Raw genomic sequence first — 55,463 nt, 5'->3', positions numbered from 1 at the left:
TCTGGAGGATGCCCTCGGCGCGCTGTGGGCCGGGGCGTTGGAGGCGCTCACACCCGCCGAGCGGGCGGCTCTCGTACTCAACGACGCCTTCGACAGCGCCGTCGCGGAACCCGTGAGCACCGCTGGACCGGCAGGCCGGGACCGGTCGGGACCGGCGGACGCCGAACCATTGGACGCAGCCCGGCACAGCCTCCGGCTCAGGGCCGCACGCCCCACGCCACCGCGCGTCGAGGAGGCGCTGGTCGACGCCGTACGGCAGGCGTGCGCCGACGAGGACGCGGACCGTCTGGCCGGCCTGCTGGCCCCCGATGCCGTCGCGTTCTACGACGGCGGAGGCAAGGTCCGCACACTGACACAGCCCGTCGTAGGCGGCCCACGGGTCGCCCGGAGCCTTCTGACCCTGCTGGCCCGGCACCCGCGCACCACTCTGCACACCCGTCCCGTCAACGGGCGCACGGGTCTCGTCGCCCGCTACGACGGCCAGGTCGCCGGCGTGGTCTGCCTCGACCTGGCCGGCTCACGAGTCGTACAGGTCTGGGTCGTGCTCAATCCCGACAAGTTGCGCTCCTGGAACCGAGCCTGCGCCTGACCTGCATCGTTCCGCCGCTGACAGCCAGATCCGTGGCCTGCTCAGACGCAGAGGGCGGGCACGGAGCGGTGACGGGTGCGGGAGTTCAGGAATGCGGCGATCTTGGCCGGGTTGAAGACCCACATCACCTGGTGGATGCCGCGGGACGTGGCAGCGACCGTCATGAAAGTGGCGGGTCGGCCGTCCCGGTGGATCAGGATGCCGCCGCGTCCGTTCGCCTCGACCGGTTCGGCCTCGACCGTGGGCCAGAACCGCGGGTGGGCGGTGGACAGGTTCGCCACGCGGGCACGGCCCAGGACGGGCACCCGCGCAGCTCCCCGGATTCCGTTGCCGTCGGACAGACTGACCGCGTCAGGGGTGAGCAGCGCCTCCAGGCCGGCGACGTCACCCTGCCGGGCGGCGGCGACGAACGTCTGGAGCAGCGTCCGGTGCTCTGCGGCGTCGACGCTGTCCCGCTGGTCCTCGGCGAGGTGTCTGCGGGCCCGGCTCACGATCTTGCGCACGTTGACGGGGCTGAGGCCCAGGATGCGCGCGATGTCGGGGTAGGCGTAGTCGAAGGCCTCCCTCAGGACGTAGGCGGCCCGCTCGGTCGGGGAGAGCCTCTGCAGCACCAGGAGCAGGGCGAGTTCCAGTGCCTCCGCCCGCTCGGCACCGACCTCCGGGTCGTTGCTGGTGTCGACGGGCTCCGGCAGCCACGGACCGATGTAGGTCTCGCGGCGGACGCGGGCGGACTGGGCCACGTTGATGGCCAGCCGGGTGGTGGTGCTCGATAGGAACGCCACGGGGCTGATCACGAGGGTGCGGTCGGTGCGCTGCCAGCGCAGCCACACTTCCTGAACGACGTCCTCGGCCTCCACCGCGCTGCCCAGCACGCGGTAGGCGATGCCGAAGAGGCGGGGCCGGAGTTCGACGAAGACGGAAACGGCCTCGCTCAGATCGCCTTCCACGGGGGTCGCCTCTGGATGCATGATCCCGGGTCTCCGTTTCTCTGGTGCCGGTGTGTGCGGAGGCGGTCGGACGACTCTTCGTCATGACCGCCGGAGCGCCGGCCCGGCGTACTCAGGGATCGGCAGGGCGCGGTGCTCACCTTCGCTCCTGACGACCGGCGGCGCCGACGTTTCGTTACACCTTTGCGTGGACTTTTTCACGGATCTTGCTGACCGGCGCACGGCTCTGCCCGGAGGCGGTCTCGCCCCGCTGACACGCGGCATGGCGGAATGTCACATTCGCATCGACCGCCCGGTCTTCCAGTGAAAGCGACGCTGTGCAACCCGAGTTATTCCCGCAATACCTTGGTTCGACGAGCTGCCCCCTCGAACCGGTATCCGTTTCTCATACAGGAGACAATTCATGGATTGGCGTGTAAGAGGCCTCTGCCTGACCGAGGACCCCGATCTCTTCTTCCCGATCGGCGGTCTCAACAGCGGGCCGGCGGTGATACAGACGGACGAGGCGAAGGCGGTCTGCCGCCATTGCCCCGTCACCCGGCAGTGCCTGGCGTGGGCCCTCGACGTCGGGCCGGTCGAGGGGATCTGGGGAGGCACCACGGAAGGGGAGCGCCGCGCCTTGCGACGGCGTGCGGTGCGCGCGTCGCGCGCGACGGACAGCGCCGCCTGAGCGGCCGGACGACGCGCGGACGTCGGCCGGACACCGATGCGGGCGGGCGGGGGATGCTCCCAGCCGGGGCCACCACCGCCCACCCGCATCGGTGTCCGTCAGGCCGCCGCCTCCTGCTCCGTCCGTATGGCCGAGACATCCAGGTTCAGCGTCACCTTGTCGCTGATGAGCACACCCCCCGTGTCGAGCGGTGTGTTCCAGGCCAGCCCCCAGTCCGAACGCCGCAGGGTGGCGGAGCCCGCGAAGCCGACTCGGTGGTTGCCGAAGGCATCGTCACCGGCCCCGCCGAAGACCACGTCGATGTCCAGGGGAAGTTCGATGTCCTTGATGCGCAGGCTGCCCGTGAGGCGGAACTCGTCGTCGCCGAGCGGGATGATGCCGGTGGAATGGAAGGTCATCAGGGGAAACGTCGCGGAGTCGAAGAAGTCGGGACCCGCGAGGTGGGCGTCGCGATCCGCCGCGCCCGTGTCCATGCTGTCCGTCTGGACACTCACGTACGCCTTGGAACGGCACGGGTCGGAGCCGTCCAGCACGAGAAGGCCTTCGAAGCGGTCGAACCGGCCGCGCACATTGGTGATCATGGCGTGCCGGACGGAGAAGCCGATCGTGCTGTGGACCGGGTCGATCGTGTAGACACCGGTGACGGCGGGGCGCGCACCGAGAACCGGGGTAGTGGCGTTGTCGCGTTGAATCATGATGGAGAGTCGGCTTTCTGTGACGAGAAGGGCCTGCCGCGCCGCGGTGCGGACGACAGGCCCCGTGTGGTGGGTGCGGGCCCCGCTCAGTGACCCGCCCCCGACGACTCAGCGCTGCTGCGCGAGCCAGTCGGCGAACCGGGTCTCGGCGATGTGCGCGTCCGGGCCGGGGAGCAGCGTGGTCTTCTGCAGCTCCGCGCCGAAGTACGGGGCGTGCACGTCGGCCACGACCTGGCGCGGGTCCTTCTTGGCGGCAAGTCCCTTGCGGATCAGCTCGTCCAGCTGGAACTCCTCGGGGCCGGCGACCTCCACCACCCCGCCCACGGGGGTGCCGACCGCGGTACGGCCCACGGCGGCGGCCACGTCGTCGGAGAAGATGGGCCGGATCCTGACCGGGGCCAGCCGGACGGTGTCACCGTCGGTCGCCGCCTCGGCGATGCCCTTCATGAACTCGAAGAACTGCGTGGCGTGCACGATCGAGTACGGGATGCCCGAGTCCTTGATCAGCCCTTCCTGCGCCTGCTTGGCGCGGAAGTAGCCGCTCTCCTGGAGACGCTCCGTGCCGACCACGGACAGCGCCACGTGATGGGTCACACCGGCGTCCGCCTCCGCCTTGAGGAGGTTGGTGGTGGAGGTGCGGAAGAACTCCATGACGGCGTCGTCCGCGAAGGAGGGCGAGTTGGAGACGTCGATCACGACGGACGCACCGGTCAGGACCTCGGCCAGGCCCTCGCCCGTGAGCGTGTTGACACCGGTGTTGGGAGCGGCCGGCACCGCCTCGTGACCGTGCTCGTTGAGCTTGGCGACCAGCTTGGAACCGATCAGTCCGGTACCGCCGATGACTACGACCTTCATGTGAATATCCCTTCGAGGTATGCGTTGTCGCCTGCACCAGAAAAGACCGAATGCTCACCCGGTCTGTGACAAGGCGAACCGGCTCATCGGTGTACCGGCGCTACTGGAGTTCAGGTGTTCTGGCTTTTCCGGTAATCGGAAGCCTGTTACTCGACGAGCTTTCCGTCGGTGGACACGTCCGCCATGAGAGAAGCGACCTCGTCCGGGACGTCGGGAATGTGCTCGTGGGTGATTCCGGTAGTCGGAGACCAGACCAGGTTCACGCGGAACGCGGGGTCCATGTCGGGGAAGTCGCTGCGGTTGTGACAACCACGGGTCTCCCGGCGTTCCAGTGCCGCTTCGAGGGTGGCGCGGGCCGCCAGGGCGGCCGACTTGAGGTCGAAGGCGTGGGCCAGGTCCTGGAAACCGGCGATGTCGGGATGGACGCCGACGTTCAGCATGCGCTTCTCGACCGCGTCCAGCTCCGCCAGACCGGCGCGCAGCCCCTCTTCGTCCCGGACGACACCGGCGTGCTCGGTCATGGTGTTGCGGATCGCGCGCTGGAGCGCCCGGACGTTCTCGGGGCCGTCCGCGGCCAGCATCTCGTCGACCTCGGCGCGCGCCTCGGCCACGGCGGTCGCGGACCGGGGCTGCGCGGTGAGGGACTCCGAGTAGGCCGCCGCGGCCCGGCCGGTGATACGGCCGTAGACGAGAAGCTCGATCAGGCTGTTGCCGCCGAGGCGGTTGGCGCCGTGCAGACCGCTGGCGGCCTCGCCGATCGCGTACAGACCGCGGACGTCGGTGCTGTGGTCCTCGGGACGGACCCAGACGCCGCCCATCGAGTAGTGGGCCGTCGGGGCCACCTCGATGGGTTCACGGGTGATGTCGAGCATCTGCAGGTCGAGGAGCGTCTGGTAGACCCGGGGCAGCCGGTTCATGATCGTCTGGCGGGGCAGGTGGGAGACGTCGAGCCAGACCCCGCCGTTCGCGGTGCCCCGGCCCTCCTTGATCTCGGTGTACGAGGCGAGGGCCACCCGGTCGCGCGTGGACAGTTCCATGCGCTCGGGGTCGTAGCGGCTCATGTACCGCTCGCCGAGGGCGTTGCGCAGGATGCCGCCCTCACCGCGGGCGGCCTCGCTGACCAGGGTGCCCGCGGCGTTCTCCGGTTCGATGATGCCGGACGGGTGGAACTGCACCAGCTCGGGGTCGCGCAGCCGGGCCCCGGCATCGACGGCCAGACGGAAGGAGTCGCCGGTGTTCTCGTCCCGGCGCGACGAGGTGCGCCGCCAGATGCGCGTGTGCCCGCCGGCCGCGAGGATCACCGCGTCCGCGTGGACGAGGTGGCGAGTGCCGTTGGTCAGGTCGAAGCCGTAGGCCCCGAAGACGGCACCGTCGTTGACCAGGAGACGCGTGATGTAGACGCTGTCGAGCACCGGTATGTCCAGCTGGACCGCGCGCCGGATCAGGGTGCGCTGGATCTCGAGGCCGGTGTAGTCGCCGGCGAAGGCGGTACGGCGGAACTTGTGGGCGCCGAAGAAGCGCTGCGAGATGCGGCCGTCCCCTTCACGGGCGAAGGCCATCCCGTACCGCTCCAGGTCGTCGATGCCCAGGGCCGCGCCCTGGGTGACGATCTCCGCCGTACGGGGGTCGCCGAGCAGGTAGCTCTCCTTGAGAGTGTCCGCGGCGTGCTGCTGCCAGGAGTCCTCGGGGTCCATCGTGGCCAGGGCCGCGTTGATGCCGCCGGCCGCCAGGGACGTGTGGGTGTCCTCCTTGGGACGCTTGCCGACGGCGATGACGTCGACGCCGGCCTCGGCCAGCTCGATCGCCGCCCGCAGGCCGGAACCGCCGGTACCGATCACCAGCACCGCGGTGGAAAGACGTTGTTCGGTGAGAGGCACGTTTGCTCCCGTCGCTCTGGGTGGTCATTGACTAGGACCACGTCGGGCGGCGGTTTGTGACATCGGCAGTGTGCGCGTGTCACATCGTGCCGGGGTCACCGGTCATTCGGACGAACCCGACGACCGTGCGCCAAGGCGCCGTGGATGTCCGACGGCCGAAGAGGAGAAGACGGATGACGTACGTCATCGCACAGCCCTGCGTAGACATCAAGGACCGGGCATGTGTCACCGAATGCCCCGTGGCCTGCATCTACGAGGGCGCGCGCACGCTCTACATCAACCCGGCGGAGTGCGTCGACTGCCACGCGTGCGAACCCGTCTGCCCCGTGGAGGCGATCTTCCACGAGGACGATCTTCCGCGGCACTGGGCGCACTACCTCGCGGTCAACGCGGAGTACTTCGACGAGGCGGCTTCCCCGTCGCGCGCACGGCGGGACACGGTCGGCGACCATCCGGTGGTGGAGGCACTGCCTCCGCAGAGGGATCCGCACAAGAAGGAGATCGCCTTCTTCACCGTCCGCAAGGAGGAAGCGGCCGACGCGGATCTGTGGTTCCCCTCCTGACCGGCCGCCGCCACCGAGCGTGCCCGGTCAGGGGGCGAGTGTGATGGTGGTCGGCGTTCCTCTCCACGCCATGCGCGCATAGGGGCACAACGCGTCGGCCTTCCCGATCAACTCGTCGGCCGTCGCGGGATCGACACCGGGCCACCGCACCACCAGATCGACGCGCAGCAGATAGCCGCCGTCCCCGGGGGCCCGGCCGAAGGCGACGGTCGCCACGACGGAGATCTCCGCGGGGTCCAGCGCCTCCTGCCGCGCCAGCAGGCTGAGCGCGCCGTGAAAGCAGGCGGCGAAACCGGCCGCGAAGAGCTGTTCGGGGTTGGTTCCCCGGCCGTCACCGCCCAGCTCGGCCGGCATCCGCAGGTCGAGGTCCAGGGCCCCGTCGGCCGAGCGTGCGTGGCCGGAGGCCCGCCCGTGCGAGGCCGCACCACCGTGGACCGTCACCGTGGTGGTGTAGATGGGCGAGAACTCCTCCCCGTCGAAATCCTTCTCGGTCGACAGGGTGGGCAACTTGATCCGCTCGGTCACGGCAGGACTCCGGTGTCGTCGGTACGCGGCCCCGGCAGACGTCCGGGACGACTGGATGACCGACGAGCGCCCGTTGTTGTGACGCCTGCCCGTCGGCGGCCGTGCACCCGCGACGGCAGGTCAGTCCCGCAGGGAGGCCACGTAGGGCGCCAGTTTTGCCGGGTTCATCACCCACATGAGCCGGTCGATGCCGTCCGCCGAGATGTCGGCGGTCAGCAGCGCGACGGCCTTCTCGTCGGAGAGGACCAGAACGGCCGGCCGTCCGTTCGCCTCGACCCACCGGACCTCCGACTGCGGCCAGAAGCGAGGAGCGAAGGCCACGAGGTAGTGCGAGACGTGGGGCAGCCCGATGACCGGGATCCTCGACGCGCCGCGGATCCCGTTGCCGTCCGTGTAGCTGACGACGTCGGCGGTGAGCACGTCCTCCAAGCCCGACAGGTCGCCCGTCCGCGCCGCGGAGAGGAAGACCTCCAGCAGCCGCCGATGGGCCGTCGGGGTCACGGCCTCCTTGCGTTCGGCGGCCAGGTGCTTGCGGCCCCGGCTCACCAGTTGGCGGGTGTTGGCCTCGCTGGTCTCCAGGATTTCGGCGATCCGTCCGTAGGGGTAGTCGAACGCCTCCCGGAGCACGTAGGCGGTGCGCTCCACGGGGTTCAGCTTCTCCAGCAGCAGCAGGACCGCCATCTCCAAGGCCTCGGCCCGCTCCGCGCCCAGGTGCGGATCCTGCGTGGTGTCGACGGGCTCCGGAAGCCAGGGTCCGACGTAGGCCTCCCGGCGCACCCGCGCGGACTGGGCCACGTTGATCGACAGCCTCGTGGCGATCGTGGTCAGGAAGGCGGTCGGTTCGTGCACCTTCGAACGGTCGGTGCTCTGCCATCGCAGCCAGGTCTCCTGCACGATGTCCTCCGCCTCCGCCGCACTGCCCAGGACCCGGTACGCGATACCGAAGAGCTGCGGGCGCGCCGAGAGGAAGTCCTTCGTCGCCTGGTCAAGGGTGCCGGGTGGGGCGCCAGCGTGCATGGAACATCCCTTCTGGCTTCGTGCACCCCATGCTACAAGCGGGCGCGTACCCCCGCGTCGGCGGAGGGGCACACGCGTGCACACGGATCCCGCAGTTGGCACACGGTGGCAACGGGCCACCGTTGGACACGCACTGTCGTCGGTGCCGGCCCCGCTGACGTGCCCTGTCACGGATCGATCGCGCACCCGGTCAGGACAGCGAACCGCAAGGGACCGGAAGGGGCACACCGTGTCGGACAGAACGTCGGCTCTCGATGTCGTGCACGGCATGCTGACGTTGTTGTTCGCCGTAGTGGCCCTGCACGTGCTGTGGCACGCTGTCCGGTCACCGGGTGCGGGCCGCCGTGACCGCGTGGACCTCGTCCTGCACTGCGCCATGGCAACGGCCATGGCCGCGATGCCCTGGAGTTTCGGCCCGCCCCTGTCCGGCCGGGCCGCGACGGTGTTCTTCACCGCCGCCGCGCTGTGGTTCCTGCTGACCGCCCGTACGGCGGTGGTGTCCGCCGACCGGCTGACGCCCGCCGTCGGCATGGCGGCGATGGCCTGGATGTCGCGGCCCCCGTCCGGCACCGTCCCGGTCTCCGCCGCCGCCCAGGAGACCGTGGCCGCCGCAGACGTCCCGGTCGCGCACCACACCGCGGCCCACGGCCATGCTGCCGACGCCTCGACTACGGCGACCCTGGTCACCGTCGTACTGACGGTGTATCTCCTCTGCCGCGCCCTGCGGTCGCTGACGCACCCCATGCCCGCACTGCGGACCGCCACGGACCACGCGCACCGCGCCGCCGCCACGAACCCGTACGGGCACGTGCGCGACGGCGCGATGGCGCTGGGGACGGCCGTGATGCTGCTGCTGCCCCACTGACCGCCTCACCCGATTCCGACCACGGCCTTGCCGCGCATCAGGAAGTCCGACAGGTAGCCGTCGTGGGGCACTCCCGGAGCCATCCAGTACGTCGGGCGGTCACCGGCGTAGACATTGGCGATGGAGGGTTCCGCCACCAGCGCGTCGAGCAGCGCACGGTCACCGGAGAGGACCGAGAGCACGAGTGTCCCGCGCAGTGGGGCGATGCCGTCCGAGCGGTCCCAGGGCGCCACCCACACACAGGGGAAGGGGAGTTCGGTCCCCAGCTGGGGAGCGCCGGCGCCGGCGACCTGATGAACGGCCGGCCGCAGGACGGCACTGCCGTCCCCGAGGTCGTCGACGACGCCGTCACCGCCGAGCCAGGCGCGGGTCCCCGCCGCCACCGACCTCAGGTGGGAGTCGAGGGCCAGGGCCCGGTCCAGCGGGCACACCGGGAGAACCGCCCGGGCGTCCTGAGGCGGCAGACCGGGCCGTTGGGACAGCCGCGCCGCGAGGGCCTCGGCCAGCGGTGCCGGGTCGCCCTCGACGAGGACGGCGGTGGCGTTGACACACGCGGTGCCGGCCTCGTCGGCGACGGAAGCGACGATCGTGTCCAGGTGCTCGCGCCAGTCCGTGTCCGCCGTGATCAGGATCTTCGTCCGGCCGGGCCCCTGGGGCAGCACGCGGGCGTCGTGGGCGTAACGGGCGACGACCTCGTCACCGCCGTACACCACCGCGCGGTCGGCGCCGCGGATCAGCGACTGCGCGGTCCGGTGGTCCGTGGGCAGCAACGCCAGCCGGTCCGGGCCGACGCCCGCCCGGTGCAGGGCGCCGACCAGGCGGTGCGGGGTGAACGGCTCGCGCCGCGACGGCCGTACGGCCACGCGGTAGCCCAGGGCCAGCGCCTCCAGCCACAACCGGTGGACCCCCGGATGGTTGCCGGAGGCGTTGACGGCGAACACCTCGCCCCGGCGGGCCCACACCGCATGCCCGGCCCCGAGAGACGGGTCGCGGCGCTCCCGGACCGTTCCGCGCGGCCTGCCCTGCTCTGCGGAGGCACGGGCGCGGGCGACGAAGCTCGCCGTGCCGCGAGTCGCGTCCCGCACCACGGTCAGCGGCATCCCGGAGGTCCGGCTGACCAGGTACTCGTACTCGCGCACGCCCAAACCGCCGACGGTGCCGGTGGCGAACTCCTCGGCGGCCGCCTCGAGGAGCGCGTCCAGGCCGGCCGCCGGGACCGGCCCCGCCTTGCGCAGCGCGGCCAGCGCCCGGTCGACGTACACCGGCGGCACCAGGCTGAGCCGTGCCACCTCGGCACCGGACACATCCGTCACGACGTCCGGCACACGGGTGCGGTAGGGGCCGCGGGGGCCCAGGGCGTCCAGGTACACCGGCATCGCGACCTCGGTGGCGGCCATCAGTACACACCCTCGATCACGGTCTCACCCTCCACCGTGGGCACCGGAGCCACGTCGGCCACGGCGTCGCCCGCCTGACCCTCCGCGGGCCGGACGCGCACGGCCGTGTCGCGCTCGGCGTTGTGGGGGATGAGCATGGACTTGCTGACGTGGCTGACGATCACCTGGCCGCGCTTTCCGACCTCGACGCGTTCCCCGGTGACGGGGTCGACGACCTCGAGGAACACGTACGGCGACACCGGGTCGAAGACGCAGGGCTGCGAGGCGTCGAGACCGGCGCGTTCGAGCAGCGCGGTGAGCATCATGGTGTTGCCGTACATGCCGATCAGCGGCACATCGGGGAAGACCTCCGTGGCCAGCAGATGACGGGTGTCGGGGTCCATGTGGGTGCCGCCCCAGACGATCGCCCGGACCGAACCGTTGATCCGCTCCAGGAGGTCGTCCTCGCGGGCGAAGCGCTCCAGCAGGGGAGTGGTGGCGGCGAGTACCCCGACGTCCTGGGTCAGCAGGATCCGCCGGCACTGTGCGACGAGGTGGTCGGTGTAGGACTCGACCTCGTCGTCGCGGCCCGCGGCGATCAGCTTCCTGACCCACCGGGGGTCCATGTCGATGCTCATTCCCGGGCCGCCGAGGGACGCCGCAGCCCGTTGCAGCACGTCCCCCACCAGGTGCGGACCGGTCGGCGCCACGGTCAGCCACTGGGCGCCGACGGGCAGGCCGTGCTCCCGCAGACGCCTGTCGACCTGTGCGGTGCTGTGCCGCACCCAGTCGTCGAGCTGGACGACCCGCTTGGGCGCGCCGGTCGTTCCGCCGCTGTCGAAGACGTTGCGCAGCCGGGCGCCGCCGCCGTAACCCCGGGGGATCAGGTCCGCCACCGGGACGTCGCGCAGTTCGTCGGTCAGGTCGGGGAAGAGGGCGAGGTCGTCCACGCCCCTGACGTCCCGCCGCGGATCGAAGGCGAGCCGTTCGGCCCGTTCCAGCCAGTAGCGGGAGCCGGTCTCCGGTGCGAAGTGCCAGCGCACGGCGGCGCGCACGAACTCGTCCGGATCCACGTCGTCGGACGGTCCGGCGTCCAGGACGGCGGGGGAGTCGTACATCATGCTGGGTCCTTCCTCGGCACTGGCTCGTGCAGTTGCCGGGTGTGGGGGGCACGGGGTTGGATCTCCGGGGCGTCCGTCATCGGCTGAACAGTTCGAAGGCGACGGCGGGAGCGCCGCCGAACCGTGCGCGGTGGACGCCGGTGCTCTCGCCCAGGAAACGACGCGCGTACGTCTCGGGGTCCTCCTCGGTCAGGGCTTCGAGGTAGGTCCGGTGCCGCAGCAGGGACTGGACGCCCTGCTCGAAGCCCGGCTCAGCGGACACGGCGTGGGACGGCGTCGGCGAGTTGGCGACGGCCACCCAGCGGACACCGTTCCAGGGCGGCAGCCCCCGCTCGGCCAGTTCCGGGAAGATCCAGCGGTTGCCCGCGTCCGCCGCCGCGTCCAGGACGGCGCGCCCCACCGCCACGTGGTCCGGGGTGTTCCAGGCCCCGGTGGCCCAGGTGTCCCGGTGGTTCAGTGTGATCACCAGCTCGGGCCGGTGACGCCGTACGGCGGCGGCGATGTCGCGGCGCAGGGAGACGCCGTACTCGATCACTCCGTCCCGGTGCTCCAGGAAGTCCACCGTGCGGACACCGACCGCCGCGGCGGCGGCCCGCTGTTCCGCCTCACGCAGAGGGCCGGCCCGTCCGGGATCCTGGGTGTCGATGCCGGCCTCACCGCGGGTGGCGAGGAGGTACGTGACCTCCCTGCCGTCGGCCACCCAGGAGGCCACGGCCGCCGAGCACCCGTACTCGAGGTCGTCGGGATGGGCCACCACGGCCAGGGCCCGCCGCCAGTCGTCCGGCATGGGTCGCAGCGGTGCGGGAGCGCTGTCGGTCACGCCTGGTCTCCCGCCGGTCGCGTGTGGAGGGAAAGCAGGCTCTCCAGCGGGACCGAGGGGTCGGCGAGGGCGGCGTCGTCCGTCTCCACGCCCGACTCGATCAGGGCGCGGATCGTCCCGATCACGTCCCACTGGTTGACGCTCATCCCGGCCAGCACCCGGTCGCCCGACATCCAGAACGCCAGGAACCGCCGCTCTTCGCGCGACCCGCGGAAGACGACGCGGTCGTAGCCGCCCGGTTCGGCGTACCCGGTGTACTCCATGCCGAGGTCGTACTGGTCGGTGTAGAAGTACGGCAGCCGGTCGTACACCGCGTCCTGGCCGAGCATGCTCAGCGCGGCGGTACGGGGCTGGTGCAGCGCGTTGGCCCAGTGCTCCACGCGCAGGTGCCGGCCGAGCCGGGGATGGTAGGCGTTGGCGACGTCACCGGCGGCGTGGACACCGGCGGCGGAGGTCCGCAGATGAGCGTCCGTCACGATGCCGTCGCGCACCTCGAGGCCGGCCTCCTCGGCCAGGCGGACGTTGGGCGTGATGCCCACCCCCACGACCACGGCGTCCGCGGGCAGGTGGGTTCCGTCGGCGAGCCGGACCCCTTCGACGCGGCCCCCGGTTCCGGTGACGGCCTCGATCTGGGCATGGGGGCGCAGGTCCACACCGTGGTCACGGTGCAGACCGGCGAAGACTTCGGCCGCCTCCCGGCCCAGGACCTTCAGCAGAGGCAGCTCACCGCGCTCCAGCACGGTCACCTCCGCGCCTGCCGCCCGGGCCGCCGCCGCCGTCTCCAGACCGATCCAGCCACCACCGACCACCACGATCCGGGCGCCTTCGGTGAACGCCTCCTTGAGGCGCTCGCTGTCGCCCACGCGCCGCAGGTACAGCACGCCCTCCAGGTCCGCGCCCGGCACCGACAGGCGGCGCGGCGAGGAACCGGTGGCCAGCAGCAGACCGGCGTAGGGCACTCGACGGCCGCCGTCCAGTGTCACCGCCCGGCCACGCGCGTCGACGGACGTCACGCTCGTGCCCAGGAGCAGATCGACGTCGTGCTGCCGGTACCAGTTCTCGGGGTGCACGTGGATGGACTCGCGGTCCTCCTTGCCCAGCAGGTACCCCTTGGACAGCGGCGGCCGGATGTACGGTCGTTCCCGCTCGTCCCCGATCACGAGAAGCGGCCCGTCGTGGCCGTGCTCTCGCAGTTCCTCCGCGGCCTTGCCGGCGGCCAGGCCGCCCCCGACGATCACGAAAGTCTTCGCACGCGGCATGAGATCCCCGTCCCAGTCTGTGAGGCGGACACGGACCGAGTGGTCCGGTCACCCTTCAGACCGGGCGACTACATGCGTTGTGACACCGTGGCACGGGCTTACCCGGACTCCGTGCTCCAGGAGTTCGCCGCCCGCCTCGCCCTCCGGTTCACCGGCAGGCCGGCCGTGTCACGGCCAGAACTCGCGGATCGTCGTGGTCCGGCAGCGGGACGAGGCCGTGGCCTGCCAGGTCGTCAATGAGCCGCGTGCGCGAGACGGGCCACATCCAGAAGGACTCCGTGTGCTCCCGCAGCACATGTCGTCCGCTGCGCACCCAGTAGTCGACACGGGTGCGGATGCGGTATCCCGACGCGGACATCGTCATGCGTCCGCCGTACACGTGCGCGCCCACCCGCTGCTCCGGCAGGCGGCGCACGACGTCGCGAGGGGGCAGCAGCGCGGGCGGCGGCTCCAGGAGGAGCGTCCCCCCGGGTGCCAGGGCCGCGTGGATCGCGGGCCACAGCCCGTCCCGGGCGGCCGGGGGGAGACAGGCGACCGTGTTGTGGCACACGGCGACGTCCGCGGCCGCGTACAGCGCGGCCTCGTCCAGGGCGTACGGGTGCACGGTCACCCGTTCGCGCTGACGTGCGGGCAGGGTGGCGAGGCGGGTGAGCAGGGACGTGCGCATGGCTCGCGCGGGCTCCACCGCGTGTACCTCGACCGCGGATTCGGCCAGGCTCATCAGCGTGACCCGACCGGTTCCGGCACCGATGTCGAGTACGCCGAGACGGGCCCGCGCGACCTGCCGGCCGTAGAGCTCGCGGACGCGTGCCGCGTCCCGGTCGGCCTGCAGGATGTCGTAGAACTCGGCGGTCACGGCGTAGGAGTCCGGGTCCGGCCGGGACACGGGTGCTCCGGTGATGACGGGATGCATGTCCAGCTAGACAACGTGTGAGCCGGGCCTGTGACAGAGGGTGCCCCGCGAGGGGCCGGTCCGGGCGGATCCGAGGTGATGCCCGTCACGGGGACGGGCTGTCACAAGTGCGTGGCACACGCAGTCAGTTCTCCGGTTCCGACTCGCGGAACCCGGAGCGAAAGCAGAACACGCCGTCATGACCGTGAGAACCCCGCAGGTATGGCTGCCCGCCCAGTTCACCGAGCTCACCGAGCTGCCACCGGGGCTGGAGTACGCCCGCTGGGACGGCCGTTCGGACTTCCCGTCGGACCCGTCGGAGGTGGAGTTCTACGCCCCGCCGCTGACCAAGGAGATCGATGTCATCGGCAGACCCCTGCCCCGCATGACACGTCTGCGTGCGGTGCAGGCCCTGAGTTCCGGCACGGACGAGCTGCGCGCGGAGTTGGACCGGCTGCCTCGCCCCGTGACCCTGTGCAACGCGGGCGCGGCCCCCGCTCCGAGCACGGCCGAACTGGCCCTGACCCTGATCCTCGCCTCGTTGCGGGGTATACCGGAGTCGGTCCGCGCCCAGCACGGCGGGGCGTGGAGACCCGGGGTCTTCCCGTCGTTGTACGGGCGGTCCGTGCTCATCGTCGGCTACGGCGCCGTCGGCTCCGCGCTGGAGGAGCTCCTGGTGCCCTTCGGATGCGCGGTAACCCGTGTCGCCGGCGCGGACCGGGACGCGCCCCGGGGCCCCGTCCGCTCCGCCGCACACCTGCCCCGGCTCGTGAGCGACGCCGATGTCGTCGTGCTGTCCATCCCGCTGACCCCGCAGACCCTTCGGCTCCTCGACGCGGGCATGCTGGCCCGCATGAAGGACGGCGCCCTGCTCGTCAACGTGGCACGCGGGGCCGTCGTCGACACCGACGCCCTGCTCAAGGAGACCCACGAGGGCCGGCTGCGGGCCGCGCTGGACGTGACCGACCCCGAGCCGCTCCCGCCCGGGCATCCGCTGCGGGAGACACCCGGCGTGCTGATCACGCCCCACGTCGGCGCGTTCACGTCGTCCCTGTGGCCGCGCCTCGAACAGCTCATCCGGCACCAGTTGAGCCGCTTCGCCGCGGGTGAGGAGCTGGAGAACGTCGTGTCCCGCTGACGCCCGGTCCCGCGGTGGAAGCCGCAGCGGGCCGTCCCGCCGCGGTCCTGCCGGGGGCGCCGCGCATGTCACACCCGCACCGTCTCGCCGGTCATGCTGACGACGGGAGTACACGAATCATGCCGAACAGCACAGTGTCGGACGAGTCGGATTCGTCGCGCCAAACGTGTGCCGACGGTGTTCCCGGCGCCGCGGGGCGTCCCCCCACCCCACGGCGGCGCCGGTGAGCTGCGGGTGACGCAGAAACGAAGGGTGAAGAGATGGGCCACGACAGCCGGCCGGTGGAGCCTGAGCAGGAGCGCACGGGGGAGAGGCTCGCCCGATGGGCGGACAGCCGACTGGGCCGCCGTCGTGTCGCACGCTCCGTCCGGCGCATGGTCTTCCCCGACCACTGGTCGTTCATGCTCGGCGAGATCGCGCTCTACAGTTTCGTGATCCTGCTGATCACCGGCGTCTATCTGAGCTTCTACTTCCACCCCTCCTCCGACCTCGTCGTCTACCAGGGCGACTACGCCCCCTTGCGCGGGCAGTTGGTCTCGGAGGCCTTCGACTCCACCCTGCACATATCCTTCGACGTCCGGGGCGGCCTGCTCGTCCGCCAGGCCCACCACTGGGCGGCCCTGGTCTTCGTCGCCGCCGTCCTCGTCCACATGCTGCGGGTCTTCTTCACCGGCGCGTTCCGCAAGCCGCGGGAGCTGAACTGGGTGCTGGGGTTCGGACTGCTCGTCCTGGCCATGTTCGGGGGTCTGACCGGCTACGACCTGCCGGGCGACCTGCTGTCCGGCACGGGCCTCCAGGTCGTGAACGGCACGATCCTGTCGATCCCCGTCGTCGGGACCTACCTGTCGTTCTTCCTCTTCGGCGGTGAGTTCCCCGGCGACGACCTGATCGCCCGCTTCAACACCCTCCACGTCCTGGTCATCCCCGCGCTCATGGTCGTCCTCATCGTCGGCTACGTGGTCCTGGCCCTGCGCCACCGGCCCGCGCAGTACCCCGGACCCGGCCGTACCCGCGACAACGTCGTCGGTCTTCCGGCCAAGGCGTACGCCGTGAAGGCCGCGGGCTACTTCTTCCTCGTGGCCGGCGTGATCTTCTTCATGGCCGCCGTCGCTGCGATCAACCCCGTCTGGGACTACGGTCCCTTCCGTCCCGACCAGGTCTCCGCCGGGTCCCAGCCCGACTGGTACATGGGTGTCGCCGACGGACTGCTGCGCGTCATGCCCGGCTGGGAGATCGACTTCTGGGGCCACACCCTGGCGCTGGACAACTTGCTGCCGCTGCTGGCCGGGACGCTGCTCTTCCTGGCCATGGGGGCCTATCCGTTCCTGGAAGCCTGGGCGACGGACGACGACAGCGAGCACCACCTGCTGGACCGTCCCCGCAACCGCCCGGTACGCACCGCCCTCGGCGTGGCCTGGCTCAGTGTCTACTCGGTGGCCCTGATCGGTGCCGCCAACGACATCATCGCCACCCGTCTGCATGTGTCCGTCAACGACGTGACCTGGGCCGTGCGCGTCGGCCTCCTCGTCGTCCCGGTCCTGGCCTTCGTCGTCACCAAGCGTATGGCGCTGGCACTGCAGCGCAGGGATCGCGACCTGGTCCTGCACGGCCGCGAGACCGGCGTCATCAAGCGTCTGCCGCACGGCGAGTACGTCGAGGTCCACGAGCCCCTCGACCCGGCCCGACTGCACACACTGACCTCGCACGAGCAGAACCGGCCCCTGGACGCCGTACCCCCGCGCGACGGGGACGGTGCCGTGGCCCGCAGCACACAGCGCCTGCGTGCCGGGCTCAGCCGCTTCCTCCACGGCCCCGGCACGCAGATTCCCAAGCCCACGGCGACCGAGCACGAGGAGATCGCCGACCGGCAAGGGTCCTGAATTGCTGGGCGACGCACACGGACGGAGACCACTTTCACACCATGTCACGTATGTGGTGGGTCTCCGGTCTCAAAGGTGAAAACGCGACACAACGTGCCGCGAAGACCGATCACGATCCCGCCCGAAAGGCATGCGCCATGAACCGCACCTCCCGCACCAGCCGGATCCACACGACGATGACCGTCCTGGCCGGCGCCGGTGTCGCCGCCGGACTGCTCGCCACCACGATCGCCCCGGCCTCCGCCGACAAGCGTCCGGCCGACCGCGGCGACAAACCCACCGTCGTCCTGGTCCACGGTGCGTTCGCCGACTCCACGAGCTGGAACGGCGTCATAGACAAGCTCCGGCACGACGGCTACCCGGTCGTCGCCGTCGCCAACCCGCTGCGCTCCCTGAGCGGCGACTCCGCCTACCTCAAGGACGTCCTGGCCGGAATCGACGGGCCCGTGGTGCTCGCCGGTCACTCGTACGGCGGTTCGGTCATCAGCAACGCCGCCACCGGCAACAAGAACGTCAAGGCGCTGGTGTACCTCGCCGCCTTCCTCCCCGCGAAGGGTGAGAGCGCGGTCGACCTGTCCGGGCGGTTCCCCGGCAGCACCCTCGGCGACGCGCTGCGTCCCGTCCCGGTGACGAACGCCGACGGTTCCCCCGGCACAGACCTCTACATCCAGAACGACAAGTTCCGCCATCAGTTCGCGGCCGACGTGCCGCGCAACAAGACCGACCTCATGACCGTCACCCAACGACCGGTCACCGAGGCGGCCCTGGGCGAGGGAGCGGCCGAACCGGCCTGGAAGACCATTCCCTCCTGGGTCCTCGTCGCCACTCAGGACCGCAACATCCCGGCCGCGGCCCAGGAGTTCATGGCCCGGCGGGCCGGTGCCCACACCACGGAGGTGCGGTCGTCCCACGCGGTCAGCGTCTCACAGCCCGGAAAGGTCACCGGCGTCATCGAGGACGCCGCCCGCTCGGTGCGCTGAGAGCGCACCGGTGATCGAAGGGCCGGTGGTTCACCTCCGGCCCTTTCCGACCCTCCGCCGTGTGCGTATCGCGCACCGGTTCCCGGCCGCCCAAGGACGGACACATGCGCCGCGCACCGCGGATCATCCCGATAGGCCCCGGCCAACTCGCCCGCACCGTGGCGATGCACCGCCGCTGCTCGCCGCAGACCCTGTGGAGCCGCTACCACCGGGCGATGGCCGACCCGCGCACATATGTGCCCACTCTGCTGTCCCGCCCCGGATCGGTGCACCTGGCGGCCCTGAGCGTCACCGGACGCATCGTCGCCGTGGGCCACCTGATGCCGGACAACACCGCTGTCGAGGCGGCGCTGCTGGTCGAGGACTCCTGGCAGGGCCGCGGACTCGGGACCCGCCTGCTCCAGCACCTGGGCGAGCACGCGCGCGCCGGCGACTGGACGACGGTCTACGGCCTCTTCCTGGCCGGCGACGAGCGGATCGACGCCATGCTGCGCCACGCGCCCGTTCCTGTACAGCGCAGGGGAGAGGGCGGTGCCGTCACCGCCTCTGTCTCGGCCCACGATCTGATGGCCCACCTCTCGGCCCCCCGGCGGTGACGCGCGCGGGCCCCCTCGGACACCGCGTTCGCGGCCTGCGCCGCCGACGGAAAAGCCGGTGCGGGCGACGCCCGCACCGGCCCTCTCAGTTCACGCAGTGGCGTCGGGATACAGATCGTCCTCGAACGCCGCCGACTCCAGGAGCGTCTTGACCGCCGTCAGGTAGCGGGCCGCGTCCGCCCCGTCCACCAGCCGGTGGTCGTACGACAGCGACAGGTGCACCAGGTCCCGGACGCCGATGACCTCCTCGTCACCGACGCGCACGACCCCCGGCCTCCTGACCGTGGCGCCCACGCCGAGGATCGCGGCCTGGTTCGGCGGCACGATGACCGTGTCGAACAGCGCACCGCGTGAACCGGTGTTGGAGATCGTGAAGGTCGCGCCCGACACGTCGTCCGGGGTCAGGTGGCCACCACGGGCCCGGTCGGCGAGATCGTGGACGGCCCGGGCGAGCCCGGCGACGGTGAGGTCACCGGCCGCCTTGACGACCGGGGTCATCAGACCGGCGTCCGTGTCGACCGCGATCCCGATGTTCTCGGTGTCGAAGTAGGTGATGGTTCCCTCGTCCTCGTTGATCCGGGCGTTGACGACCGGATGCGCCTTCAGCGCCTGGGCGGCTGCCTTGACGAAGAACGGCATGGGGGAGAGCTTGAGGCCCTCCCGGGCCAGGAACCCGTCCTTCGCCCGGTTCCGCAGGCGCATCAGCCGGGTGACGTCGGCCTCGACCGTCGAGGTGAGCTGCGCCTGCTCCAGCAGGGCCTTCTTGAGGTTGTTGCCGATGGCCCGGCGCATACGGGTCATCGGAACCGTGCGGCCGCGGAGCGAGGACGCGTCCTCCGCCGGGGCGGCGCGCACCGGCACGGGCACGGATGCCGGTGCCTGCGGAATCGCGGCAGCGGGAGCGGGGGGAGCCGGAACGGCGGACGCGGCAGACGGCACGAAAGGCTCGGCCGGAGCCGGAGCCGGAGCCGGAGCCGGAGCCGGAGCCGGAGCCGGAGCCGGAGCCGGAGCCGGGGCCGGGGCCGGGGCAGGAGCAGGAGCAGGAGCCGGAGTCGGAGTCGGAGCCGCGGGCGCGGGTGCGGGCGGTGCCGTGGGGGTCGTGTCCGGCGCGCCGATGATGCCGAGGCCGGCACCGACCTCGACGGTCTCGTCCTCGGCGGCGAGGATCTCCAGCAGGACGCCCGCGGCGGGGGAGGGGATCTCGGTGTCCACCTTGTCGGTCGACACCTCCAGCAAGGGCTCGTCGGCCTCGACGCGGTCACCCACCTGCTTCAGCCAGCGGGTCACGGTGCCCTCGGTGACGGACTCGCCGAGAGCCGGCAGGGTCACGGAAACGGTCATGATGACGTTCAACTCCTCAGGGGTCGCCTCGTACGGCGGTTCAGCGGTCGAGGTCGTACTGCGCGCGGGCCCGCGCGACGGTCTCCTGCGGGACCTGTCCCGCACGGGCCAGACGGTCGAGTGCGGTCACCACGATCGACTCGGCGTCCACCCGGAAGTAGCGGCGCACGTCCTCGCGGGTGTCGGAGAGCCCGAAGCCGTCGGTGCCCAGCGAGTAGTAGTCCTGCTCGACCCACTGGCTGATCTGGTCCGGCACCTGCCGCATCCAGTCGCTGACGGCCAGCACCGGCCCCGGCGCCCCGGACAGGGCCCGGGTGACGAACGGAGTGCGCTCCTCACCCCGCATCCGGGCGTCGTCGGCCCGCATCGCGTCCCGGCGCAGCTCCGTCCAGGACGTCACCGACCACACGTCGGCGTGCACGTCCCAGTCGGAGGCGAGCAGTTCCTGCGCGCGCAGCGCCCAGTGGATCGCCGTACCGGAGGCGAGCAGTTGGATCCGGGGCCCGGACGTGGGCGCCTCTGCGGGCCGGAACCGGTAGACGCCCCGGACGATGCCCTCCTCGATGCCGGGAACCGCCGGCATGGCGGGCTGGTGCTTGGGCTCGTTGTAGACGGTCAGGTAGTAGAAGACGTCCTCGGGCCGCTCGCCGTACATCCGGCGCAGTCCGTCCCGGACGATGACCGCGATCTCGTAGGCGAACGCCGGATCGTAGCTGATGGCCGCCGGGTTGGTGGCGGCGAGCAGGTGCGAGTGACCGTCCCCGTGCTGGAGGCCCTCACCCGTCATCGTCGTGCGGCCTGCCGTGCCGCCGACCACGAAGCCGCGGCCCATCTGGTCGCCGAGCGCCCAGAACTGGTCGCCGGTCCGCTGGAATCCGAACATGGCGTAGAAGATGTAGAAGGGGATCATGGGCTCGCCGTGCGTGGCGTACGCCGTCGCGGCGGCGGCGAACTCGGCGACGGAACCGGCCTCGGTGATGCCCTCGATGAGCAACTGCCCGGTCGTGCTCTCCTTGTAGTGGAGCAGTTGGTCCGCGTCGACCGGGTCGTAGTTCTGGCCCTGGGGCGAGTAGATGCCGGCGGTGGGGAACATCGACTCCATGCCGAAGGTGCGGGCCTCGTCGGGGACGATCGGCACCCAGCGGGCTCCACTGCGCGGGTCGCGCATCAGGTCCTTGACCAGCCGGACCAGTGCCATCGTGGTGGCCATCTCCTGGTGGCCGGACCCCTTCTCCAGGTCCTCGAAGGGCTTGGCGGGCGGTTCCGGGAGCGGCTTGGCGGCCACTCGGCGCACGGGGGCGGGCCCGCCCAGCGCGGCCCGGCGTTCGCGCAGGTAACGCACCTCGGGCGAGTCCTCCCCGGGGTGCCAGAACGGCACCTGGTCGCCGGCGAGCGCGCTGTCGGGGATCGGCAGTTCCAGCAGGTCGCGCATGGCGCGGAACTGCTCCATCGTGAGCTTCTTCATCTGGTGGTTGGCGTTCCGCGACTCGAACGCCGGGCCCAGCGTGTGGCCCTTCACCGTCTGGGCGAGGACCACCGTCGGGCCGCCTCGGTGTTCCACGGCGGCCCGGTAGGCGGAGTACACCTTCAACGGCTCGTGTCCGCCCCGCGAGTTCTCGAACAGCTCGACCACCCGCGCGTCGCTCAGGGAGGCGGAGAGCGCCGACAGGGCGTCACCCGTGAAGAAGTGCTTGCGTATGTAGGCAGCGTCTCGCGCGGCGAGCGTCTGCATCTGGGCGTCGGGCACCTCGCCCAGGCGCCGCACCAGCTCGCCGGTGGTGTCCTGCGCCAGGAGCGGGTCCCAGGCCTCGCCCCAGAGCGTCTTGACCACGTTCCAGCCCGCACCCCGGAACCGTGCCTCCAGTTCCTGGACGATCTTCGAGTTGGACCGTACCGGTCCGTCCAGCCGCTGGAGGTTGCAGTTGATGACGAAGGTCAGGTTGTCCAGGTTCTCGCGGGAGGCCAGGGTCAGGGCGGCCGTCGACTCCGGCTCGTCCATCTCTCCGTCGCCCAGGAACGCCCACACCCGTGAGGCGGAGGTGTCCTTGATGCCGCGGGCGTGCAGATAGCGGTTGAAGCGGGCCTGGTAGACGGCGCCGATGGGGCCCAGCCCCATGGAGACCGTCGGGAACTCCCACAGCCACGGCAGTCGCCGCGGATGCGGATAGGACGGCAGACCGTGACCGCCGGCCTCCCGGCGGAAGGAGTCCAGTTGGTCCTCGCTGAGCCGCCTCTCCAGGAAGGCCCGGGCATAGATCCCGGGAGAGGCGTGCCCCTGGACGAAGAGCTGGTCGCCGGAGCCGTCGCGGTCCTTGCCCCGGAAGAAGTGGTGGAAGCCGATCTCGTAGAGCCAGGCCGCCGAGGCGTAGGTGGAGATGTGACCGCCCAGTCCGAGGCGCGCGCCGCGGGTGACCATCGCCGCAGCGTTCCACCGGTTGAGCGCGGTGATCCTGGACTCCATCTCCAGGTCCCCGTCGAACTCCGGCTGCGCGGCGGCCGGGACGGTGTTGATGTAGTCCGAGTACAGCAGTCCTGGCAGGGACGTGCCGGTGCTCGCGGCGAACTCGTGCACCCGCCGCAGCAGGTACACCGCCCGTTCCGGCCCCGCGTTGCGCACGACGGCGTCGAGGGAGGCCCGCCACTCGGCGGTCTCCTCGCGGTCGCGGTCGGGCAGCTGGTCGAGCTCACTGGTCACGGGTGTTTCGGTGGGCCGGGAGGGTTCACTCATGGCAGCCTTCTTGTCAGGCGTGGTGTCGGCGGCGCCGGCCGGGGAGACGGCGGTGTCGCGGGCGACAGGTCCTAGGGGGAAGATCCGGGCGACGGGCGGCGCCGCCCGGAGGGTCAGCGGCTCTTGAGCCACTGGGCGAACGTGTGATGCCCCAGCCGGGCGCCCGGCCCGGGAAGCAGGGCCCGCTCCTCGAGCACCGCACCGAAGAACGGGGCCCGCGCGTCGGCGATCACCGGGCCGGGTCGGCCGAGGAAACCGAGCACCTCGGCCGTCACGTCCTCCAGCCGGAGCTCCTCGGGCCCCGCTGTCTCGACCACACCGAACTGCGGGAGCCCCACCGCGACATGGGCGACGACCGCGGCGACGTCCTCCGCCGAGACGGGCCGCAGCAGCAACGGCGGCACATGCACACCGTCGGGCCGGGTGCCGGCCGCGGCGGCGGCCTCCACGGACTCGTGGAACGGCGTGGCACGCACCACGGAATACGGCACGGTGGTGTGCCGGGCCAGGTCCTCCTGCGCCGCCTTGGCCTGGAAGTAGCCCGAACCGATCCGGTCGGCGCCCACCACCGACAGCGCCACGTAGTGCTCGACGTCCGCCGCGGCGGCCGCCTGGAGGAGGTTGCCCGTCGCGGTGGTGAAGAACGCGGTACTGGTCTCCTGCCGCCGGGAGGGCGCGTCGGTGACGTCCACGACCACCTCGGCGCCGCGCAGCGCCCGGTCCAGGCCCTGGCCGGTGCTGACGTCGACTCCTTCCCCGCGCGACACGGGCACGACCTCCACCCCGTGGTCCCGGAGCCGCGCGACGGTCCGGGAACCGATCAGTCCGGTGGCTCCTGCAACGACGACTCTCATCTGCGTCTCCTCCGTCGGGGGGCCGATGGCCCCGCTGGGTGTTCTGGGCGGACGGTGGCGGATGCCGCAGTGACACCGGGCCCGTCTCACCTAGACAGGTCGCGGGTCCTTCGTGTGACACCGTGCGGGCGGACTCCGCTCCCGACCGGTGTGGCGAGGTGTCACAGACCCGCCCGGTACCCGGTCAGGAGAGCGAGCGGTCATCACGACCGGAGAGACGACCCCGTGACGGCGGACGACGTGCCGCCGGACACGGTGGAACCACGGAAGGTGCGACTCGATGTCGGAGAATGCACAGCACGCCCACCACGGACACGGAACCGGCGACGCGGACGGTCCCAGCTGGACCCGCGCGGCGAAGATGATCCAGGACGCCTCACCGATCGTCGTCCCCGAGGGCGCCTCGGCGATGACCATCCACGTCGAGTGGGAGCCCGGCGACCCCGGCACCCCGCCGCACCGCCACTCCGGCCCGGCGTTCGGTTACGTCATCAAGGGCGCCGTCCGCTTCGAACTGGAGGGTGAGCCCGAGCGCGTGGTCGAGGCCGGCGGCACCTTCTGGGAGCCGGGCGGCGACGCCATCCACTACCAGGACGGCAACGCGCTCAGCGACGAGAAGACCGAGTTCGTCGTCACCATGCTGTGCGCGCCGGGCAAGCCCATGCTCGAACTCGTCGACGAGGCGGAGCTGAAGGAGCGCGCCCACCTGCGCGCCCCCCGGCCCACCGCCTGACCCTCGGTCGGGCACTCACGACGGGGCCCCGCACCCGTGACACCGGCCAGGCCGGGGGTCACGGAGGCGGGGTCCCGTCGTTGTGCGGTATCACGGTTTCCGACCTCTGCTCCTACTCCACGAAGTACGAGTCGTGCCGGTCGAAGAACGCGGCACGCTCCTCCTCGGAGGCGTGCCCCAGCTGAGAGACCTGCTCGAAGTACTCCTCGCGCGGGGCGCCCGGGGTGAACAGCAGCAGCATGTCGGCCGGTGCGTCGGAGTCGTTGCGGAAGGCGTGCAGCCCGCCCTGGGGGACGTGCAGGAAGTCTCCCTTGCGGGCGTCGACCCACTGCACACCGTCGAAGACGCGCACGGTGCCGTCCAGGATGAAGAAGGACTCCGAGATCCGCTTGTGGAAGTGGGTCTTGGGGCCGCCCGCCCGGGGACGCATCTCGACCCGGTACAGGCCGAACTCGCCCCGGGTGGTGGCCGTGGTGGCCAGGTAGTGGGTGGCGTCCTTTCCGGTTCCGCTCTCACCCAGGTTCGGCGGTGTGCTGGCCGGCCGGAAGACGGCGCTGACCTCACCGTCCTCACCCCAGTACTTCTGCTCCGGGTACGGGTACGACATGTCACATTCCTTTCGTGCGGCCGGCGCCTCGCGCGGCGCCGGTTGTCATTCGACGGCTTGATGATGGGCGAAGCGGGACACCAGCGGCGGTTCCGTCAGCCAGCCGTGGGTGTGCCCGTGCGCCGGACGAGGGGCGGGGGCGGACTGCCGCAGCAAACCGAAAGCGACCGACGCGCCGACGGCGAGCAGGACCGCGCACAGCGGCATGGCCCGGCCGAACGAGGCGTCGAGGGCCGTGTCCGACCGGTAGGCCTCCGGACCCATCCCGACCAGCAGCGGCAGCGCCGCGACGGATACCAGTCCCGCCGCCCGGGCCGCGGCGTTGTTGATGCCGCTGGCCAGTCCGGCGTTCGAGGCGTCCACCGAGGCGAGCAGGGTCACGGTCAGGGGGGCGACCATGACGACCATGCCGGCGCCCATGACGAGCAGAGCCGGGAGGACGTCCTGGAGGTAGGACGCGCCGGGACCGACCCGCAGCATCAGCAGCATCCCCGCTCCGCACACCAACGGGCCGACGGTGAGCGGGGCCCGCGGCCCCAGCCGCTGGGCGAGCGTCCCGGCGTGGGACGAGAACAGCAGCATCAGCGCCGTGTTCGGCAGCATCGCCGCCCCGGCGGCCAGAGCCGAGTACCCGACGACGATCTGCAGTTGCAGCGCGGTCAGGAAGAAGAACCCGCCCGTGCCCGCGTAGATGCACAGGGTGATCACGTTGACGGCGGTGAACTGCCGGGAGGAGAAGATCGCCAGTGGCATCATGGGATCGCCGCTGCGCCGTTCGACGCGGAGGAACACGGCCCCCGCGACGACACCGGCGACGGCCGCGGCGGCGGCCAGGGTCCCGCCGGAGCGCGCCTCCGTCAGCGCGTAGGTGACCAGCGCCAGGGCCAGAGCTCCCAGGACGGCACCGGGAACGTCGAAGCCGACACCGTGCCGGGCTCTCGCGCCGGCCGTGGCGCCCGCCTCCTTGCGTGGCGCGCCCACGGACTCCGGAACATGGCGCAGGGCGACGGGAACGCACAGCAGCGCCGGGACGGCGCTCAGCACGAAGGTCCAGCGCCAGCCGGGCCCGTCCACCAGCCACCCGCCCACGAACGGTCCCAGGGCGGCGCCGATGCCGCCGAATCCGGACCACAGGCCGATCGCCCGCGGCCGGTCGTCCGGATGGAAGGAGGCCTCGATGATCGCCAGTGAACCGGGCGTGAGCAGCGCACCCCCGACGCCCTGCAGGGCCCGGGCGGCGATGAGCGTGGTGGTGTCCGGAGCCAGGGCGCACAGCAGCGAGGCGACCGCGAACCACACCAGGCCCAGGACGAAGATGCGGCGCCGCCCGAACCGGTCACCCAGGGAACCGCCCAGCAGGATGAGTCCCGCCAGGGTCAGCATGTAGGCGTTGACCGTCCACTGGAGGACGCCGAGGTCGGCGTCGAAGTCCCGGCCGATGCGGGGGAGCGCGATGTTGGTGACGGTGGAGCCGAGCAGTACGACGCCCGAGCCCAGGACGGTGGCCAGCAGGGTCCACCGCCCACGTGCGCCGGCGATGCGGAGGGGAACGGTGCTCTCGGGAGCGGGGGAGTGGTTCATGTGGAGTCCTGGGGTGGCGTGGCCCGAGCGGTCCGTCGCCTGCTCGGGGGTCGGGGTGAGCAGGCGACGGACCGCACGCGTCCGGCCGGGCTTCCGCGCGACCGGAGAGGCTGCGTCAGCCGAACATGCCGGGCTTGTAACCGCCCGCGGGCTGCTGGTTGATGACGTTGATCCGGTTGTAGGCGTTGATGACGGCGATCAGCGAGATCAGCGCGGCGAGCTGGTCCTCGTCGTAGTGCTTCGCGGCCTCGGCCCACACCTCGTCCGAGACACCGCCGGCGGCGTCCGCGATGCGGGTCCCCTGCTCGGTCACGGCCAGGGCCGCGCGCTCGGCGTCCGAGAAGACCGTGGCCTCGCGCCACACGGCGACCAGGTTCAGTCGCTGCTGGTCCTCACCCGCCGCGGCGGCGTCCTTCGTGTGCATGTCCGTGCAGAAGCCGCAGCCGTTGATCTGGCTGGCCCGGATCTTCACCAGTTCCTGAGTGGCGACCGGCAGGGCAGCCTGGACCGCCGCACCGGCCGAGTTCAGGTGCTTCATGACCTTGCCCGCGAGGGCGTTGCCGAAGTAGTTGATGCGCGCGTCCATGACGTATCTCCTCAAGGGTGGAACGGTTACGCAGCACTGACCGGGCGCCCGCGCGTTCTGTGACAACCGGATCCGCCCGCACGCACGGCACCTTCCATTCCCCGGACCCGGCGAGTCCGCAGCCAGGACACACCTCTCGGCACACCGTGTGAAGAACAGCGCATCGCGGCCCGTGTTCGGTGTGTTCGCCGGTCTCGGGCGATAGCATCGAACGAGTGGACCAGGCCGTCGGCCCGAGTCGGCGCCGCCCTCCCGGGCCCCGGGTACGGCGAGCGCACCATCAGAGAACCCAAGGTGATCACCATGACTACCGAGAGCGTCCTGCACCCGAGTCTCATCGTCCCGATCGGACACGTCGAGCCCGTTCCCCGCCGCATTCGGGGGATGGTCGGGGGACGTGTCGCCTTCGACACCCGTCGCGCGCTGTACGTGTGGGAGTGGCAGGCGTACCCGCAGTTCAGCATCCCGGTCGAGGACTTGGCGGAGGGCGTGCTCGACGACGACAAGCACACCGAGCAACTCGGTGCCGGGCCCGCTCACCGCCACACCCTGCGGGTCGGTCCGGAGGTCCGCGCCGGGGCGGCCTGGGTCTGGGGGGAGGGCTCGCCCGAAGCCCTGCGTGACACGGTGCGTTTCGAATGGGAGGCGCTGGACGCCTGGTTCGAGGAGGACGAGCCGGTCTTCGTCCATCCGCGCAGCCCGTACTCGCGTGTGGACGCGCTGCGTTCGCGCAGCACCGTCCGGGTCGAGGTGGAGGGCGTCGTACTGGCCGAGGCCTCCGGCTGCGTAAAGCTGTTCGAGACCGGTCTGCCGACCCGCTACTACCTCGATCCCATGAACATCGACTGGACCCGGCTGCGGCACTCCGACACGGTGACCCGGTGCCCCTACAAGGGGACGACGAGCGACTACTGGTCGTTCGACGGCGACACCGCCGCCCACGAGGACATCGCCTGGACGTACGACTTCCCCACCATCCACGCCAACCGCATCGCCGGACTGACCGCGTTCTACAACGAGCACGTCGATCTGTACGTCGACGGCACCCTGCTGCCGAGGCCGGTGGACCCCACCCGGCCGGGCTCCGACTAGCGGAACCGGGCCGCGGGCCCGACGCGTCACACATCGACTCCCCGCACGGTCTCATGAGGTGAAAGCCCTCCAAAAGCCTCACCACCTCAGGGAGCGACCATGAGTGACATCGTCCTCGAGCCCGCCGCGCAGGAATTCGCCGACGCGACCGCCAAACCGCCGCTGCTGTACGAACTCGGTGTCGAGGGAGCCCGCAAGCTGCTCGACGACGTCCAGTCCGGGCCGGTCGAGAAGCCGGACGTGGACGAGAAGTGGATCACCGTGCCCGCCGAGGTCGGTGACGTGCGGGTGCGCATCGTCAAGCCCGCCGGCACCACCGGCGTGCTGCCCGTCGTGCTCTACGTGCACGGCGGCGGCTGGATCCTCGGGAACGCCGGTACCCACGACCGTCTGGTGCGCGAGCTGGCCGTGGGCGCGGAGGCGGCCGTGGTCTTCGTCGAGTACGACCGCTCCCCGGAGGCGAAGTACCCCGTCGCCATCGAGCAGGCCTACGCCACCGCCCAGTGGGTCACCACCAAGGGCGCCGACGAGGACCTGGACGGCTCCCGCATGGTCGTCGCCGGTGACTCCGTCGGCGGCAACATGAGCGCCGCCCTCACCCACATGGCCAAGCGCCGCGGTGACGTGACCTTCCTGCACCAGTCCCTCTACTACCCCGTCACCGACGCCGGGCAGGACACCGAGAGCTACCGCGCCTTCGCGCACGGACCGCACCTGACGGCGAAGGCCATGGAGTGGTTCTGGGACGCCTACACCACCGATCCCGCGGAGCGGGACCAGATCACGGCCTCGCCGCTGCGTGCCACCCCGGAGGACCTCCGCGGGCTGCCGCCGGCGTTCGTCGCGGTCGACGAGAACGACGTGCTGCGCGACGAGGGCGAGGCCTACGCCCGCAAGCTGGTCCAGGCCGGAGTGCCGACCACGAGCGTCCGTTACAACGCCACCCTGCACGACTTCATGATGCTGAACCCGGTCCGCGCAACGCAGGCCTCCACCGCCGCGATCGAGCAGGCGATCCAGGTGCTGCGCAAGGCCCTCGGCACCAACTGATCCGCTCCGCGCGGCACTTCCGGCACCCGGGCGCGCCCGATGACGCGCGTGGTGGCCGGCTCAACGAAAGGCAGCTCTCATGAGTGCACAGAAACCGACCGTCGTCCTCGTGCACGGCGCGTTCGCCGACTCGTCCAGCTGGAACGGCGTTGTCGAAAGGCTCCAGGCGCACGACTACCCGGTGGTCGCCGCGAGCAATCCGCTGCGCGGACTGACCGGGGACAGCGCCTACGTCAGACAGCTCCTGGAGTCCATCGACGGGCCCGTGGTCCTCGCCGGCCATTCCTACGGCGGCTCGGTCATCAGCAACGCGGCGACGGGACTCGACCACGTCAAGGCCCTCGTGTTCGTCGCGGCGTTCCTGCCGGAAGAAGGCGAGAGCGCGGTCGAACTGTCCGGCAAGTTCCCGGGCAGCACCCTCGGGGAGACGCTTCGCCCGGTGCCGGTCACTCTTCCCGACGGAGGCGGGGCCGCGGACCTCTACATCGAGCAGACCAAGTTCCACCAGCAGTTCGCCGCCGACGTCCCGGAGGAGACGACGGCGGTCATGGCGGCCACCCAGCGGCCCGTGGCCGACGCAGCGCTGGCGGAGGGCGCCTCGGCGCCGGCGTGGAAGGACATCCCGTCCTGGGTCCTCGTGGCCGCCGACGACCGCAACATCCCGGCCCGGGCGCAGACGTACATGGCCGAGCGCGCGAAGGCCACGGTGGTGCACGTCACCGCTTCCCACGCGGTCAGCGTGTCGCGTCCGGGTGAGGTCGCCCGACTGATCAACGAGGCGGCGCAGGCGACCGGCTGAACGGAAGGTGGGCCGCCGCCCCCCCCGGGGGAGGACCGGCGGCGGCCCACCGAGCCTCGCGCCCGGCGCGGTGCCGCGTCACGTCCCATCGGAGTGACACAGGAGTACTTCATGGATACGAGCAAACAGGCCGCTCGCGGGCTGGCCGACATACAGGCGTTTCTCTACCGCGAGGCGCACCTCAGCGCCGCCCGTCAGCGGGTGTCCGCCTTCACGGCGAGGGCCGACGGGCTGACCGGCGGGCAGCGCAGAGACCTGGAGCGGTGGTACCTGGAAGAACAGAAGTACGTGGCCCGCATGGTGACCGAGCACATCGCGGAGCGCATCGGCGCGGCCGAGGCGGCGCACCGCCTCCGGTTCGGCCGCTGGCTGCGGGGCACGCTCATCGCCATGACCGTGATCGGCCTGACGATCTTCGTGTGCACGGCGGTCGTCGTGGGATCGATGGCCTGATCCACCGAATCGGCACCGCGTCTCCGTGGAATCCGTAGCGGCGGCTTCCGGCCAGTGTGCCCGGCCGGAACGCGAGGTAGCGACGACGGGCATGCAGAAGAAGGCAGAGGCGGGGGCAACGGACCCCGGTTTCCGAGCACACGCGCGTGAGCCTCGGCAATCAGTTTGAGACAGGTCCGCGGAAAGTGAAACGCCGGGGTATTGTGACAGCCGGGAGGCTGCCATGGTGAGGGACGGCGAACGGACCGAGCTCATCGGGCGACAGGACGAGTGCAAGATCCTGGACGACCTCCTCGCGCAGGCCAGATCCGGACGCAGCGGAGTGCTCGTGGTGCGCGGTGAGGCGGGCATCGGCAAGACCGAGCTGCTGAACCACCTGCTGGACCGGGCCACCGGGTGCCGCGTCGTCAGAGCGGTCGGCGTGCAGTCCGAGATGGAGCTGTCCTACGCCGGGCTGCACCAGCTCTGCGCACCTCTCCTCTCCCACCTCGAAGGACTCCCCGAGCCGCAGCGCAACGCCCTGCGCACGGCATTCGGCATGCAGGTCGGTGAAGCTCCCGACCGGTTCCTGGTCGGCCTCGCCACATTGAGCCTGCTCGCCGCCGCCGTCGGCGACAAGCCGTTGCTGTGCCTCGTCGACGACGCGCAGTGGCTGGACCGCGTCTCGGCCCAGACGCTGGAGTTCGTCGCCCGCCGCCTGCTCGCCGAACCGGTCCTGCTGGTCCTGGCCGTCCGCGAGTCCGGCACCCGAGAGGTGCTCGCCGACCTTCCCGAGCTCGCCGTGCGCGGACTCGGCGAGCGTGACTCCCGCGAGCTGCTCGACTCGGTCGTCACCGGCCCGCTCGACCAGCGGGTACGCGACCGCATCGTCGCCGAGACGCGCGGCAACCCGCTGGCCCTGGTGGAGCTGCCGCGCGGTCTGTCCCTGCTCGAGATGGCCGGCGGGTTCGGCGTACCGGAGAGCCGCCCCCTGTCCAGCCAGATCGAGGCGGGTTTTCTGCGCCGCATCAGGTCCCTGCCGGCGCAGACGCAGCAGTTGCTGCTCATCGCCGCAACCGAACCGGTCGGTGACGTGGCCCTGCTGCGGAACGCCGCCGAACGCCTCGGCCTCGACGTGGACCGCGCCGCGACCGAGGCCGAGGCGTCGGGTCTGCTGGCCCTCGGCACCTGGGTCCGCTTCCGCCACCCACTGGTGCGCTCCGCGGCGTACCGCGCCGTCGGGTTCGAGGAACGCCGGCGCGTGCACGGAGCCCTGGCCGAGTCGATCGACGCCACGCTCTATCCCGAACGCCGTGTCTGGCACCTCGCGAGTGCCGCGACGGGCCCGGACGAGAGTGTCGCCGCCGAACTGGAGGGCTCCGCCGGGCGAGCGCACGCGCGCGGCGGTGTCGCCGCGGCCGCGGCCTTCCTGGACCGGGCCACCGAGCTGACCCCCGATCCGGCGCGTCGCGGAGCCAGAGCACTGGCCGCGGCCCGCGCGAAGTACCAGGCGGGTGCCTTCGACACGGCGCGGGAACTGGTCGACGCGGCGGAGCTGAGCCACCTCGACGAGGTCGGAGCCGGACGGGCGACCCTGCTGCGCGGACAGATCATGTCGGCGGCCATGAGCGCCAGCGCCGGACTGCCGCTGCTGCTCGAAGCGGCAAAGCGGCTCCAGCCGTTCGACTCCGCACTGGCCGACCAGACGTACCGGGACGCGATCTACGCGGCCCTGACCGCCGGCCGGCTGGCCACGGGCGGGGTCCGTGATGTCGCCGAGGCCGTGCTGAGCACGCCGGGCCACTCCGGTGACGGGACCCGGGAGACCCGCCTTCTGACCGGTCTCGCCCGGGTGGTGACCGAGGGCTACGCGGTGGGCGCACCGATCCTCCTGGACGCAGTGGCGGCGTTCCGGGAAGGGGAACTCTCCCGGGAGGACGGCCTTGGCTGGCTGCCGTTCGCGTGCCGCATGGCGCACAGCACCTGGGACTTCGACACCTGGTCGGAGCTGTCGGCACGCTTGGTCGACCTCGCCCGTGGCAACGGAGCTCTCGCCGTCCTGCCCTCCGCCCTGCTGCTGCGCCTGTCGAACCGGGTGTTCGCCGGCGACCTGCGCGGTGCCGCCTCCCTGACCGTGGAGGCGAGCGCGATCGGCGAAGCCACCGGCAGCAGTTTCTTCGCCCACTACGGCTCACTCGTCCTGGAGCCCTTCAGAGGGAGGGAGTCGGCCACCCGGCAAGCGATCGACACCCTCACCCAGGACCGACTCCTGAGCGGTGAGGGCAAGGTGACGACGGCCACCCAGTGGGCCGCCGCCGTCCTCTACAACGGCCTCGGCAGGTACGAGGAGGCCTGTGCGGCGGCCGAGCGGGGCTGCGAGAACCCCCAGGAGATGGGCCTGTCCCTCCAGTCCCGGGTCGAACTCGTCGAGGCGGCCGTGCGCCTGGGGCGAACCGAGCTGGCCACTGACGCGGTACGGACGATCGAGGAGATGGCACAGGTCAGCGGCACCCCTTGGGCGCTCGGCATCTCCGCCGCCACGCGGGCCCTGGTGAGCGAGGGAGGGACGGCCGACGCACTGCACCGGGAGGCGGTCGAGCGACTCGACGCGGCCGGGGTCCGGATGGACAGCGCCCGCGCACGGCTGCGTCACGGTGAGTGGCTGCTTCTGGAACGGCGACGGGCGCAGGCGCGTACCCGACTGAGCGAGGCACACGAGATGCTCGACGCCGCCGGGGCCGAGGCGTTCGCGGAGCGCGCCCGGCGGGAGTTGAAGGCCGCCGGCGTCAAGGTGCGCGGCCGGGCCACGGCGGAGACCGCGGTCCTCACCGCCAAGGAGGTCGAGATCGCGCGGCTCGTTCAGGGCGGCTTCACCAATCCGGAGATCGGCGCGCGGCTCTTCCTCAGCCCGCACACGGTCGAATGGCATCTGCGCAAGGTCTTCGCCAAACTCGGCGTCTCCTCCCGCAAGGAGATCGGCTCGGTGCGGTTGGAGGCGATGGCGGCCACGTCCTGACCCGTCCGACGAAGCAGGCTCAGACGGGCGACGCCTCCGGTTCCGCCAGCAGCGCGGGCACCGTGACGATCTTCGCCTCCCGGGACAGCAGACGGTGGACGGGACACCGCCCGGCCGCGGCCAGCAACTGCTCCCGCTGTGCCGGCTCCAGGGCGCCGGTCAGCCCGACGTTCTTCACGATGGCACCCTGCTTCCCGAACCGCACGGCCACGTCGACCCGCTCCAGTGGCCACTCGTGCCGGTCCGCCAGGGCCCGAACGGCCATGGAGGTGCAGGACCCCAGTGCGGCCAGCAGCAGTTCGCCCGGGGTGGGTCCCTGGTCGGCGCCGATGGGCTCGGGCTCGTCGGCGGTCAGGTGGTGCGTGCCGATCGAGACGGAACGGGTGAGCCGTCCGCCCTCGGCGACGGTGACGATGCGCGTGGTCATGGGTCTTCCTCTCGGCCGGGTACGGGGACCGGGTCAGGGTTCGGCAGGTCCCCCTTCCGCAGTGACCGAGCGGCGCGGGCGCCTGTGACAGTCGGCCGGTAAGGGGGTGTCACAGATGGGGCGCGTCTCCTGTCACCAGGGTGCAGAGCAAGAACCATGTCGGCGGGAAAGAGGCAGCACATGCGGGTGGCCGTGGCCGGGGGGACCGGTCTGGTGGGCACATACGTGGTATCGGGGTTGCGAGCCGCGGGGCACACGCCCGTGGTCCTCGCCCGTTCGCACGGTGTGGATCTCACCACCGGTGAGGGTCTGGCCGGGAAACTGTCCGGCAGCGACGCGGTGATCGACGTGACGAACATCGTCACCACGAGAAGGAAGACCGCCGTCGACTTCTTCTCCCGGACGACCGGCCACCTGATCTCCGCCGCGCACGCCCAGGGCGTCGCGCATCTGGTCACCCTGTCGATCGTCGGCAGCGACGAGGTCGACTTCGGGTACTACTTCGGCAAGCGCGCCCAGGAGGAACTGGTCCGCGACGGTGGCGTGCCGTGGACGGTGGTGCGCGCCACCCAGTTCTTCGAGTTCCCGGACCCGCTGCTGAACAACGCGTCACCGGTGGTCGTGGTGCCGAGAATGCTGACCCGGCCCGTCGCCGCCCAGGACGTCGCCGAGACGCTCGTCGGACATGTCGCCGGGGGACCGGCGGGTATGGCGCCCGAGATCGCGGGGCCCGACGAGCTGGACATGGTGGATATGGCGCGTCGCCTCGCGCGGGCGCGTGGACGTCGCCGCCTCGTCGTTCCGGTGACGCTGCCGGGCAAGGTCGGCAGGGCCATGACCACGGGCGGCCTGCTGCCCCGCGGGGAGTACCTGCGCGGCCACCGGACCTTCGACGCCCACCTCGCCTCCCTCCGGGCGTCCTGACACCCGGTCGGGCCGCGGCGGTCACAGGACCGTGCCCAGCATGCGCCGGGAGGTGATGCCCAACTTGGCGTACACCTTGCGCAAATGCCATTCCACGGTGTGCGGGCTCAGGAACAACTGGGCGCCGATCTCGGAGTTGGTGAGCCCGTCCCGGGCCAGGCGGGCGATCTGGCTCTCCTGAGGGGTGAGCGACGCCACGGCCGCGGCGTCGCGGCGGGCCACCGTCTCGCCGGTGGCCCGCAGTTCGCGGACCGCGCGTTCGGCGAACGCCTGCGCGCCGAACCGGGTGAACAGGGCGTGGGCCATCCGCAACTGCGCACGGGCGTCGGCCCGCCGGCCCTCCCGCCGCAGCCACTCCCCGTACAGCAGACGCGCCCGGGCCGTCTCCATGGCGGCCTGGGTGCGACCGAGCCGCTCGATCGCCTCCCGGAACAGCGCGTCGGCCGCCGTTCCTACGCTGAGCAGGGCGCGGCAGCGCGTCTGGACGCCCAGTGCCCAGTCCGTGCCGGCGGCGTCCGTGTCCCGGGCCAACCGGACCAGTGCCCCCTCGGCCACGTCGAGGTGGCCGCTGCGCACCCCGGCCTCCACCAGCTCGACCAGCCCCCAGCCGGCCGCGATCAGGTCCTGCGGATGCGCGCTCGCCCGACGGGCGGCGTCCAGCGCCTCCTCGTACCGGCCCAGGCCGTTGAGGAGCACGGCCCGGGCCCGGCATGCGACGGCCACCCCGATGCCCTCACCGCGGCCGACGGCCTCCTCCGTGCCGGCCTCGATCAACTGTGTGGCCTCGCTGGGGTGCCCCTGCCAGGCGGCGAGCGTCATCGTGCCGTACGGCGCGAAGCCGCTGTCGACCGCCTCCTGAACCCGGCGGGTCTCCGCGACGAGCAGCGCCGCCGCGTCCAGTTCACCGGCGGTCGTGTGGACGACCACCCTCGAATTGAGCGCGAGCGGCAATTCGGTCAGCGCACCGACGGCACGGGCCGTGCGCACGTGCCGGGTGACCAGCTCCGTCCAGCCCTCGTGGTCCCACATCTCGGCGGCCAGCGTCGAAGCCGCCCACGACCAGCGCAGCACCTCGTCGGGTCCGGCCTCCCGGCGGAACGCGCGTACCGCCTCGCGCGAGACGGCGACCGCGTCGCTGTAGCCGTCCAGGAAACGGGTGGTGAGGGCGTCCAGCAGCAGGTCGGCGGGGCGCGGCGGATCCGTGCCGGGGAGGATCGTCCCGCGTGCGGCCGCCGCCACCTCGCGCACGTGCGCGTCGGAGGCGAGGCGCCCGGCGAACATGGCGGCCGACAGGGTGTCCAGGAAGGTCTCGCGGGCCAGGCCCGGATCGAGCGGGACCAGGCGCCGCGCGGTGGCCAGCAGCCGGGGGAGTGCTTCGTCGACGCGGTGGGAGGCGAAGGTGATCCGGGCCTCGACCAGATCCGCACGGGCCCGGCCGAGTCCGTCCAGCGTGCCGGCCCGTGCCAGCTCCAGCAGGTCGCGCGCCGCGGCGGGCGCACCGGCGCGCAGCTTCGCCTGCGCCGCGGCGAGGGCACGCGTCGCCTTGCGCCGCGGGTGCGGCGTCAGTACGGCCGCGTGGGCGAGGAACGCGGCCGCCGCGGCGGTACCGCCCCGCGCCCGCGCACGTTCGGCCGACGACTCCAGCTCCGCGGCGACGGCCTCGTCCGGCCGGACCGTGGCCCGCGCGAGGTGCCAGGCCCGGCGGTCGGGGTCGAGGCCGGGGTCCGTCGCTTCGGCCAGTACCCGGTGCACCTCACGCAGCTCCGCGAGTCCGGCCGACCGGTAGACCGCGGAGCGCAGCAGAGGATGCCGGAACCGCACCAGCGTGCCGACGTCGAGCAGCCCCGCCGTCACCGCCGGCTCCAGGGCGTCGGAGGAGATGCCCAGTCGCTCGACGGCGCTTCTGAGCAGCGACACGTCACCGACCGGCTCGGCGGCGGCCGCCAGCAGCAGGCGCCGCGTCGGCTCCGGGAGCGAGTGGACCCGCGCGAGGTAGCTCCGCTCGATACGGCCGGTCACTCTCCCGGGGCCGTGCGGAGCTGACCCCTCGACGGCTTCCGCGTCGACGCGGCCGTGGGGGAGTTCCAGCAGCGCGAGGGGATTGCCGCGCGCCTCGGCGAGGACGCGGTCGCGGATCCGCTCGTCCATCGGGCCTTCGGCGCTCGTGTCCAGCAGTGCGCGGGCGTCGGTGTCGTCCAGACCGTGCAGCGTCAGCTCGGGCAGACCGGCCAGCTCGTCGCGTCCCCGCTGCTCTCGGGTGGCGAAGACCAGCGCCAGGGGTTCGGCGAGCATTCTTCGCGCCACGAACGCCAGCGTCTGCGCGGAGACCCGGTCGAGCCACTGGGCGTCGTCCACGAGGCAGAACAACGGTTGCCGGGCGGCCACGTCGGTGAGCAGTCCGAGCACGGCCAGACCTACCAGGAACCTGTCCGGAGGCGGCCCCGCGCTCATCCCGAACGCCGTGGCCAGCGCTGCCGCCTGTGGCGGCGGGAGGGAACCCGCGTGTCCGAGGAAGGGCGCGCACAACTGGTGCAGTCCCGCGAACGGAAGCTCCATCTCCGACTCGGCTCCCGCCCCCCGGGCGACCCGGTGCGCGGTGACGCGTGCCGCCAGGTGATCCAGGAGGGCGGACTTCCCGATGCCGGCGTCGCCGCGCAGTACCAGCACCGCGCTGCGGCCGGCCTCCACCTCCGAGAGCAGTCCGTCCAGCACCTCGTACTCACGGCGCCGACCACGCAGCCGCTCCGGACCGTCCCCGCTCACGCAGCCCCCCACACGCGGCGAGCATAACAACACGGCGTGCGGCCGGAGCCGGGGCGGTTTCCGTGGCCGTCTCCCGCGGCGACTGTCACAGAACGGAGAGCCGTCCCATCAAGAGAGCAGAACGCTTTCTTGCTGCTCGCGCGGGTGTTCAGGTGCAGGACCCGTGCGGTACGGCAGCCGGAGCCGAGAGGGGACGACCTGACATGTTGATCGCAATGGACCGTGTCAGCCCTTCGGGCACCGCGGAGACGGCGGCCCTCGGGTTCGCACAGCCGGAGATGTGGCTGGTCGGCGTGCCGTACCGGCCCACCGCTTCCCGTGTGGTCTGGATGTACTACGTGGTGGACGAGGCCGGCGACGTCTCCGGAGCGGTACGGGCCACCCTGGCGCGTGCCAACAGTGCCCCGGAGAGGCAGGCGCGGGGCGGCGAGTCCATCATGGCGGACGACCTGGAGGTACGCAGAATCGTGCTGGACTCCCTTGGGCACCTGTCCCTGGACGGCCCTGGTGACCTGTCGGCCGCGCCCGCCCGGTGCGGGCCGGGAGCGGCGGGTGCCGCCTCGTGCCGCGGCCGGGGCGTCCCGGGGCAGTGCCGCGCACACCGTCCTGTGAGCCGGATCATGGGCACGGGAGGGCATGGATGTCCCGTGCCGCGCGGTGTTCGCTGGGCGACATGAACGAAAGCCCCAGGACTCCTTTCCCGACTCCCTCCCACTGGATCGACGGCCACGCCGTCGCCGGCTCCGGACCGGTGATCGACGTGGTGAACCCCGCCGACGAATCGGTCATCGCCCATCTGCACGAGGCCACCGCCGGCGACGTGGACACGGCGGTCGACGCCGCGGTCGCCGCCTTCCCCGGATGGGCCGCGACGCCCCCGCGGCACCGGGCGGACGTCATGCGACGACTGGCCGAGGGCCTGCAGGAACGAGGGGAGGAACTGGCGGCCACCATCACCTTGGAGATGGGCGCCCCCATCGCCTTCTCCCGGCAGGCGCAGGTCGGATTCCCGGTCGCGTCCACCCTGGCCGCGATCGCCGCGGCCGAGCGGTTCGAGTGGAGCGAGACGGTCGAGAACTCGCTCGTCGTCCGCGAGCCCGTCGGAGTGGTGGGCGCCATCACCCCGTGGAACTTCCCGCTGCAGCAGCTGGTGACGAAGGTGGTCCCGGCGATGCTGGCGGGCAACACTGTCGTCCTCAAGCCCTCGGAGATGTCTCCCCTCAGCGCCCGGATGTTCGCGGAGATCGCCACGGAGGCGGGGCTCCCGAACGGTGTGTTCAACGTGGTGCAGGGCAGCGGCCCGGTCGTCGGTGAGGCCCTGTCCCGCCACCCGAGGATCGACATGATCTCCTTCACCGGATCCACCCGCGCAGGCAAGAGCGTCTCGGTCGCCGCCTCCGGCACGGTGAAGCGGGTCGCACTCGAACTGGGCGGCAAGGCGGCCCACATCATCCTGCCCGAGGCCGACCTCGACTCGGCCGTCGCCCGCGGACTCGCCTTCGCCTGGGCCAACGCCGGCCAGGCCTGCGGTGCCTACGTGCGCATGCTCGTGCCCGCGGACCTTCAGGAGACTGTGGTCGACAGGCTCCGGACCGCTGCCCAGGAGTACGTGGTCGGTGATCCGACCGCAGAAGCCACGCGGATCGGACCACTCGCCTCGGAGACCCAGCGCCGACGCGTCGACGACTACATCCGGCGCGGCATCGCCGACGGCGCCACCCTCGTGACGGGCGGCCCTGGCCGACCCGAGGGATTCGAGACCGGCGCCTATGTCAGGCCCACGATCTTCTCCGACGTCGCCCCGGAGTCGGTCATCGCCCAGGAGGAGATCTTCGGCCCCGTCCTCGTCGTCATCCCCTACACCGACGACGAACACGCCGTCGAGATCGCCAATGGCACGATCTACGGCCTCAACGCTGCGGTGACCGGGGACGAGGACCATGCCATGGCGATCGCCAAGCGCCTGCGTGTCGGCCAAATCGACGTCAACGGCGGCCAGCACAACTTCCAGGCACCGTTCGGCGGGTACAAGCAGTCCGGCAACGGCCGGGAGATGGGCCGTGCGGGCCTCGAGGAGTTCCTGGAGACCAAGGCGATCACACGCTGACGCACCGCGCCACCGTGTCCGCGTACAACACACTGTTCGCCGGGAATGACGCACCCCGGACACGTCGTTCACGTCTTGAACCACCGAAGGGACGACCATGGCAGACCGCGCGGCGCTGGCCGCTTTCCTGCGGGCACGCCGCGAGGCTCTGCAGCCCGAGGACGTCGGGTTGCCTCGCGGCCGCCGCAGGCGTACAGGAGGACTGCGCCGGGAGGAGGTCGCGGCCCTGTGCGACATGTCGGTGGACTACTACAGCCGGCTGGAACAGCCGCGGGGCCCGCATCCCTCGGAGCAGATGCTCACAGCGATGGCCCGCGGCCTGCGTCTGTCACTGGAGGAACGCGATCTCCTCTTCCGACTAGCCGGTCACGCCCTGCCGCGCTGTGTGCGACGCGGCGATCACGTAGCCCCCGGGATGATGCGCATCCTGGACCGGCTGGAGGACACTCCCGCACAGGTGATGAACCACCTGGGCGAGACGCTGAGCCAGACCCGTCCCGCGGCGGCGCTGCTGGGTGACCAGACGGCCCACACGGGGCTGGCCCGCAGTTCCCACTACCGCTGGTTCACGGACCCCGCCGCCCGCCTGGTCCACCCCGCGAGCGATCACGCCGAGCAGAGCCGTCTCATGGTGGCCGACCTCCACAGCGCCTACTCCCTCGACGGGGGCGACTCCGGTGCCGCAGCGCTCGTGGACGCGCTGAACCGGGAGAGTCCGGAGTTCGCCGGCCTGTGGCGGCAGCGCCCCGTGCTGGGACCGTACTGCGCCTCCAAGCGCTTCGTGCACCCCCAGGTCGGAACACTCGAACTGCACTGCCAGACGCTGATCGATCCCGACCACGGGCAGCGGCTCGTGGTCTACACCGCGACACCCGGGACGGAGAGCCACACCAACCTCCGGCTGCTGTCCCTGCTGCCGGTCATGTGACGGTGCGGCTCTCGCGCCTGCCGGGGGTCAGGCCCAGTCGAGGGCGTGGTCGTGGGTGAGCCTGGGCATGCGGTCGAACGCCGGAGGTCCGGCCGGGTGGCCGATGTTGACGACGAGGATGGAGCGCCAGTCGTTCCCGGCGAAGAACTCCTTGTCGATCCCGGCCCGGTCGAAGCCGGCCATCGGGCCCGCGGCCAGGCCGAGGGCACGGACGGCGAGGATGAAGTATCCGGCCTGAAGGGGTCCGTTGAACGACGTGATGGCCTCACGCTGGGCGGGTTCGCCCTCGAAGAACTCCTTCATCTCCGGGCGGATGGGCAGCACGTGCGGGATGTGCTCGTGGAAGCGGTCGTCGACGGCGAGCACCGCGACGACGGGCGCGGAGGCGGATTTCGGGCGGTTCCCCTCGTCGAGGTGGGGCAGCAGGCGCTCCTTGCCCTCGGCCGTGCGGACGTACAGGACGCGCAGCGGCTGGGTGTTCGCCGCGGTCGGTGCCCAGCGCGCGAGCTCCCAGATGCTGGTGAGTGTCGCGTCGTCGACCGGCGTGTCGGCGAAGGAGTAAGCGGTGCGGGCGTCGGTGAAGAGCGCGGCGCCGGCCTCGGCGGGGATGCGGGGGAGAGGTCCGGAAACGGACATGGGGGTGCTCCTGGCTCGATGTGCTCGTTATGAGGGAGTGGCTACGATAATCCGGGTCACTAGGAAAAACGTAGCGACCTTCGGCAGAGTAGCACCCGGTTACCCTGAGGGCATGGAGAAGGCGAAGGGCACTCGATCGGCCGACGCGGACGGCTCGGAGGCGGGGCAGCACCATCCGGCGGCTTGTGACGGTGCGCTGAGCAAGGCGTTCAGCTTTCTCGGCAAGCGGTGGAACGGCGTCATCCTGGCCACCCTCCAGCACGGACCCCTGGGCTTCGCCGAGCTGCGGCGGGCGGTGGAGGGCATCAGTGACTCGGTTCTCTCGGAACGGCTTTCCGAGCTGTCCGCCGCCGGTCTTGCGTACCGCGAGGTGGAGCCCGGCCCGCCCGTCACGGTGCGCTACCGCCTCACTCCGGACGGGACGGCTCTGATGCCCATCCTCAGCGAACTGGCCGGATGGGCGTCCCGGCATCTCCCGGACGCGCCGGTCGCCCGGCGCGGCGGCCGTGGTTGAGGCCGTCGCCGTCTCCGTCGTACGAGAGGGGCGACCGGTTTGCGGGGTCCCGTGTGACAACCTTGGCACCATCTCTCATGTGGAGTGTGTCACAAGGTCTGGACACAAGGTGTGCTCTGTGCTCCGGGTATCGTGAAGGTGATTGCTCCCGGCATTCGATGCGGGAGATCGCCGTCCCCGGAGCACCTGAGGAGCCAAGCGCATGATCGCCAGCCCGCTTCCGGACCTGGTCGGCCGGCACCGCGAGTGCGAGGCTCTCGACGATCTACTGGCAGACCTGCGTGGAGGCGGGTCCCGTGTGCTGGTGCTCCGCGGCGAAGCGGGCATCGGGAAGACGGTGCTTCTGGAGTACCTGGCCGCGCAGGCGTCACGGACGAAGGTGTCCCGGGCGCAGGGCATCGAGGCGGACATGGAGCTGCCCTACGCGAGCCTGCACCAACTGTGCGCGCCGTTCCTCGACGAGCTGGACGGCCTGCCGGCACCCCAACGGGAAGCCCTGCGTGTGGCGTTCGGCATGGCGGCCGGTGATCCGCCCGACCGCTTCCTGGTCGGCCTCGCCGTGCTCACGCTGCTCACCCGTGCCTCGGAGGCGCGACCGGTGCTCGTCCTGATCGACGACGCGCAGTGGCTGGACCAGGTGTCCCTGCAGACGCTGGAGTTCGTCGCGAGGAGGCTGCTCGCCGAGGCGGTCGCGATGGTGTTCGCGGTGCGCGACCCGGAAGGGCAGAAGGCGCTGACCGGTCTGCCGGCCCTGCGCATCGGCGGCCTCGAAACCACCGCCGCGGGGGAACTCCTGGAAACCGCCGTCGGCGGGCGACTGGAGAAGCGGATCCGCGACCGGTTCGTGGCCGAGATGCACGGCAACCCGCTCGCTCTGCTGGAGTTCTCCCGAGGCCGCAGTGCCGCCGAACTGGCTTACGGCCTGGACTCGTCCGGTCAACCGATCGTCCAGGGCCCGGTCGCGAGCCGGATCGAGCGGGACTTCGCCCAGCGGCTCACGTCGCTGCCGGAGGCGACGCGGACGCTGCTGCTGATCGCCGCGGCGGAACCGGTCGGTGACGCCCGGCTGTTGGCACGCGCGGCCGCCACGCTCAAGATCACCCCCTTCGCCGCCCCGGCCAAGGTCGCCGGCCTGATCGAGCTGGGCGAGTCCGTCCGGTTCCGGCATCCGCTGGTGCGTTCGGCGGTCTACCACCAAGCCCCACCCGAAGCACGCCGATCGGTTCACCGGGCACTGGCCGCCGCCACGGACCCGCTCCTGGACCCCGACCGGCGGGCCTGGCACGCCGCCCAGGCCGCGGACGGACCGGACGAGGAGGTCGCCGCGGGACTGGAACGAGCGGCCGGCCGCGCCCGGCAACGCGGCGGCATCGCGGCCGAGGCGGTACTGCTGGAACGCGCCGCCGAGGTGACTCCGGACCGCCGGTCGCGAGGGCGCCGCGCCCTGGCGGCAGCGGAGGCGCACTTCTCGGCAGCTGCGCCCGACCGGGCCACGGAGCTGGCCACGGTGGCCGAACTGTGCCCCCTGGGCACACTGGACCGCGCTCGCCTGGCGCGGCTGCGGGCCAGGATCCTCTTCGCCCGCAGCCGCAGCGACGAGGCGGCACCCCTGCTCCTCGACGCGGCCGCGCAGTTCACCGCCGCCGGTTCTCCGCTGGCGCGAGAGACGTATCTGGAGGCGATCAGCGCCACCATCTTCGCGGGCCGCGTACACGGCCCCGCCGGGGCCCGCGCCGCCGCGGTCGCCGCCCGCGCGTCCGGCGCACCCCCTTCCGGCTCCGGGGCCGCCGACCTGCTCCTGGACGGTGTGGCCGCGCTCCTCACGGACGGTTGCGAGACCGGTGTGCCGGCGCTGCGCGGCGCCCTGGAACTGCTGGCCACCGAAGAACTGCCCACCCGGGAGGCCACCGTGCGGTGGCTCCTGCTCGTGCCGGTGGCGCTGGAGGCGTTCATCCACTACGCCTGGGACCTGCACGCGTGGGACACACTGTCCAATCGCGCGGTGCGCCTGGCCCGTGACATCGGCGCGCTCGGCGCACTGCCGCCGGCCCTCGTCTACGCCGGTGGAGTGCACATCCACTACGGCGACTTCACCGAGGCGGACAGGATGATCGACGAGGCCGACGCCCTGGCCGCCGCGACCGGTCACGCGCCGCACAAGTACGCCACGTTGGTCCTGGCCGCATGGCGGGGCGAGGCGGACGTCGCCTCCGGGATCATCGAGGAGGCCAGGCGGCGGGCCGACCAGCGGGGCGAGGTGTCCCTGCTGGGTGCCATGGGCTACATCCAGGGAGTGCTGTACAACGGCCTGGCACGGTACGAGGAGGCCCTGGAGGCCGCGCGTAGCGGCATCGAGCACGACGGGTTCAACTTCGCCGGTCTGTCACTGATCGAACACATCGAGGCCGCCACCCGGTGCGGTGAGCTGGAACAGGCCAGGGCTTCACTGGAGCGGCTGGTCGGTCTCACCCGCGCGACCGACTCCGGCTGGGCCGGCGGCGCCGCAGCGCGTAGCCAGGCCCTCCTCGCCGACGGCGAGGAGGCCGACCGTCTCTACCGTGCGGCGATCGTGGAGTTCGAGCGCGGCGGTGTCACCGTGGAGGTGGCCCGTAGCCACCTGCTGTACGGCGAGTGGCTGCGCCGCACCCACCAGCGATCGCTGGCCCGCGAGCACCTGCGTACGGCTCACGAGATGTTCGACGGCATGCGGGCGCACGCCTTCGCCGAGCGGGCCCGCCGCGAGTTGCTCGCCACCGGGGAGCATGTCCGGGTGCGGGAGGCCGCGGTGACCAGCGAGCTCACTCCTCAGGAGTCGCAGGTGGCCACGCTCGCCGCGGGCGGCATGACGAACGCGAAGATCGGGGCGGAGCTGTTCATCAGCCCGCACACCGTGGAGTGGCACCTGCGCAAGGTGTACACGAAGCTCGGGATCAATTCCCGCCGCGCGCTGCCCGGTGCCCTGGCGAGCACCCCGCCCACGGAGCGGGACGACGAGGGCTTGGTGCGTGCGGGCTGAGTCCGTAGTCCCCTGGCCCCCAGGGCCCCACGGACTCGACTACGGACAACAAGGGCGCGACGGGGGGTGCCGCGGACGGAGGGTGGACCCATCGCCCTGAAGGGGCGCCCGTTCACCCGAAGGAGCCCCGATGTCCGCGCCCAATCCGGAGACCACCACGCCGGCCGGCACCCCGGCCGTCCGGCCTGCCGAGGGTGACCTGGACACTGCCCTCCACACTTTCCTGACCCAACGGAACCGGCTGTTCCGGATCGCCCACCGGATCGTCGGGGACGCCGCGGGAGCCGAGGACGTGGTCCAGGAGGCGTGGGTGCGCTGGCAGCTCACCGATCGCTCGGAGGTCAAGAACCCGGTCGCCTTCCTGACCACGACCACGACGCGTCTGGCCATCAACGTCCTCCAGTCCGGGCGGCGTCGGCACGAGACGCCGTCCGAACCGCGTTTCGCCGACCTCGGCGACCTCGCCTCGTCCGACGACCCCATGCTCTGCGCCGAGCGGACCGCGGCGATCGAGTCGGCCCTGGCCCTCCTCATGGCCAGGCTGACACCCGACCGTCTGGCCGCCTATGTGCTGCGCAAGGGCTTCGGCTACACCTATACGGACCTCGCGAAGCTGCTGCGGATCAGCGCCCCGAACGCGCGCGTGGTGGTCCACCGTGCCCAGACCCGACTCGACAGCGAGCGTGAGCGGCCGATCTCCACCGAGTCGCACCGTCGTCTCGTCACCGCGTTCCGGACCGCCGCCGACACCGGCGACCTGGATGATCTCGTACGACTGCTCGTTCCCGAGGAGCGGGTGCGCCGCTTGGCGCAGCCGTCCCGCGGACCGGTCGGCCCGGCGCACGTCCCGGCCCTTCATGCCGCGTGACGGCGAGCGGCGAAGCGGGCTCGCTCCGGCCGGGGCGGGTGAGTGCGCGCCGTCGGACCTCGCCCGGCCCCCTGTTGTCACATCCGGGGTCTCCGTCCTGTCTCCCTTGTGCGGGCAAGCGGGTGCGGCTCACCTGCCGCGCCCTCGCGCCGGGAGACCGCCCCGGCACCGAGCAGTCGGACGCCGGGGACAGCAGGGAGGTCACCGCCCATGAGCGACGAGGCCAGGTTGATCACACAGTGGAACAGGCTGACCCGAGTCCATCGCCGGATCGAAGCCCGTATGGAGCGACACCTGCACCGGCAGCTGGGCCTGGGCGTGAGCGAGTTCTATGCCCTCCGTACGTTGAACGAGGGGGTGGCAACCGGTACGGGACTGCTCTATCTGACCGACCTGGCCAACGGGACGGGGCTGAGCCAGTCCGCCACCAGCCGCCTGGTCACACGCCTGCAGGAACGCGGCTTGATCACCACGCACACCTCGTCCAACGACCGCCGGAGCATCGAGATCGAGCTCACCGCCGTCGCGCACGACGTGCTGCGGCTGGGATCTCCCCTGCTGAGCCAGGCGGTCGAGGAGGTCGTGGGCCAGCTCCACGTCGAGGAGACGGACAAGGACCTGCTCCGCTACCTGCGTGGAGGAGGGAGCGACGGTGCGGGCACCCATGTTCGACAGGCGCCGAACGTTCGGTAGCATGGCCGCATGCCGGACCACCACGCGTCACCCGCGGACAGCGAGCTCTCCCTGCCTCGCCTCCTCGGGGTGCTCAGCGATCCGACGCGGTTGGGCATCGTCCGGATCCTGTCCGACGGCGCCGAGAGAGGGTGGGGGCAGTTCAGTGCTCCCGTCGCCAAGTCCACGCTCAGCCATCACCTCAAGATGTTGCGTGAGGCGGGCGTGACCCAGACTCGCCAGGAGGGCACGCGCTGCTTCGTGAAGCTGCGAGGTGACGCCCTGGAGACCCGCTTCCCCGGTCTGCTGCCGGCGCTCCTGTCCGCCGCAGGCACCGACCATGTCGGAGAGCACGTCACCGAGCGGGACGAGCGGGCGTGACCGCGTAAGCGCTGCGTGCCGCACGGGAGCCGCTCGAATCTTTCCCTGATTTGACATGAGCATGATGCGCTCGGTGTGGCGCGGGTCGCATCGCGGGCGACCCCTGCGCTTCCGAACGGTGTCAACGCCTGCCCTCCGCAATTACCGCCGTCGCCGCCCCATTTGACGATGCCGTCGACGCTACGCATAGTGTTCTATGTACATCGAACATCGAACAAGGAGTCTTGATGTCCCCGAACCAGCCCCACGAGACGTTCTCCGGTCACGTCGTGATCGTTACCGGCGCGGGAACCGGCATCGGCCGAGCCACCGCCGTGGCCTTCGCCGAGTCGGGTGCGCACGTCCTCGCCGTGGGCCGCCGCGAGGCGCTCCTGAAGGAGACCGCCGCCGCCCACTCCAACATCGATGTCCTGGCCATCGACATCTGCGGTGACGATGCGCCCGGCAAGGTGGTGGACGCCGCCGTGGAGCGGTGGGGACGCCTCGACCACCTGATCAACAACGCCGGTGCGACAGCGGTGATGCCGCTGGCGGAGGCCGAGAAGCAGACGATCGTCGATCTGCTGGCGCTCAACGTGGTCGCGCCCAGTCTTCTGGCTCGCGAAGCCCTGCCGCACCTGCGCCGGACCTCGGGCTCGATCATCAACCTCTCCAGCACCTACGGGCACCGCCCGATGGCGGGGGGTGCCCACTACTCGGCCACCAAGGCCGCCATCGAGCAGATGACGCGGAGCTGGGCACTGGAGCTGGCTGACGAGGGTGTTCGTGTCAACTCGGTCGCTCCCGGCCCCACCCGTACCGACGTCATGCTGCACGCCGGTCTGACACCGGAGGCGGCCAACGACATGTACGCCTATGAGCGCGACCGCATCCCGACCCACCACATCGCGCACGCGGACGAGGTGGCTCACTGGATCCTCCGCATGGCGGACCCGGCCGGACGCCATGCGACCGGTCAGGTGATCACCGTCGACGGCGGCCTGGAACTCATCTGACGCATGGCGCGTTCGGTCGGCTCCGGACACGAGGCGGTACGCGTTCCCGGTCCACCGAGGTCGCGTCGCCGCCGGCCGGAGGGGCGAGGAGGCTGGATTTCACACTGTCCGGACGCGCCGGAGTCGGTTTCCTGATGCATCCTCAACTCCATTGCTGTGTCGGGCGATTACGTCGGAAGGCTGGGCGTCGACACAGCAGTGACGACAGCTCACTTCCCTGGCAGCCTCGCCAACAGCGAGGGGCGCGTCGACCTGGACGCGCCGGCGAACGACTACCTTCCCCGGGCACTGACGGACGACCGCATCACCGTGCGGCATCTGCTGAGCCGTCGCAGCGGCCTGTGGGACTACACGAGTGACATGTCTTGCCACAACAAAGGCACCGTCAACACCGTCCTCGCCGGCGCACTGGAAGCCGCCTTCTGCGGTGTCGACCCCGTCAAGAGCGGCAAGGCGCTCCGCTCCGTTGGTGAGGCGGCCACCGAGGACATCGCGCCCGGCGTCCTGCGCCACTGACGTGGTGAACAAGGCCGTGTGAGGTGATCTGATCACCACGGGCAGGTCGAGAGGGCCCGGCCCGCAGGACCGGTGCCTTCTCCGCCGAGGGCGGTCACCGGTGTCACGAACCGGCCCCTGGCCCGGTCAACATGTCGCAGGCACATGCGGGTGCGACGACGGCACCCGCGTGGACGCCGACGGGCCGGACGTCGGAGCCGACCCGTGACAGTTCGGGCTCATGAAGGGACGACGGGTCGATGACACCACCAGGAAAGCTGCCCGCACCGCAAGACGGCCTCCTGCTCACGCACTTCCTCACGGTGCGCGACGTCGCCGTCTCCCGGCGCTTCTACGCCGACGTCTTCGGCGGAGAGGTGGTGATGGCGGAGAACCCGGCGATGGTGAAGGTCGCCAACAGCTGGATCATCATGAATCCCGGTGGCGGCCCCACCCCCGACAAGCCGGGGGTCACGCTGGAGCCGCCCCGAAGCGGTGAGCGCGTGTCCAGCTTCCTCAACGTGCGGGTGGCCGACCTGCCCGCCTTCTACGCGCACGCGGTCGCTCAGGGCGCGGACTTCCTCACCGAACCCGTCGATCGCGGTGCCGAACTGCGCTGCTACCTGCGCGACCCCGACGGCTACCTCATCGAGGTGGGCCAGTCGACCGGCCTGCTGCGGGGCATCCAGGCGGAAGCTCCCGCCGAGGCCGGTTGAGGCCGCGGACCGGCGAAGTCCCTGGGCGCGGGTCGTTCACGGCCGCCCCCGGTCGGCCGCCGGCCTGCCGGGGCGGTACGGGTTCGGCGCGGGGAACGACGGTGTTCTTCAGGGTGCCGAGGCCCTCGACGGTGAGATGACCGTGTCGGAGGCGTTGGCGGTCACGTCGAACCGACCGCGATCGGCGCAGGGGACGTGGAGCCAGAGCCGGGCGCCGAACGCGGCGGCGACGGCCTCGTAGCCGGCGGGCAGGCCCGTCCCCAACCATGACTCGACCGCGGCCCAGTCGAGAGGTACGGCAAAGTCGGCTGGCGGGGCCGTCTCCCTCAGGTCTGGGCGGTGCCGGCGCGTGACCGGATCTGTGAGAGACGGTAGGAGTTCGGCAGGTCCCGCACCACGACCGACAGGTCAACCGCTTCCATGCCTGCTTTGCTCAGGTGAGTGGCGATGAGTTCCAGCACGCCTTCGGACAGGTGTGCCTTCACCGCCGGAGTCCTTCCGTGCAGGAGGGCGACCTCGACGTGCATCACCATTCCGCCGCCGTACGTCTCGGCCGGGACCACCGAGGTCTTGGACACACCGCTGGAGCCGCTCCGGTCGACCACGAGCGCGTTGAGAGCCGTGACCAGGTCCGTGTGGTCGAGGACGCGGGTGATCCGCGGCGAGAGGGTGATGTGGACGTGAGGCACGGCACTCCTTCCAGTAATTGGTTGCTTCGGGCGACGATTTGTTCGGAGGCCTGCACCCGCGTCCTTCGCTGCAGGAGGCCGCGCCGAGTCGGTGACCGGCTGCGCGCGAGTTTCCGAACCGGTCAGCTCAGCGCCGCGCGTACCGCCCCGGTCACCTCGGGCCGCCGCTCCAGCTCGGCATGCACCTCGGCCAGTGTCTGGCCGGCCAGCGCCTGACGCCAGGCGTCCTCGGCGCGGACCATGGCCGTCTTGACCGGGCAGGGCTCCGTGGGCGCGGGGGCGATTTCTCCCACGCGGCCGCAGCACCGGATCTCGGCGCAGTGAAAGATGCGGGCGTCACCCTCGATCGCCTCGACCACGTCCAGCAGCGTGATCCGGTCCAGCGGCCTGGCGAGCTGGAACCCGCCGCGCGCACCGGGAACGGAGGTCAGCAGTCCGGCTTTCACCAGAGCCTGCAACTGCTTGTTGAGGTAGGTGGACGACAGGCCGTGCACGGCGGCCAGCTGCGCGTTCCCGACAGGACCACCGCCGGTCATGTGGAGGTTCAGCAGTGTGTGGAGGGCCCACTCGACGCCCTTGCTCATACGCATGATGTGGACAGTTTAAGTCCTGGTCGGCCGGCCGAGACCGATGTAAGGGTGATTCTTGACAATTAATATCCAGGATATCTAATGTCCAGGTTACGGGTTTCGGTGAAGCCCCCGTGACACGCCTGAGAGGACACGCACGACATGACACACATCCTGGTGATCGGTGGCGGATTCGCCGGCGTCTGGAGCGCCGCCGGAGCCGTCAGGGCCGCGCGCGCGGCGGGCCGGGCGGGTGACGACATCCGCGTGACGCTCATCAGCGCCGGGGACGACCTGGTGATGCGGCCGCGGCTGTACGAAGAGGATCCGGGCTCGATGCGGGTCCCGCTGGACCGGATCCTCGGTCCCATCGGGGTGCGCCGGCTCGCCGCGACGGTCACAGCCATCGACACCGACGCCCGTACCATCCGCGCCGTCACCCGGTTCGGCGAGGAGGTGGAGCTGGACTACGACAAGCTGGTCCTGGCCACGGGGAGCCGACTCGTGCGAGCGCCCTTCCTGGGCGCGGAGCACCTCTTCGACGTCGACACGCTGCCCGCGGCGACCGTGCTCGACCACCACCTGCGGCGGCTGCCGGAGCGGGCGCCGTCCGCCGGCCGTCACACCGTTGTCGTGGTCGGCGCCGGCTTCACCGGGCTTGAGGTCGCCACGGCCATGGGCGAGCGACTGCGCGCCATCGCGGGACCGCACGACGCGCACGACGAGATCCGCGTCGTCCTCGTCGACCGGGCCGGCGTTCTCGGCCCCGAGCTGGGGGCCGGACCCCGCCCCTACATCGAGTCGGCCGTCGAGGCCCTGGGTGTCGAGCTGCGGCTGGGCCGCACCGTGAAATCCGTCACCGCCAACCAAGTCGTCCTCTCCGACGGCGAGGTCATCCCCACGTCCACCGTCGTGTGGACCGGCGGTACCGTCGCCAGCCCGCTGACGGCCCAGATCCCGGGCGAACGCGACCGCCTGGGCCGCCTCGCCGTCGATGAACACCTCCGGGTCAAGAACGTTCCGCACGTCTACGCGGCCGGTGACACGGCCGCCGCACAGGCCGAGGACGAGCACTTCGCGATGCAGAGCTGCCAGCACGCGCAGCCCATGGGCAAGTTCGCAGGGCACAACGTTGTGGCGGACATCCTGGGCAGCGATGCCCGCCCGTTCGAGCCCGACCCGTACACCACCTGCCTGGACCTGGGCCCCGACCACGCCGTCGAGACCATCGGATGGGACCGGACCATCGACCTGACCGGAGAGGAGGCCAAGACGCGCAAGAGGAACATCAACGCCCGCTGGATCTACCCCTCCGTCGACGACGCGGAGGCCATCCTCGCCCACGCCGGACGCTTCGCCAACGGCGCCAACAAGCAGACCGCCGAGGTCCGCTAGTCCGTCCGGCAGGAGCCGACGACACACCCTCGCACGGCGGGGCGGGCGGCTCGCAGATGCCGTCCGCCCCCCTGGCCCCGCACCATCACCGCTTCACAGACCCGGCGAAAGGAGGGGAAGACATGACGGTCCCCCCGGCACCGACTCGTGGCCCCGTTGGTCTGACCGGCCGGCCCGCCCGACTCTTCTCGGCCCATGTCGCGCGCAACACGAAACTCACCCCGCACATGATCAGGGTGACGCTGAGCGGCGACTCCCTCACCGAATTCGTGGGGGACGGCCCGGACCAGCGCATCAAGCTCCTCATGCCCCGTCACCCGTCTCAAAGCCTCGACGCACTGCACGGCCTGACCCCGAGACAGATGCGCGAACTGCCGGACGCCGAACGCCCCGTCATGCGGACGTACACCATCAGGAGCCATGCCCCGTCGGTCGGCGAAGTGGAGATCGACTTCGCACTGCACACACCGGTGGGGCCCGCCACCCGGTGGGCGATCGACGCGGCCCCCGGACAGCCGGCCGCCTTCTTCGGTTCCGTCGCCGCCTACGACCCGCCCGCCGACACCAGGTGGCAACTCGTCGTCGGCGACGACACCGCCCTGCCCGCGCTCGCGGCCATTCTGGAATCGCCTTCCGCACCGGCGACGACCTACGCCTACGTCAGCGTGACCGATGCCTCCGCGGTGCTGCCCCTGACCACCCGCGTCGGAACCACGGTCACCTGGCTCCCCCGGGACGGCGGCCGGGGATCCGGCGACGATCACGGTGCGTCGCTCGTCTCCGCCATCCGCCGCGCCGGTCTTCCGACCGGACCGGGATACGTGTGGCTCGCCGCGGAACAGTCGGTCGCGCGGGACATCCGCGCGCATCTCGTCCACGAGCGCGGCATGGACCGGGAACGCGTGTACTTCTCGGGATACTGGAGCCGGGGCAAGGCCGAGGGCGAATAAGCCCCACCTCCTGGTTCAGTCCGGAAAGTCGAAGAGGCGGTACCGGTACACCGAAGCAAAGCCGAACCGCCGGTACAACGGTTCCCCCGCGGGGCTGGCCACGAGCGCGGCGAAGTGCATCCCGCGCTCTCGCCCCACGCGGAGCGCGGCGGACGTCAACGCCGTTGCGACCCCTTGTCGGCGCAGCTCCGCCGCGACGTGCACGAGGAAGATCCCGGCCACGGAATGCGCGGTGATCAACACGGTCGTCCCGACCACTCGGCCGTCCAGCACCGCGGCCAGCCGCACAATGTCCGCGTTGTCCCCGCGCTGGGACTCGGCGCGCACCATCCCGGCCTCGGGCCCCGGGCCGACACCCATGGACGTCCGGTAGGTCCGTACGAGTTCCCTCAGTCGTGAGCCCTCCCGCACCAGAACCACGCGAAGGCCGGACCGGGTACGTGCGTCATGGCCCGGCCGGCCGTGCCCGGCAACTGAGTCGTCGAGCGGCCGCACCATCACTGGCATGACCGTGAGCTGTCGTGCACCGTGTTGCCTCAGGACATCCGCGGTTCCCTCGGGGCTGTCCGGCCCGACCCACCACCACCAGGGAACCCCCGCCAGCTCCCTGCGGACGGCCGCCACGTCCGTCCCGGTCGCCGACCGTACGCGCACCACGCCGTTGAACTGCGGGGCCGCCAGGCCGCTGCGAAAGAGGTCGACACCGAGGTCCGGTCGGTCCGCTGCGCCCCATCCCATGAGGTACTGGCGGAAGTTGGCGAACACGGACCCCATGGCTGGGAAGGCCGCCAAGCCGTCCTGGATCCGCACCGTGTCGTGCGACGTGCCGGCCGCGCCGGTGGAGTCCACCATTGACACTGTTCCCTTCACTTCACATCGTGATGTCGTCCCGCTCAGTGTGGGCCATCGTCGACGGGGCGTTCTCCGTGTCACACATCGGCCACCCGTCCGGTCAAACGCTCAGCCGATCGCCGGTGGACGTACCAGCACCGTCCCGTGGCTGCTCGCACGGTCCGGTCGGCGGCACAAGGCCAGGAGGCTACTCGTATGAAGGTCGTGGTGGTCGACAGTGGAGGCCTCATGGGCATCGAGACCGCGCTCTGCGTCAGAGACCACGGACATGAGGTCGCCCTCGTCCAGGCCCCTGGCGACCCGCACGCGCCCATCTCCGACGAGGTCGCCGAGGCACTGCGGGGCTGCTCCGTGCTCGTCGACCTCGCCCATCAGCCCTCCGCCGACATCGGCACCCTCTCGGAGGACCACGGTCTGGTCGTGGACGAGGCGGCCCTCGTGGAATCCTGGGCCGGGTCCACTGGCGCCCTCCTCAGAGCCGGGGCCGCCGCCGGCGTCCGTCACCATGTGTGCCTCTCCGTCGTCGGTGTGGACCGCATCGGCAGTGAGGGTGTCTTCCGGGCGCTGAGGAATCGGGAGGCCATGATCAGGCGCTCCGGGATTCCGTACTCCATCCTTCGCGCCACACAGACCTTCGACGCGGCGGAGGACATCGCGACAGCGGCCACCGAGGACTGGATCGTGTGGGTTCCGCCCGCGGAGGTGCGCCCGGTCTCCCTCACTGACGTGGCGACGCTGCTCGCGCACACCGCCGTGACGCGGCCTGTGAACGGAGTCCGTGAGATCGCGGGTCCCGAGCAGTTCCGGCTGGACGCGTTCGTGCGCACCGCCCTGCTGACGGAGGCGGAGTACCGGCAGGTCCGTACCGACGCCCTCAGCCCCTTCTACGGCGCGCGGCTCCGGCCCCGGGACCTGCTGCCGGGCCCCGACGCCTTCATCGCGCGAACCACCTACCGGGAATGGTTCGCCGGCCGGCCCGCGCCGGATACCACCTTCTGACCCTCGACGACACCAACGGCACGAGAGAGAACTGCTGATGACGACCCTCAACCTGACGCTGCTCGGCGCGTTCCGCGAGATCACGGCCGCCGAACTGCCTCCCGTCATCTCCGCCCACAGCGGTCGGCCCCTGCGCCGGTACGCCCTGCAACTGCACGTACCCGACGAGCGGCACAGGGAACTGGACGCCGAACTCAAGGCGGCCGCCCTGCCGGACGGAGACCACCTGCAAGGGAGCGACGCGGCGTGGCGCGTCTCGGAGGGCTGGACCGCGTCCTCCCAGGGCCGTCGGCCCGAGATCTACGTCTACCGGATCGAGATCCAGGAGATCGAGATCCTGCATGCCGAAGCTCTCGAGGTCGAGGGACTGCGCATCGTCCCGGGCATGTACAGGGAACGGGCCGACGAGGACACCATCACGGTGACGGTCGTCGCGGAGCTGAGCGGTGAGGACGACGAGCACCTGGAGGAACTCCTCAGGGAGCCCGGTGCCTGGTACGACGTCACGCGCAGGGGCATCAGCGGCACACCGGTGCGCATGCGCTTCGGACGTTGTGTGTGGCAGCGGACCGAGGAAGGGGGCCGGCGTCATCACCTGGAACTCGTCGGCGACGAGGGCAACCCCGAAACGGCACCCTCCGCGCTGGACCTCGCAGCCCGGCCGCGGCTGGACCGGGCCCTGGAGCAGGTCGCGGCGCACACCGACGCCCTGTCCCGACTCCTCGAGGAACTGCGCGCCGCGGGAGTACTGAGCGAGGGCGCGGCCAAGGCCGTCGAAGCCGCCGCCGCTCCGCGCCCGTTGACCCCGCGGGAGCAGCGCGAACTGTCCCGTACCGATCGACTGAGCGACTACTGGAGCTGAGTCCGTTCTTCGGGAGACTGGCGCCGATACCGTTCGTGCAAAGCGGATCATATGTGTCACATCGGTCGGGTGAAGACGGTCTTCAGAGACGAGAGTTCACCCATACCGTCCGGCGGCGTTGCCGGTAGCCCGAGGAGTACACGTGTCCCGCACACCGCAGGCAGCCAGTTCAGGAGCCAGGACGGCTCATCCCGAGCATCTCGGGCGCGTCGTCTTCATCA

52 protein-coding genes and 1 pseudogene (1 of these 53 running past the window's edge) are annotated in these 55,463 nt (G+C 71.2%); 30 read left to right on the top strand and 23 right to left on the bottom strand.

Annotated features, from left to right (window positions below; genetic code table 11):
* Positions 1-589 carry the 3' portion of an RNA polymerase subunit sigma gene (locus tag ACGF3J_RS25160; protein WP_161328123.1) on the top strand. The gene continues 296 nt to the left of window position 1, outside the view, so the window shows 589 of its 885 coding nt (coding positions 297-885); its start codon lies off the left edge, out of view; the stop codon is at positions 587-589.
* Between the two features lie 41 nt (positions 590-630).
* On the opposite strand, the gene ACGF3J_RS25155 is transcribed toward ACGF3J_RS25160, so the two are convergent.
* Positions 631-1,557, bottom strand: coding sequence for an RNA polymerase sigma-70 factor (locus ACGF3J_RS25155; RefSeq protein WP_202557924.1), 927 nt, complete (start codon positions 1,555-1,557; stop codon positions 631-633).
* A gap of 382 nt (positions 1,558-1,939) precedes the next feature.
* On the opposite strand from ACGF3J_RS25155, the gene ACGF3J_RS25150 reads away from it, so the two are divergent.
* Entirely contained in the window at positions 1,940-2,206 is a 267-nt protein-coding gene (locus ACGF3J_RS25150; protein WP_161328124.1) for a WhiB family transcriptional regulator, read from the top strand.
* 98 nt (positions 2,207-2,304) lie between these two features.
* Here the strand turns inward: ACGF3J_RS25150 and ACGF3J_RS25145 are convergent, their stop codons facing one another.
* From ACGF3J_RS25145 to ACGF3J_RS25135, 3 genes are all read right to left on the bottom strand, one after another.
* Positions 2,305-2,901, bottom strand: a complete 597-nt coding sequence (locus tag ACGF3J_RS25145) for a YceI family protein (RefSeq protein ID WP_161328125.1) — start codon at positions 2,899-2,901, stop codon at positions 2,305-2,307.
* A 108-nt stretch (positions 2,902-3,009) separates the two neighbouring features.
* Positions 3,010-3,756: an SDR family oxidoreductase gene (locus ACGF3J_RS25140; protein ID WP_161328126.1), complete on the bottom strand. Its 747-nt coding sequence runs from the start codon at positions 3,754-3,756 to the stop codon at positions 3,010-3,012.
* Positions 3,757-3,902: 146 nt separating this feature from the next.
* Entirely contained in the window at positions 3,903-5,633 is a 1,731-nt protein-coding gene (locus ACGF3J_RS25135; protein ID WP_346346064.1) for an FAD-binding protein, read from the bottom strand.
* A gap of 173 nt (positions 5,634-5,806) precedes the next feature.
* On the opposite strand from ACGF3J_RS25135, the gene fdxA reads away from it, so the two are divergent.
* Positions 5,807-6,196, top strand: coding sequence for a ferredoxin (gene fdxA, locus ACGF3J_RS25130; RefSeq protein ID WP_161328127.1), 390 nt, complete (start codon positions 5,807-5,809; stop codon positions 6,194-6,196).
* Between the two features lie 27 nt (positions 6,197-6,223).
* Here fdxA and ACGF3J_RS25125 read toward each other — a convergent pair whose 3' ends face one another.
* Positions 6,224-6,721 (bottom strand): Ohr family peroxiredoxin, encoded by a 498-nt coding sequence (locus ACGF3J_RS25125; protein ID WP_393854875.1) that lies wholly within the window; start codon positions 6,719-6,721, stop codon positions 6,224-6,226.
* A gap of 120 nt (positions 6,722-6,841) precedes the next feature.
* Positions 6,842-7,738 carry an RNA polymerase sigma-70 factor gene (locus ACGF3J_RS25120; RefSeq protein ID WP_161328129.1) on the bottom strand — a complete coding sequence of 299 codons (897 nt, stop codon included), beginning with the start codon at positions 7,736-7,738 and terminating at the stop codon, positions 6,842-6,844.
* A gap of 229 nt (positions 7,739-7,967) precedes the next feature.
* On the opposite strand from ACGF3J_RS25120, the gene ACGF3J_RS25115 reads away from it, so the two are divergent.
* Complete coding sequence (locus ACGF3J_RS25115; protein WP_161328130.1) at positions 7,968-8,603, top strand: DUF5134 domain-containing protein; 636 nt, start codon at positions 7,968-7,970, stop codon at positions 8,601-8,603.
* A 5-nt stretch (positions 8,604-8,608) separates the two neighbouring features.
* On the opposite strand, the gene ACGF3J_RS25110 is transcribed toward ACGF3J_RS25115, so the two are convergent.
* The 5 genes from ACGF3J_RS25110 to ACGF3J_RS25090 form a co-directional block, all read right to left on the bottom strand.
* Positions 8,609-10,000, bottom strand: a complete 1,392-nt coding sequence (locus ACGF3J_RS25110) for an aldehyde dehydrogenase family protein (RefSeq protein ID WP_161328131.1) — start codon at positions 9,998-10,000, stop codon at positions 8,609-8,611.
* Positions 10,000-11,100: a long-chain fatty acid--CoA ligase gene (locus tag ACGF3J_RS25105; RefSeq protein WP_161328132.1), complete on the bottom strand. Its 1,101-nt coding sequence runs from the start codon at positions 11,098-11,100 to the stop codon at positions 10,000-10,002. The genes ACGF3J_RS25110 and ACGF3J_RS25105 overlap by 1 nt, the downstream gene beginning before the upstream one ends.
* 76 nt (positions 11,101-11,176) lie before the next feature.
* Complete coding sequence (locus ACGF3J_RS25100) at positions 11,177-11,920, bottom strand: PIG-L deacetylase family protein (RefSeq protein ID WP_161328133.1); 744 nt, start codon at positions 11,918-11,920, stop codon at positions 11,177-11,179.
* The gene (locus tag ACGF3J_RS25095) at positions 11,917-13,179 is read right to left on the bottom strand and encodes an NAD(P)/FAD-dependent oxidoreductase (protein ID WP_161328134.1); all 1,263 of its coding nucleotides are present in this window, start codon (positions 13,177-13,179) and stop codon (positions 11,917-11,919) included. Before ACGF3J_RS25095 ends, ACGF3J_RS25100 begins: the two co-directional genes overlap by 4 nt.
* Positions 13,180-13,327: 148 nt before the next feature.
* On the bottom strand, positions 13,328-14,092 hold the full coding sequence (locus ACGF3J_RS25090; RefSeq protein ID WP_161328135.1) for a class I SAM-dependent methyltransferase: 765 nt from the start codon (positions 14,090-14,092) through the stop codon (positions 13,328-13,330).
* Positions 14,093-14,270: 178 nt separating this feature from the next.
* On the opposite strand from ACGF3J_RS25090, the gene ACGF3J_RS25085 reads away from it, so the two are divergent.
* The 4 genes from ACGF3J_RS25085 to ACGF3J_RS25070 all read left to right on the top strand — a co-directional run bounded on the left by ACGF3J_RS25085 (position 14,271) and on the right by ACGF3J_RS25070 (position 18,665).
* Complete coding sequence (locus ACGF3J_RS25085; RefSeq protein WP_161328136.1) at positions 14,271-15,209, top strand: 2-hydroxyacid dehydrogenase; 939 nt, start codon at positions 14,271-14,273, stop codon at positions 15,207-15,209.
* Positions 15,210-15,469: 260 nt separating this feature from the next.
* A complete protein-coding gene (locus ACGF3J_RS25080) occupies positions 15,470-17,089 on the top strand; it encodes a cytochrome bc complex cytochrome b subunit (protein ID WP_161328137.1) in 1,620 nt (539 codons plus the stop codon).
* Between the two features lie 137 nt (positions 17,090-17,226).
* Positions 17,227-18,069 carry an alpha/beta fold hydrolase gene (locus ACGF3J_RS25075; protein WP_161328138.1) on the top strand — a complete coding sequence of 281 codons (843 nt, stop codon included), beginning with the start codon at positions 17,227-17,229 and terminating at the stop codon, positions 18,067-18,069.
* 104 nt (positions 18,070-18,173) lie between these two features.
* Complete coding sequence (locus tag ACGF3J_RS25070) at positions 18,174-18,665, top strand: GNAT family N-acetyltransferase (RefSeq protein ID WP_161328139.1); 492 nt, start codon at positions 18,174-18,176, stop codon at positions 18,663-18,665.
* A 90-nt stretch (positions 18,666-18,755) separates the two neighbouring features.
* Here the strand turns inward: ACGF3J_RS25070 and ACGF3J_RS25065 are convergent, their stop codons facing one another.
* From ACGF3J_RS25065 to ACGF3J_RS25055, 3 genes are all read right to left on the bottom strand, one after another.
* A complete protein-coding gene (locus ACGF3J_RS25065; protein WP_393854874.1) occupies positions 18,756-20,006 on the bottom strand; it encodes a 2-oxo acid dehydrogenase subunit E2 in 1,251 nt (416 codons plus the stop codon).
* Positions 20,007-20,046: 40 nt separating this feature from the next.
* Positions 20,047-22,734 carry a pyruvate dehydrogenase (acetyl-transferring), homodimeric type gene (gene aceE, locus ACGF3J_RS25060; protein WP_161328141.1) on the bottom strand — a complete coding sequence of 896 codons (2,688 nt, stop codon included), beginning with the start codon at positions 22,732-22,734 and terminating at the stop codon, positions 20,047-20,049.
* Between the two features lie 113 nt (positions 22,735-22,847).
* A complete protein-coding gene (locus ACGF3J_RS25055) occupies positions 22,848-23,588 on the bottom strand; it encodes an SDR family oxidoreductase (RefSeq protein ID WP_161328142.1) in 741 nt (246 codons plus the stop codon).
* Positions 23,589-23,868: 280 nt separating this feature from the next.
* Between ACGF3J_RS25055 and ACGF3J_RS25050 the strand changes: the two genes are divergently transcribed.
* On the top strand, positions 23,869-24,321 hold the full coding sequence (locus ACGF3J_RS25050) for a cupin domain-containing protein (protein ID WP_161328143.1): 453 nt from the start codon (positions 23,869-23,871) through the stop codon (positions 24,319-24,321).
* A gap of 112 nt (positions 24,322-24,433) precedes the next feature.
* Here ACGF3J_RS25050 and ACGF3J_RS25045 read toward each other — a convergent pair whose 3' ends face one another.
* The 3 genes from ACGF3J_RS25045 to ACGF3J_RS25035 all read right to left on the bottom strand — a co-directional run bounded on the left by ACGF3J_RS25045 (position 24,434) and on the right by ACGF3J_RS25035 (position 27,095).
* Positions 24,434-24,928, bottom strand: coding sequence for a cupin domain-containing protein (locus ACGF3J_RS25045; protein ID WP_006131872.1), 495 nt, complete (start codon positions 24,926-24,928; stop codon positions 24,434-24,436).
* A 45-nt stretch (positions 24,929-24,973) separates the two neighbouring features.
* Positions 24,974-26,509, bottom strand: a complete 1,536-nt coding sequence (locus ACGF3J_RS25040; protein ID WP_161328144.1) for an MFS transporter — start codon at positions 26,507-26,509, stop codon at positions 24,974-24,976.
* A 115-nt stretch (positions 26,510-26,624) separates the two neighbouring features.
* The gene (locus ACGF3J_RS25035) at positions 26,625-27,095 is read right to left on the bottom strand and encodes a carboxymuconolactone decarboxylase family protein (RefSeq protein ID WP_161328145.1); all 471 of its coding nucleotides are present in this window, start codon (positions 27,093-27,095) and stop codon (positions 26,625-26,627) included.
* 303 nt (positions 27,096-27,398) lie between these two features.
* On the opposite strand from ACGF3J_RS25035, the gene ACGF3J_RS25030 reads away from it, so the two are divergent.
* The 5 genes from ACGF3J_RS25030 (at position 27,399) to ACGF3J_RS25010 (ending at position 33,484) form a co-directional block, all read left to right on the top strand.
* Entirely contained in the window at positions 27,399-28,187 is a 789-nt protein-coding gene (locus ACGF3J_RS25030) for a DUF427 domain-containing protein (RefSeq protein WP_161328146.1), read from the top strand.
* 99 nt (positions 28,188-28,286) lie between these two features.
* A complete protein-coding gene (locus tag ACGF3J_RS25025; RefSeq protein WP_161328147.1) occupies positions 28,287-29,237 on the top strand; it encodes an alpha/beta hydrolase in 951 nt (316 codons plus the stop codon).
* A gap of 79 nt (positions 29,238-29,316) precedes the next feature.
* Positions 29,317-30,036, top strand: a complete 720-nt coding sequence (locus ACGF3J_RS25020) for an alpha/beta fold hydrolase (protein ID WP_161328148.1) — start codon at positions 29,317-29,319, stop codon at positions 30,034-30,036.
* A gap of 111 nt (positions 30,037-30,147) precedes the next feature.
* Entirely contained in the window at positions 30,148-30,489 is a 342-nt protein-coding gene (locus tag ACGF3J_RS25015; RefSeq protein WP_161328149.1) for a hypothetical protein, read from the top strand.
* 223 nt (positions 30,490-30,712) lie between these two features.
* The gene (locus ACGF3J_RS25010) at positions 30,713-33,484 is read left to right on the top strand and encodes an AAA family ATPase (RefSeq protein ID WP_161328150.1); all 2,772 of its coding nucleotides are present in this window, start codon (positions 30,713-30,715) and stop codon (positions 33,482-33,484) included.
* A 19-nt stretch (positions 33,485-33,503) separates the two neighbouring features.
* Here ACGF3J_RS25010 and ACGF3J_RS25005 read toward each other — a convergent pair whose 3' ends face one another.
* Positions 33,504-33,911, bottom strand: coding sequence for an OsmC family protein (locus ACGF3J_RS25005; RefSeq protein ID WP_161328151.1), 408 nt, complete (start codon positions 33,909-33,911; stop codon positions 33,504-33,506).
* Between the two features lie 180 nt (positions 33,912-34,091).
* Between ACGF3J_RS25005 and ACGF3J_RS25000 the strand changes: the two genes are divergently transcribed.
* A complete protein-coding gene (locus tag ACGF3J_RS25000) occupies positions 34,092-34,835 on the top strand; it encodes an SDR family oxidoreductase (protein WP_161328152.1) in 744 nt (247 codons plus the stop codon).
* Between the two features lie 21 nt (positions 34,836-34,856).
* Here ACGF3J_RS25000 and ACGF3J_RS24995 read toward each other — a convergent pair whose 3' ends face one another.
* Positions 34,857-37,598, bottom strand: a complete 2,742-nt coding sequence (locus tag ACGF3J_RS24995; protein ID WP_393854873.1) for an ATP-binding protein — start codon at positions 37,596-37,598, stop codon at positions 34,857-34,859.
* A gap of 203 nt (positions 37,599-37,801) precedes the next feature.
* Here ACGF3J_RS24995 and ACGF3J_RS24990 point away from each other — a divergent pair, with 203 nt between their 5' ends.
* The 3 genes from ACGF3J_RS24990 to ACGF3J_RS24980 all read left to right on the top strand — a co-directional run bounded on the left by ACGF3J_RS24990 (position 37,802) and on the right by ACGF3J_RS24980 (position 40,633).
* Positions 37,802-38,275 carry a hypothetical protein gene (locus ACGF3J_RS24990; protein WP_393854872.1) on the top strand — a complete coding sequence of 158 codons (474 nt, stop codon included), beginning with the start codon at positions 37,802-37,804 and terminating at the stop codon, positions 38,273-38,275.
* Entirely contained in the window at positions 38,239-39,705 is a 1,467-nt protein-coding gene (locus ACGF3J_RS24985) for an aldehyde dehydrogenase family protein (RefSeq protein ID WP_161332407.1), read from the top strand. Before ACGF3J_RS24990 ends, ACGF3J_RS24985 begins: the two co-directional genes overlap by 37 nt.
* A gap of 97 nt (positions 39,706-39,802) precedes the next feature.
* The gene (locus ACGF3J_RS24980; protein ID WP_161332408.1) at positions 39,803-40,633 is read left to right on the top strand and encodes a helix-turn-helix transcriptional regulator; all 831 of its coding nucleotides are present in this window, start codon (positions 39,803-39,805) and stop codon (positions 40,631-40,633) included.
* A 27-nt stretch (positions 40,634-40,660) separates the two neighbouring features.
* Here ACGF3J_RS24980 and ACGF3J_RS24975 read toward each other — a convergent pair whose 3' ends face one another.
* A complete protein-coding gene (locus ACGF3J_RS24975; protein ID WP_161332409.1) occupies positions 40,661-41,269 on the bottom strand; it encodes a malonic semialdehyde reductase in 609 nt (202 codons plus the stop codon).
* 112 nt (positions 41,270-41,381) lie between these two features.
* Here ACGF3J_RS24975 and ACGF3J_RS24970 point away from each other — a divergent pair, with 112 nt between their 5' ends.
* The 8 genes and pseudogenes from ACGF3J_RS24970 to ACGF3J_RS24935 all read left to right on the top strand — a co-directional run bounded on the left by ACGF3J_RS24970 (position 41,382) and on the right by ACGF3J_RS24935 (position 48,926).
* Complete coding sequence (locus tag ACGF3J_RS24970) at positions 41,382-41,783, top strand: helix-turn-helix domain-containing protein (RefSeq protein WP_161332410.1); 402 nt, start codon at positions 41,382-41,384, stop codon at positions 41,781-41,783.
* Positions 41,784-41,985: 202 nt separating this feature from the next.
* Positions 41,986-44,799: an AAA family ATPase gene (locus ACGF3J_RS24965; protein WP_393854871.1), complete on the top strand. Its 2,814-nt coding sequence runs from the start codon at positions 41,986-41,988 to the stop codon at positions 44,797-44,799.
* Positions 44,800-44,929: 130 nt separating this feature from the next.
* Positions 44,930-45,667: a sigma factor gene (locus ACGF3J_RS24960; RefSeq protein WP_161326640.1), complete on the top strand. Its 738-nt coding sequence runs from the start codon at positions 44,930-44,932 to the stop codon at positions 45,665-45,667.
* A 210-nt stretch (positions 45,668-45,877) separates the two neighbouring features.
* Positions 45,878-46,360, top strand: coding sequence for a MarR family winged helix-turn-helix transcriptional regulator (locus ACGF3J_RS24955; protein WP_161326639.1), 483 nt, complete (start codon positions 45,878-45,880; stop codon positions 46,358-46,360).
* Between the two features lie 9 nt (positions 46,361-46,369).
* A complete protein-coding gene (locus tag ACGF3J_RS24950; RefSeq protein WP_161326638.1) occupies positions 46,370-46,720 on the top strand; it encodes a helix-turn-helix transcriptional regulator in 351 nt (116 codons plus the stop codon).
* 227 nt (positions 46,721-46,947) lie between these two features.
* Positions 46,948-47,715, top strand: a complete 768-nt coding sequence (locus ACGF3J_RS24945) for an SDR family NAD(P)-dependent oxidoreductase (protein WP_161326637.1) — start codon at positions 46,948-46,950, stop codon at positions 47,713-47,715.
* Positions 47,716-47,895: 180 nt separating this feature from the next.
* Positions 47,896-48,078, top strand: a pseudogene (locus tag ACGF3J_RS24940) (serine hydrolase); the annotation flags it as partial.
* Positions 48,079-48,470: 392 nt separating this feature from the next.
* Positions 48,471-48,926, top strand: coding sequence for a VOC family protein (locus tag ACGF3J_RS24935; protein ID WP_161326635.1), 456 nt, complete (start codon positions 48,471-48,473; stop codon positions 48,924-48,926).
* A 326-nt stretch (positions 48,927-49,252) separates the two neighbouring features.
* On the opposite strand, the gene ACGF3J_RS24930 is transcribed toward ACGF3J_RS24935, so the two are convergent.
* Positions 49,253-49,615 (bottom strand): 5-carboxymethyl-2-hydroxymuconate delta isomerase, encoded by a 363-nt coding sequence (locus ACGF3J_RS24930; RefSeq protein ID WP_161326634.1) that lies wholly within the window; start codon positions 49,613-49,615, stop codon positions 49,253-49,255.
* A gap of 122 nt (positions 49,616-49,737) precedes the next feature.
* A complete protein-coding gene (locus ACGF3J_RS24925) occupies positions 49,738-50,205 on the bottom strand; it encodes an Rrf2 family transcriptional regulator (protein ID WP_161326633.1) in 468 nt (155 codons plus the stop codon).
* 141 nt (positions 50,206-50,346) lie between these two features.
* On the opposite strand from ACGF3J_RS24925, the gene ACGF3J_RS24920 reads away from it, so the two are divergent.
* Both ACGF3J_RS24920 and ACGF3J_RS24915 read left to right on the top strand, forming a co-directional pair.
* The gene (locus ACGF3J_RS24920) at positions 50,347-51,579 is read left to right on the top strand and encodes an NAD(P)/FAD-dependent oxidoreductase (protein ID WP_161326632.1); all 1,233 of its coding nucleotides are present in this window, start codon (positions 50,347-50,349) and stop codon (positions 51,577-51,579) included.
* 122 nt (positions 51,580-51,701) lie between these two features.
* Positions 51,702-52,529: a siderophore-interacting protein gene (locus ACGF3J_RS24915; RefSeq protein WP_161326631.1), complete on the top strand. Its 828-nt coding sequence runs from the start codon at positions 51,702-51,704 to the stop codon at positions 52,527-52,529.
* A 15-nt stretch (positions 52,530-52,544) separates the two neighbouring features.
* On the opposite strand, the gene ACGF3J_RS24910 is transcribed toward ACGF3J_RS24915, so the two are convergent.
* Positions 52,545-53,381, bottom strand: coding sequence for a GNAT family N-acetyltransferase (locus ACGF3J_RS24910; RefSeq protein WP_161326630.1), 837 nt, complete (start codon positions 53,379-53,381; stop codon positions 52,545-52,547).
* Between the two features lie 195 nt (positions 53,382-53,576).
* Between ACGF3J_RS24910 and ACGF3J_RS24905 the strand changes: the two genes are divergently transcribed.
* Together ACGF3J_RS24905 and ACGF3J_RS24900 are read left to right on the top strand one after the other, a co-directional pair.
* On the top strand, positions 53,577-54,380 hold the full coding sequence (locus ACGF3J_RS24905) for an SDR family oxidoreductase (protein WP_161326629.1): 804 nt from the start codon (positions 53,577-53,579) through the stop codon (positions 54,378-54,380).
* 37 nt (positions 54,381-54,417) lie between these two features.
* A complete protein-coding gene (locus ACGF3J_RS24900) occupies positions 54,418-55,242 on the top strand; it encodes a hypothetical protein (RefSeq protein ID WP_161326628.1) in 825 nt (274 codons plus the stop codon).
* Positions 55,243-55,463: the final 221 nt, after the last annotated feature.

This window comes from Streptomyces sp. NPDC048171, from assembly GCF_043202655.1.
Taxonomy (GTDB): Bacteria; Actinomycetota; Actinomycetes; order Streptomycetales; family Streptomycetaceae; genus Streptomyces.
The sequence above is the reverse complement of the archived record's forward strand: the minus strand, read 5'-3'. Positions and strand labels throughout refer to the sequence as shown.

Coding starts and splice junctions, on each gene's coding strand:
- ACGF3J_RS25105 (WP_161328132.1), bottom strand. CDS start 11,100: ATGATGTACGACTCCCCCGCCGTCCTGGACGCCGGACCGTCCGACGAC.
- ACGF3J_RS25030 (WP_161328146.1), top strand. CDS start 27,399: ATGACTACCGAGAGCGTCCTGCACCCGAGTCTCATCGTCCCGATCGGA.
- ACGF3J_RS25045 (WP_006131872.1), bottom strand. CDS start 24,928: ATGTCGTACCCGTACCCGGAGCAGAAGTACTGGGGTGAGGACGGTGAG.
- ACGF3J_RS24935 (WP_161326635.1), top strand. CDS start 48,471: ATGACACCACCAGGAAAGCTGCCCGCACCGCAAGACGGCCTCCTGCTC.
- ACGF3J_RS25005 (WP_161328151.1), bottom strand. CDS start 33,911: ATGACCACGCGCATCGTCACCGTCGCCGAGGGCGGACGGCTCACCCGT.
- ACGF3J_RS25150 (WP_161328124.1), top strand. CDS start 1,940: ATGGATTGGCGTGTAAGAGGCCTCTGCCTGACCGAGGACCCCGATCTC.
- ACGF3J_RS24990 (WP_393854872.1), top strand. CDS start 37,802: ATGTTGATCGCAATGGACCGTGTCAGCCCTTCGGGCACCGCGGAGACG.
- ACGF3J_RS24955 (WP_161326639.1), top strand. CDS start 45,878: ATGAGCGACGAGGCCAGGTTGATCACACAGTGGAACAGGCTGACCCGA.
- ACGF3J_RS25055 (WP_161328142.1), bottom strand. CDS start 23,588: ATGAGAGTCGTCGTTGCAGGAGCCACCGGACTGATCGGTTCCCGGACC.
- ACGF3J_RS25120 (WP_161328129.1), bottom strand. CDS start 7,738: ATGCACGCTGGCGCCCCACCCGGCACCCTTGACCAGGCGACGAAGGAC.
- ACGF3J_RS25090 (WP_161328135.1), bottom strand. CDS start 14,092: ATGCATCCCGTCATCACCGGAGCACCCGTGTCCCGGCCGGACCCGGAC.
- ACGF3J_RS24945 (WP_161326637.1), top strand. CDS start 46,948: ATGTCCCCGAACCAGCCCCACGAGACGTTCTCCGGTCACGTCGTGATC.
- ACGF3J_RS24925 (WP_161326633.1), bottom strand. CDS start 50,205: ATGCGTATGAGCAAGGGCGTCGAGTGGGCCCTCCACACACTGCTGAAC.
- ACGF3J_RS25085 (WP_161328136.1), top strand. CDS start 14,271: ATGACCGTGAGAACCCCGCAGGTATGGCTGCCCGCCCAGTTCACCGAG.
- ACGF3J_RS24915 (WP_161326631.1), top strand. CDS start 51,702: ATGACGGTCCCCCCGGCACCGACTCGTGGCCCCGTTGGTCTGACCGGC.
- ACGF3J_RS24975 (WP_161332409.1), bottom strand. CDS start 41,269: ATGTCCGTTTCCGGACCTCTCCCCCGCATCCCCGCCGAGGCCGGCGCC.
- ACGF3J_RS25070 (WP_161328139.1), top strand. CDS start 18,174: ATGCGCCGCGCACCGCGGATCATCCCGATAGGCCCCGGCCAACTCGCC.
- ACGF3J_RS24980 (WP_161332408.1), top strand. CDS start 39,803: ATGGCAGACCGCGCGGCGCTGGCCGCTTTCCTGCGGGCACGCCGCGAG.
- ACGF3J_RS25010 (WP_161328150.1), top strand. CDS start 30,713: ATGGTGAGGGACGGCGAACGGACCGAGCTCATCGGGCGACAGGACGAG.
- ACGF3J_RS25080 (WP_161328137.1), top strand. CDS start 15,470: ATGGGCCACGACAGCCGGCCGGTGGAGCCTGAGCAGGAGCGCACGGGG.
- ACGF3J_RS24910 (WP_161326630.1), bottom strand. CDS start 53,381: ATGGTGGACTCCACCGGCGCGGCCGGCACGTCGCACGACACGGTGCGG.
- ACGF3J_RS25050 (WP_161328143.1), top strand. CDS start 23,869: ATGTCGGAGAATGCACAGCACGCCCACCACGGACACGGAACCGGCGAC.
- ACGF3J_RS24965 (WP_393854871.1), top strand. CDS start 41,986: ATGATCGCCAGCCCGCTTCCGGACCTGGTCGGCCGGCACCGCGAGTGC.
- ACGF3J_RS25075 (WP_161328138.1), top strand. CDS start 17,227: ATGAACCGCACCTCCCGCACCAGCCGGATCCACACGACGATGACCGTC.
- ACGF3J_RS24970 (WP_161332410.1), top strand. CDS start 41,382: ATGGAGAAGGCGAAGGGCACTCGATCGGCCGACGCGGACGGCTCGGAG.
- ACGF3J_RS25000 (WP_161328152.1), top strand. CDS start 34,092: ATGCGGGTGGCCGTGGCCGGGGGGACCGGTCTGGTGGGCACATACGTG.
- ACGF3J_RS24905 (WP_161326629.1), top strand. CDS start 53,577: ATGAAGGTCGTGGTGGTCGACAGTGGAGGCCTCATGGGCATCGAGACC.
- ACGF3J_RS24920 (WP_161326632.1), top strand. CDS start 50,347: ATGACACACATCCTGGTGATCGGTGGCGGATTCGCCGGCGTCTGGAGC.
- ACGF3J_RS25040 (WP_161328144.1), bottom strand. CDS start 26,509: ATGAACCACTCCCCCGCTCCCGAGAGCACCGTTCCCCTCCGCATCGCC.
- ACGF3J_RS24985 (WP_161332407.1), top strand. CDS start 38,239: ATGTCCCGTGCCGCGCGGTGTTCGCTGGGCGACATGAACGAAAGCCCC.
- ACGF3J_RS25155 (WP_202557924.1), bottom strand. CDS start 1,557: ATGCATCCAGAGGCGACCCCCGTGGAAGGCGATCTGAGCGAGGCCGTT.
- aceE (WP_161328141.1), bottom strand. CDS start 22,734: ATGAGTGAACCCTCCCGGCCCACCGAAACACCCGTGACCAGTGAGCTC.
- ACGF3J_RS25145 (WP_161328125.1), bottom strand. CDS start 2,901: ATGATTCAACGCGACAACGCCACTACCCCGGTTCTCGGTGCGCGCCCC.
- fdxA (WP_161328127.1), top strand. CDS start 5,807: ATGACGTACGTCATCGCACAGCCCTGCGTAGACATCAAGGACCGGGCA.
- ACGF3J_RS24950 (WP_161326638.1), top strand. CDS start 46,370: ATGCCGGACCACCACGCGTCACCCGCGGACAGCGAGCTCTCCCTGCCT.
- ACGF3J_RS25065 (WP_393854874.1), bottom strand. CDS start 20,006: ATGACCGTTTCCGTGACCCTGCCGGCTCTCGGCGAGTCCGTCACCGAG.
- ACGF3J_RS25140 (WP_161328126.1), bottom strand. CDS start 3,756: ATGAAGGTCGTAGTCATCGGCGGTACCGGACTGATCGGTTCCAAGCTG.
- ACGF3J_RS25015 (WP_161328149.1), top strand. CDS start 30,148: ATGGATACGAGCAAACAGGCCGCTCGCGGGCTGGCCGACATACAGGCG.
- ACGF3J_RS24960 (WP_161326640.1), top strand. CDS start 44,930: ATGTCCGCGCCCAATCCGGAGACCACCACGCCGGCCGGCACCCCGGCC.
- ACGF3J_RS25025 (WP_161328147.1), top strand. CDS start 28,287: ATGAGTGACATCGTCCTCGAGCCCGCCGCGCAGGAATTCGCCGACGCG.
- ACGF3J_RS25095 (WP_161328134.1), bottom strand. CDS start 13,179: ATGCCGCGTGCGAAGACTTTCGTGATCGTCGGGGGCGGCCTGGCCGCC.
- ACGF3J_RS25020 (WP_161328148.1), top strand. CDS start 29,317: ATGAGTGCACAGAAACCGACCGTCGTCCTCGTGCACGGCGCGTTCGCC.
- ACGF3J_RS25110 (WP_161328131.1), bottom strand. CDS start 10,000: ATGGCCGCCACCGAGGTCGCGATGCCGGTGTACCTGGACGCCCTGGGC.
- ACGF3J_RS24900 (WP_161326628.1), top strand. CDS start 54,418: ATGACGACCCTCAACCTGACGCTGCTCGGCGCGTTCCGCGAGATCACG.
- ACGF3J_RS25035 (WP_161328145.1), bottom strand. CDS start 27,095: ATGGACGCGCGCATCAACTACTTCGGCAACGCCCTCGCGGGCAAGGTC.